The 55233-nt window shown below is 59.8% G+C and carries 57 protein-coding genes (2 of these 57 only partly in view); 34 read left to right on the top strand and 23 right to left on the bottom strand.

From position 1 onward, the window contains the following. From GGD50_RS06630 to GGD50_RS06615, 4 genes are all read left to right on the top strand, one after another. Positions 1-471, top strand: the 3' portion of a protein-coding gene (locus GGD50_RS06630) for an inner membrane-spanning protein YciB (RefSeq protein ID WP_245407499.1). 243 nt of this gene lie to the left of the window's left edge; the window shows 471 of its 714 coding nt (coding positions 244-714); its start codon lies off the left edge, out of view; the stop codon is at positions 469-471. Positions 472-560: 89 nt separating this feature from the next. Continuing rightward, positions 561-1262, top strand: a complete 702-nt coding sequence (gene ung / locus GGD50_RS06625) for a uracil-DNA glycosylase (protein WP_107109005.1) — start codon at positions 561-563, stop codon at positions 1260-1262. A 140-nt stretch (positions 1263-1402) separates the two neighbouring features. Then, a complete protein-coding gene (locus GGD50_RS06620) occupies positions 1403-2335 on the top strand; it encodes a VOC family protein (protein WP_107109004.1) in 933 nt (310 codons plus the stop codon). 13 nt (positions 2336-2348) lie between these two features. Continuing rightward, on the top strand, positions 2349-2966 hold the full coding sequence (locus tag GGD50_RS06615; RefSeq protein ID WP_107109443.1) for an alpha/beta hydrolase: 618 nt from the start codon (positions 2349-2351) through the stop codon (positions 2964-2966). Between the two features lie 30 nt (positions 2967-2996). Here the strand turns inward: GGD50_RS06615 and GGD50_RS06610 are convergent, their stop codons facing one another. Next, positions 2997-3434 (bottom strand): hypothetical protein, encoded by a 438-nt coding sequence (locus GGD50_RS06610; protein ID WP_107109003.1) that lies wholly within the window; start codon positions 3432-3434, stop codon positions 2997-2999. A gap of 207 nt (positions 3435-3641) precedes the next feature. On the opposite strand from GGD50_RS06610, the gene GGD50_RS06605 reads away from it, so the two are divergent. Then, positions 3642-4547 (top strand): DMT family transporter, encoded by a 906-nt coding sequence (locus tag GGD50_RS06605; protein WP_245407498.1) that lies wholly within the window; start codon positions 3642-3644, stop codon positions 4545-4547. A gap of 61 nt (positions 4548-4608) precedes the next feature. Continuing rightward, positions 4609-4998: a RidA family protein gene (locus GGD50_RS06600; protein ID WP_107109441.1), complete on the top strand. Its 390-nt coding sequence runs from the start codon at positions 4609-4611 to the stop codon at positions 4996-4998. A gap of 85 nt (positions 4999-5083) precedes the next feature. On the opposite strand, the gene GGD50_RS06595 is transcribed toward GGD50_RS06600, so the two are convergent. The 6 genes from GGD50_RS06595 to GGD50_RS06570 all read right to left on the bottom strand — a co-directional run bounded on the left by GGD50_RS06595 (position 5084) and on the right by GGD50_RS06570 (position 11322). Beyond that, positions 5084-5665, bottom strand: coding sequence for an NAD(P)H-dependent oxidoreductase (locus tag GGD50_RS06595; protein ID WP_107109002.1), 582 nt, complete (start codon positions 5663-5665; stop codon positions 5084-5086). Beyond that, positions 5662-7071: an FAD-binding oxidoreductase gene (locus GGD50_RS06590; protein ID WP_107109001.1), complete on the bottom strand. Its 1410-nt coding sequence runs from the start codon at positions 7069-7071 to the stop codon at positions 5662-5664. Before GGD50_RS06590 ends, GGD50_RS06595 begins: the two co-directional genes overlap by 4 nt. A gap of 1 nt (position 7072) precedes the next feature. After that, positions 7073-8386 carry a cytosine deaminase gene (locus GGD50_RS06585; protein ID WP_107109000.1) on the bottom strand — a complete coding sequence of 438 codons (1314 nt, stop codon included), beginning with the start codon at positions 8384-8386 and terminating at the stop codon, positions 7073-7075. Next, positions 8386-9246: an ABC transporter permease gene (locus tag GGD50_RS06580; protein ID WP_245407497.1), complete on the bottom strand. Its 861-nt coding sequence runs from the start codon at positions 9244-9246 to the stop codon at positions 8386-8388. Before GGD50_RS06580 ends, GGD50_RS06585 begins: the two co-directional genes overlap by 1 nt. A gap of 14 nt (positions 9247-9260) precedes the next feature. Next, positions 9261-10070 (bottom strand): ABC transporter ATP-binding protein, encoded by an 810-nt coding sequence (locus GGD50_RS06575; RefSeq protein WP_107108999.1) that lies wholly within the window; start codon positions 10068-10070, stop codon positions 9261-9263. A 235-nt stretch (positions 10071-10305) separates the two neighbouring features. Further along, the gene (locus tag GGD50_RS06570) at positions 10306-11322 is read right to left on the bottom strand and encodes an ABC transporter substrate-binding protein (protein WP_107108998.1); all 1017 of its coding nucleotides are present in this window, start codon (positions 11320-11322) and stop codon (positions 10306-10308) included. Positions 11323-11506: 184 nt separating this feature from the next. Between GGD50_RS06570 and GGD50_RS06565 the strand changes: the two genes are divergently transcribed. Then, the gene (locus GGD50_RS06565) at positions 11507-12475 is read left to right on the top strand and encodes a LysR family transcriptional regulator (protein ID WP_107109439.1); all 969 of its coding nucleotides are present in this window, start codon (positions 11507-11509) and stop codon (positions 12473-12475) included. Here GGD50_RS06565 and GGD50_RS06560 read toward each other — a convergent pair. After that, positions 12463-13260 carry a creatininase family protein gene (locus GGD50_RS06560; protein WP_107108997.1) on the bottom strand — a complete coding sequence of 266 codons (798 nt, stop codon included), beginning with the start codon at positions 13258-13260 and terminating at the stop codon, positions 12463-12465. The two genes, GGD50_RS06565 and GGD50_RS06560, sit on opposite strands and share 13 nt — an antisense overlap. A gap of 327 nt (positions 13261-13587) precedes the next feature. On the opposite strand from GGD50_RS06560, the gene GGD50_RS06555 reads away from it, so the two are divergent. Further along, a complete protein-coding gene (locus GGD50_RS06555) occupies positions 13588-14127 on the top strand; it encodes a flavin reductase (RefSeq protein ID WP_107108996.1) in 540 nt (179 codons plus the stop codon). On the opposite strand, the gene GGD50_RS06550 is transcribed toward GGD50_RS06555, so the two are convergent. Genes GGD50_RS06550 through GGD50_RS06540 form a run of 3 tightly spaced genes read right to left on the bottom strand, consistent with a single transcriptional unit; the run spans position 14103 to position 15853 of the window. Further along, the gene (locus GGD50_RS06550; protein ID WP_107108995.1) at positions 14103-14894 is read right to left on the bottom strand and encodes an alpha/beta fold hydrolase; all 792 of its coding nucleotides are present in this window, start codon (positions 14892-14894) and stop codon (positions 14103-14105) included. The two genes, GGD50_RS06555 and GGD50_RS06550, sit on opposite strands and share 25 nt — an antisense overlap. Positions 14895-14922: 28 nt before the next feature. Continuing rightward, positions 14923-15222, bottom strand: a complete 300-nt coding sequence (locus tag GGD50_RS06545) for an AzlD family protein (RefSeq protein WP_107108994.1) — start codon at positions 15220-15222, stop codon at positions 14923-14925. Continuing rightward, entirely contained in the window at positions 15215-15853 is a 639-nt protein-coding gene (locus GGD50_RS06540) for an AzlC family ABC transporter permease (RefSeq protein WP_107108993.1), read from the bottom strand. Before GGD50_RS06540 ends, GGD50_RS06545 begins: the two co-directional genes overlap by 8 nt. Before the next feature lie 248 nt (positions 15854-16101). On the opposite strand from GGD50_RS06540, the gene GGD50_RS06535 reads away from it, so the two are divergent. Further along, positions 16102-16560, top strand: coding sequence for an Lrp/AsnC family transcriptional regulator (locus GGD50_RS06535; protein ID WP_107108992.1), 459 nt, complete (start codon positions 16102-16104; stop codon positions 16558-16560). A 151-nt stretch (positions 16561-16711) separates the two neighbouring features. Here GGD50_RS06535 and GGD50_RS06530 read toward each other — a convergent pair whose 3' ends face one another. The 3 genes from GGD50_RS06530 to GGD50_RS06520 all read right to left on the bottom strand — a co-directional run bounded on the left by GGD50_RS06530 (position 16712) and on the right by GGD50_RS06520 (position 20271). After that, positions 16712-17716 (bottom strand): NAD-dependent epimerase, encoded by a 1005-nt coding sequence (locus GGD50_RS06530; protein ID WP_107108991.1) that lies wholly within the window; start codon positions 17714-17716, stop codon positions 16712-16714. A gap of 14 nt (positions 17717-17730) precedes the next feature. Then, positions 17731-19053 (bottom strand): UDP-glucose dehydrogenase family protein, encoded by a 1323-nt coding sequence (locus tag GGD50_RS06525; RefSeq protein ID WP_107108990.1) that lies wholly within the window; start codon positions 19051-19053, stop codon positions 17731-17733. A 117-nt stretch (positions 19054-19170) separates the two neighbouring features. Beyond that, positions 19171-20271, bottom strand: a complete 1101-nt coding sequence (locus GGD50_RS06520; protein ID WP_107108989.1) for an RDD family protein — start codon at positions 20269-20271, stop codon at positions 19171-19173. A 188-nt stretch (positions 20272-20459) separates the two neighbouring features. On the opposite strand from GGD50_RS06520, the gene GGD50_RS06515 reads away from it, so the two are divergent. The 4 genes from GGD50_RS06515 (at position 20460) to GGD50_RS06500 (ending at position 26699) form a co-directional block, all read left to right on the top strand. Beyond that, positions 20460-21758: an amidohydrolase family protein gene (locus GGD50_RS06515; RefSeq protein ID WP_107108988.1), complete on the top strand. Its 1299-nt coding sequence runs from the start codon at positions 20460-20462 to the stop codon at positions 21756-21758. Between the two features lie 115 nt (positions 21759-21873). After that, positions 21874-22728 carry a GNAT family N-acetyltransferase gene (locus tag GGD50_RS06510; RefSeq protein WP_107108987.1) on the top strand — a complete coding sequence of 285 codons (855 nt, stop codon included), beginning with the start codon at positions 21874-21876 and terminating at the stop codon, positions 22726-22728. 226 nt (positions 22729-22954) lie between these two features. Beyond that, on the top strand, positions 22955-24250 hold the full coding sequence (locus GGD50_RS06505; protein WP_107108986.1) for an adenylosuccinate synthase: 1296 nt from the start codon (positions 22955-22957) through the stop codon (positions 24248-24250). Positions 24251-24311: 61 nt separating this feature from the next. After that, positions 24312-26699 carry a hypothetical protein gene (locus GGD50_RS06500; protein ID WP_107108985.1) on the top strand — a complete coding sequence of 796 codons (2388 nt, stop codon included), beginning with the start codon at positions 24312-24314 and terminating at the stop codon, positions 26697-26699. Between the two features lie 84 nt (positions 26700-26783). Here GGD50_RS06500 and rpoH read toward each other — a convergent pair whose 3' ends face one another. Continuing rightward, positions 26784-27692: an RNA polymerase sigma factor RpoH gene (gene rpoH / locus GGD50_RS06495; protein ID WP_107108984.1), complete on the bottom strand. Its 909-nt coding sequence runs from the start codon at positions 27690-27692 to the stop codon at positions 26784-26786. A gap of 515 nt (positions 27693-28207) precedes the next feature. On the opposite strand from rpoH, the gene GGD50_RS06490 reads away from it, so the two are divergent. From GGD50_RS06490 to GGD50_RS06475, 4 genes are all read left to right on the top strand, one after another. Then, the gene (locus GGD50_RS06490; RefSeq protein ID WP_107108983.1) at positions 28208-29089 is read left to right on the top strand and encodes an NmrA family NAD(P)-binding protein; all 882 of its coding nucleotides are present in this window, start codon (positions 28208-28210) and stop codon (positions 29087-29089) included. A gap of 30 nt (positions 29090-29119) precedes the next feature. Next, entirely contained in the window at positions 29120-29494 is a 375-nt protein-coding gene (locus GGD50_RS06485) for a hypothetical protein (RefSeq protein WP_107108982.1), read from the top strand. A gap of 70 nt (positions 29495-29564) precedes the next feature. Beyond that, positions 29565-30281, top strand: a complete 717-nt coding sequence (locus tag GGD50_RS06480; RefSeq protein ID WP_107108981.1) for an SDR family oxidoreductase — start codon at positions 29565-29567, stop codon at positions 30279-30281. 94 nt (positions 30282-30375) lie between these two features. Then, complete coding sequence (locus tag GGD50_RS06475; RefSeq protein ID WP_107108980.1) at positions 30376-30837, top strand: MarR family winged helix-turn-helix transcriptional regulator; 462 nt, start codon at positions 30376-30378, stop codon at positions 30835-30837. A 67-nt stretch (positions 30838-30904) separates the two neighbouring features. Here GGD50_RS06475 and GGD50_RS06470 read toward each other — a convergent pair whose 3' ends face one another. Beyond that, positions 30905-31930 carry an RluA family pseudouridine synthase gene (locus tag GGD50_RS06470; protein WP_107109438.1) on the bottom strand — a complete coding sequence of 342 codons (1026 nt, stop codon included), beginning with the start codon at positions 31928-31930 and terminating at the stop codon, positions 30905-30907. 49 nt (positions 31931-31979) lie between these two features. Between GGD50_RS06470 and GGD50_RS06465 the strand changes: the two genes are divergently transcribed. Both GGD50_RS06465 and GGD50_RS06460 read left to right on the top strand, forming a co-directional pair. After that, the gene (locus tag GGD50_RS06465; RefSeq protein WP_107108979.1) at positions 31980-32357 is read left to right on the top strand and encodes a hypothetical protein; all 378 of its coding nucleotides are present in this window, start codon (positions 31980-31982) and stop codon (positions 32355-32357) included. A 10-nt stretch (positions 32358-32367) separates the two neighbouring features. Further along, positions 32368-33198 (top strand): TrmH family RNA methyltransferase, encoded by an 831-nt coding sequence (locus GGD50_RS06460; protein WP_107108978.1) that lies wholly within the window; start codon positions 32368-32370, stop codon positions 33196-33198. Positions 33199-33222: 24 nt separating this feature from the next. Here GGD50_RS06460 and GGD50_RS06455 read toward each other — a convergent pair whose 3' ends face one another. Then, on the bottom strand, positions 33223-34416 hold the full coding sequence (locus tag GGD50_RS06455; protein ID WP_107108977.1) for a hypothetical protein: 1194 nt from the start codon (positions 34414-34416) through the stop codon (positions 33223-33225). A gap of 190 nt (positions 34417-34606) precedes the next feature. Next, on the bottom strand, positions 34607-35218 hold the full coding sequence (locus tag GGD50_RS06450) for a DUF1134 domain-containing protein (RefSeq protein WP_245407496.1): 612 nt from the start codon (positions 35216-35218) through the stop codon (positions 34607-34609). Between the two features lie 306 nt (positions 35219-35524). Here GGD50_RS06450 and chpT point away from each other — a divergent pair, with 306 nt between their 5' ends. Further along, entirely contained in the window at positions 35525-36172 is a 648-nt protein-coding gene (chpT, locus tag GGD50_RS06445) for a histidine phosphotransferase ChpT (RefSeq protein WP_107108975.1), read from the top strand. A gap of 209 nt (positions 36173-36381) precedes the next feature. Beyond that, positions 36382-36744 (top strand): response regulator, encoded by a 363-nt coding sequence (locus GGD50_RS06440; RefSeq protein WP_107108974.1) that lies wholly within the window; start codon positions 36382-36384, stop codon positions 36742-36744. A gap of 141 nt (positions 36745-36885) precedes the next feature. Here the strand turns inward: GGD50_RS06440 and ctrA are convergent, their stop codons facing one another. Continuing rightward, on the bottom strand, positions 36886-37587 hold the full coding sequence (ctrA, locus tag GGD50_RS06435; protein ID WP_028751925.1) for a response regulator transcription factor CtrA: 702 nt from the start codon (positions 37585-37587) through the stop codon (positions 36886-36888). 441 nt (positions 37588-38028) lie between these two features. Between ctrA and GGD50_RS06430 the strand changes: the two genes are divergently transcribed. Next, positions 38029-38385 (top strand): flagellar export protein FliJ, encoded by a 357-nt coding sequence (locus tag GGD50_RS06430; RefSeq protein WP_028751924.1) that lies wholly within the window; start codon positions 38029-38031, stop codon positions 38383-38385. Positions 38386-38572: 187 nt separating this feature from the next. Here the strand turns inward: GGD50_RS06430 and GGD50_RS06425 are convergent, their stop codons facing one another. After that, positions 38573-38854 carry a GNAT family N-acetyltransferase gene (locus GGD50_RS06425; protein ID WP_107108973.1) on the bottom strand — a complete coding sequence of 94 codons (282 nt, stop codon included), beginning with the start codon at positions 38852-38854 and terminating at the stop codon, positions 38573-38575. A 171-nt stretch (positions 38855-39025) separates the two neighbouring features. Between GGD50_RS06425 and GGD50_RS06420 the strand changes: the two genes are divergently transcribed. Then, positions 39026-39517 carry a paraquat-inducible protein A gene (locus GGD50_RS06420; protein ID WP_107108972.1) on the top strand — a complete coding sequence of 164 codons (492 nt, stop codon included), beginning with the start codon at positions 39026-39028 and terminating at the stop codon, positions 39515-39517. 34 nt (positions 39518-39551) lie between these two features. Here the strand turns inward: GGD50_RS06420 and sciP are convergent, their stop codons facing one another. After that, entirely contained in the window at positions 39552-39827 is a 276-nt protein-coding gene (sciP, locus tag GGD50_RS06415; RefSeq protein ID WP_004107124.1) for a CtrA inhibitor SciP, read from the bottom strand. A 230-nt stretch (positions 39828-40057) separates the two neighbouring features. Beyond that, positions 40058-40852, bottom strand: a complete 795-nt coding sequence (gene cysQ, locus GGD50_RS06410) for a 3'(2'),5'-bisphosphate nucleotidase CysQ (protein WP_107108971.1) — start codon at positions 40850-40852, stop codon at positions 40058-40060. Between the two features lie 327 nt (positions 40853-41179). Here cysQ and GGD50_RS06405 point away from each other — a divergent pair, with 327 nt between their 5' ends. From GGD50_RS06405 to GGD50_RS06355, 11 genes are all read left to right on the top strand, one after another. Then, complete coding sequence (locus tag GGD50_RS06405) at positions 41180-42430, top strand: sarcosine oxidase subunit beta family protein (protein WP_107108970.1); 1251 nt, start codon at positions 41180-41182, stop codon at positions 42428-42430. A 13-nt stretch (positions 42431-42443) separates the two neighbouring features. Then, positions 42444-42722 (top strand): sarcosine oxidase subunit delta, encoded by a 279-nt coding sequence (locus GGD50_RS06400; RefSeq protein ID WP_107108969.1) that lies wholly within the window; start codon positions 42444-42446, stop codon positions 42720-42722. Further along, positions 42719-45676: a sarcosine oxidase subunit alpha family protein gene (locus GGD50_RS06395; RefSeq protein ID WP_107108968.1), complete on the top strand. Its 2958-nt coding sequence runs from the start codon at positions 42719-42721 to the stop codon at positions 45674-45676. Before GGD50_RS06400 ends, GGD50_RS06395 begins: the two co-directional genes overlap by 4 nt. Before the next feature lie 7 nt (positions 45677-45683). Continuing rightward, positions 45684-46238 (top strand): sarcosine oxidase subunit gamma, encoded by a 555-nt coding sequence (locus tag GGD50_RS06390; protein ID WP_107108967.1) that lies wholly within the window; start codon positions 45684-45686, stop codon positions 46236-46238. Positions 46239-46427: 189 nt separating this feature from the next. After that, positions 46428-48854: a GcvT family protein gene (locus GGD50_RS06385; RefSeq protein ID WP_107108966.1), complete on the top strand. Its 2427-nt coding sequence runs from the start codon at positions 46428-46430 to the stop codon at positions 48852-48854. A 305-nt stretch (positions 48855-49159) separates the two neighbouring features. Then, entirely contained in the window at positions 49160-50062 is a 903-nt protein-coding gene (locus tag GGD50_RS06380; RefSeq protein WP_107108965.1) for a branched-chain amino acid ABC transporter permease, read from the top strand. A gap of 4 nt (positions 50063-50066) precedes the next feature. Further along, a complete protein-coding gene (gene livM / locus GGD50_RS06375; RefSeq protein WP_107108964.1) occupies positions 50067-51458 on the top strand; it encodes a high-affinity branched-chain amino acid ABC transporter permease LivM in 1392 nt (463 codons plus the stop codon). Beyond that, positions 51458-52333, top strand: coding sequence for an ABC transporter ATP-binding protein (locus tag GGD50_RS06370; protein WP_107108963.1), 876 nt, complete (start codon positions 51458-51460; stop codon positions 52331-52333). Before livM ends, GGD50_RS06370 begins: the two co-directional genes overlap by 1 nt. Continuing rightward, positions 52330-53058: an ABC transporter ATP-binding protein gene (locus tag GGD50_RS06365; RefSeq protein WP_107108962.1), complete on the top strand. Its 729-nt coding sequence runs from the start codon at positions 52330-52332 to the stop codon at positions 53056-53058. Before GGD50_RS06370 ends, GGD50_RS06365 begins: the two co-directional genes overlap by 4 nt. 24 nt (positions 53059-53082) lie before the next feature. After that, positions 53083-53436 carry a DUF6867 family protein gene (locus tag GGD50_RS06360; RefSeq protein WP_107108961.1) on the top strand — a complete coding sequence of 118 codons (354 nt, stop codon included), beginning with the start codon at positions 53083-53085 and terminating at the stop codon, positions 53434-53436. Positions 53437-53617: 181 nt separating this feature from the next. Beyond that, positions 53618-54739, top strand: coding sequence for a branched-chain amino acid ABC transporter substrate-binding protein (locus tag GGD50_RS06355; RefSeq protein WP_107108960.1), 1122 nt, complete (start codon positions 53618-53620; stop codon positions 54737-54739). Between the two features lie 176 nt (positions 54740-54915). On the opposite strand, the gene GGD50_RS06350 is transcribed toward GGD50_RS06355, so the two are convergent. Further along, positions 54916-55233, bottom strand: the end of a protein-coding gene (locus tag GGD50_RS06350) for a response regulator transcription factor (protein WP_107108959.1). 600 nt of this gene lie beyond the right edge of the window; only the last 318 of its 918 coding nucleotides appear in the window; its start codon lies off the right edge, out of view — the gene reads right to left on this strand; its stop codon occupies positions 54916-54918.

Below are 55233 nucleotides of genomic sequence, written 5' to 3'. Positions count from 1 at the left end.
ACCATGGAGTGGCTGAGCCTCTTTCTGGTCATTGCTGCAGGCGCGGCAACGCTGCTGACGGACGATCCGCGTTTCGTACTATTCAAGCCGAGCGTTATCTATTCGATTGTCGGCGTGGTGATGCTTAAGCCGGGCTGGATGAATCGGTATCTGCCGGCTATTGCCCGCGCAGTCGCGCCCGATGTCGCTACTTATGTGGGCTTTGTCTGGGCTGGCCTGATGTTCCTGTCCGCTGCGCTCAATGTATTCGTTGCCACAGCCTTTGATCTATCCATATGGGCGGTCGTCATGCCGGCCTTCGGTATTGGCAGCAAAGTGGTGCTGATGCTGGCCGGATTTGCCGCGATCCGCTTCACGGTGAGGCGACGCGTACGTGCCATGCCGGAGGCCGAACGCGAAGCGTTGCTGATCTCGACGGGGGAGAGAGTGCAATCGCCGTCTCTGGCGACGTCCGCCGCCGGAAAGCTGTGATCTGCCTGCCGCAATGGAAGTCCTTTTCTTGACACGCTGGCGCTTTCATCCTCAATCGACATGCTGACGAAAGATGGAGGCGAGGGACGATGGCGGAAGCGGGCATCAAGCTGGAGGAAAGCTGGAAAGAGGCGCTGTCACAGGAATTCGTCAGCCCCTATATGCAGCAGCTCAAATCCTTTCTTGTCGAAGAGAAACAGCGCGGCAAGGTGATTTTTCCGCGCGGCAGCGAATATTTCCGGGCCTTGGACCTGACGCCGCTCGATGAAGTGCAGGTCGTGATCCTTGGACAGGACCCCTATCACGGCGTCGGGCAGGCGCATGGGCTCTGCTTCAGCGTTCGCCCCGGCGTGCGTATCCCGCCGTCGCTCGTCAATATCTACAAGGAACTGGAAACCGATCTCGGCGTCCCGCCGGCGCGTCACGGCTTTCTCGAAAGCTGGGCGAAGCAGGGCGTGCTTCTGCTCAACAGTGTGCTGACGGTAGAGGAGTCACAGGCCGCCTCGCATCAGGGCAAGGGCTGGGAACGCTTCACCGATGCCGTCATCCGCCGTGTCAACGACGAATGCGACGGCGTGGTTTTCATGCTCTGGGGCTCCTACGCACAGAAGAAGGCCGCCTTCGTCGATACCGAGCGGCACCTCGTGCTGAAAGCCGCACACCCATCGCCACTGTCGGCGCATAACGGCTTCCTCGGCTGCCGGCATTTTTCCAAGGCGAACGCTTATCTGGCAGAACATGGCAAGGATCCGATCGACTGGGCTTTGCCGAGCGATCCGGGTAATGGCTGATGTATTGAACGACCGCCATTTGTCGTTCAATAATCGGAGACAATCCGTTTGGCTATTGGGGGCTATCGAAAAACGGGCTGTGGGACCATCTTCTGCTCATGAGAAACGCCTGCCGTTGCGGGCGAGACAAGGGGTTAAAGATGCTCAATCAGATCAAGGGTCTTCACCACGTTACCTCGATGGCGGAAGATGCCCGCACCAACAATAAGTTCTTCACGGACACGCTTGGCCTGCGCCGCGTGAAGAAGACGGTCAATTTCGACGCGCCGGATGTTTATCACCTCTATTACGGTGACGAGATCGGCACGCCCGGCACGATCATGACCTATTTCCCGTTCCCGAAGATGGCTCGCGGTCGTCCGGGCACAGGCGAAGTCGGCAATACCGTTTTCTCCATTCCGGAGGGCGCGATCGGCTATTGGAGCGAGCGGCTTGGCAAGCAGGGCGTCGAGGCTCTGAAGGCTGATGAATCCTTCGGCCAGAAGCGCCTCCATTTCGCTGGTCCCGATGGGGACGGTTTCGCGCTGGTCGAGGTCAAGAATGACGATCGTCAGCCCTGGACGCATGGCGGCGTCGATGCCGAGCATGCTATCCGAGGCTTCCATTCCGTCGCCATGCGGCTAAGGGACGAGGGCGCCACGGCCGAGCTGTTGAAATATATGGGTTATGAAGTCGTCGATACGCATGAAGGCGTCAAGCGGCTGGCTATCCCCGGCGGCAATGGTGCCGATTTCGTCGATCTCGAAACCATGCCGAACATCGGCCGTGCACTTCCCGGTGCGGGTTCCGTCCACCATGTTGCCTTTGCCGTCGAGAACCGCGCAAAACAGCTCGAAGTGCGCAAGGCGCTGATGGATACGGGATATCAGGTTACGCCGGTTATCGACCGTGACTATTTCTGGGCGATCTATTTCCGTACGCCGGGCGGCGTGCTGTTCGAAGTCGCTACGAACGAGCCCGGTTTCAACCGAGACGAAGATACGGCCCATCTCGGCGAGGCGCTGAAGCTGCCGGAACAGCACGCTCATCTGCGGGCACTGCTCGAGCAGCATCTCGAACCGCTGGACGCTTAAACAGGGGGTGATCATGACGAATACGACCTATGTGCACCGGGTGAAGCCCGGTGCACCCGGCAAACCTATTCTGTTTGCCCTCCACGGCACGGGCGGCGACGAGAACCAATTCTTCGATTTCGGCAGCCGCCTGCTGCCGGAGGCGACCATCGTCTCGCCGCGTGGCGACGTTTCGGAACATGGCGCAGCGCGCTTCTTCCGGCGCACGGGCGAGGGCGTCTACGACATGGCGGACCTTGCCCGGGCCACCGAGAAGATGGCCGCCTATGTGAAGAGCCTGGCCGTCGACCACGGCGCCTCGCAGGTGCTTGGTCTCGGCTTTTCCAACGGCGCGAATATTCTCGCCAATGTGCTGATCGAACACGGCGATCTCTTCGATGCCGCCGTGCTGATGCATCCGCTGATCCCGTTCCAGCCGCGTGACAACGCCAAGCTCGACGGCAGCCGGGTTTTGATCACCGCTGGGGAACGCGATCCGATCTCGCCGGCGCCGGTGACCAAGGCGCTCGCGGATTATTTCACGCGGCAGAAAGCCGAGGTGACGCTGGAGTGGCATTCGGGCGGCCACGATATCCGCCCGAATGAGATCGAGGCGATCCGCGGCTTCTTCGCGCCATATGCTCAAGTGTGAATGAAATCGGGCGCATGGCGGTACCGACTGCTATGCGCCCGGTCGCATCCCGAGGAGTTCCAGCATCGTCTTCGCCTGGACTTCGGCTGCGCGCCGTCCCGCTTGATCGATATAAGCGGACCCGCAGAAATGGTTGAGATTCTCGGTGTCGGTATTGTCCAGCTCCGCGTGTCTCGAATTCACGATGACCATGCGCCAGGCGCAGCCGCGGATACTGTCGGGCTGGATGGCATTGTCGCAGCCTGTGCTTAGGCAGAGTGCGACCTTTCGCTGGTTCTGATATTTTCCCTCGGTCGCAGCGTCGTATTCGCTCTTCCACATATCGCGCGTGTGCCGGCAATTGCCGGGATCGCCGCTTTGGCTACATTCCGTTGCCGTATTGACGTAGCTTTCGGCAGCCGGCCATAGCGGGGCGTCGACCAGGCTCACGCAGCCGCACGCAAAAAGCCCTGCCAGCAATAGCTGCATTGATTCCCCCTCTGCCGAATATTCGGTACCCTAAAGACATACGGAATATCCGCAAGACGCAAGCGCTGGTTTGGGCCGAGATGGGCGTGGCGGTTCTGCAGCCGCGACACCTCCTCTCTCATCAACGACATTTTGCGCCGCAGGCATCGCTTGTGGGCTCTCCTGGTGCTCGCTAATAGTCTAAGCCTAAAGGGTTCGGAGGGATTCGTGGTGACGCTGGCGGAGCAGCAGCAATATCGGCTGGGCGTGATCTACGTGGCGGCTTCAGCCCTGGCGTGGTCGACTTCCGGCCTGTTCGTCCGCCTGATCCACGCGGATCTGATGACCATCCTCTTCTGCCGGGGTATCGTCTCCGGGCTCGGCGTCTTCACGCTGTTTCTCTATATCGAGCGCGGCAGGGCCTGGCGAATTCTTCGCTCCATGCGCTGGCCGTCGCTGGCCGCAACGGTGTTTTCCACCACGTCCATGATCAGCGGCATCGGCTCGATCTATTATACCTCCGTCGCCGATGCGATGGTGATCTATGCGACGGTGCCCTTCGTCACCGCGGGCGTCGCCTATGTCTTCATCAAGGAGCGCCCAAGCATGGCGACGCTGGTCGCCAGCGTCGTGGCGCTCATCGGCGTGCTGGTCATGCTCTCCGGTGAGGTAAGCGGCAACGGGGGCGGTGGTTGGCTCGGCAAGGGCCTGGCCTGCGTCATGACGTTGTCGGTCGCCGGTCTCGCTGTTGTCATGCGCCAGCACCGGGATGTGCCTATGCTGCCAGCGATGGCCTTGTCCGCCTGGCTCTGCTCGTTCATCACCTTCTGGTTCGCTTCGCCGGCGATGGTGTCCGGGCATGATCTCGGCCTGATCATCGCCTTCGGCATCATCCAGAACGCCATGGGTCTCAGCCTTTATACCTTCGGCTCGCGGCTGATCCCGGCCGCCGATGCCAGCCTGCTGACCTCGCTCGAGGTGCCGCTGACGCCTCTGTGGGTCTGGATATTCCTCGCTGAACGGCCATCGCAGGCGACGCTAATCGGCGGCCCGATCGTGCTTATCGCGCTCTTTGGCCATATCCTGCTGGAAGTGCGGCGAAACCGGGCGGTGGAGCCGGCGCAAGCGCTCTGAACGGCTTGCCCGGCTGCCGGTGAAATGCTGAAATCGGCGCGACCAATGGGAAACGATGCCGATGAAGAAAACTTTCAATCCGCCCTCCGTTCGCCGCCCCTTCGGCAACTATAATCACGGCCTGCTGGTGCCATCAGGCGCGAGTCTGCTGGTCACATCAGGCCAGCTCGGCATTGCCCTCGACGATAGCATTCCACCAGATGTCGCTAGCCAAGCGGAACTCTGCTTCGAGGCGATCAAGGTGATCCTCGATGAAGCCGGCATGGACTTCTCCGACGTGATCCGCATTTCCGGTTTCGTCACGAAACGCGAGGATTTTCCTGCCTATATGGCCGTGCGCGACCGCTATATACTCGATCCGAAGCCGGCCTCCACGCTGATCATCGTCGGCGGATTTACGCGGCCGGAGTTTCTGGTCGAGGTCGAGGTGACAGCGGCGAAGGTGATGTAAAACACCTGCAGCAAGCAGTTGGTTAGGCTTAGGACTCGATGCGGATGGGGATCGGCGGCGAGGTGATTTCACCGATGGGTGGCAGCTAAAAGCGCTCCATCTCCCGCTTCACTCTCTCCAAAAAGCGCTTTCTCGTCTCGTCCGTGGAGCGGTTCATGTCGTAATGGGCGAGGAAGACGACGGGGGCGAAGGGTTTGATCATGGCGCGGAGCATGCGCTTGATGATCTTCTTCGGCGGATTGCCGACGATGAAGGCGCGGAAGGGATCGGCGCCATAGGTCATCACGGCCCCGAGCTTGCGGATATGCCGCAGCTTCGAGGTCACCTTGCCATTCACCAGTTCGAAGGTGACGCCCGGCAGCCAGACGCGGTCGAAATAGCCTTTCAGGATCGCTGGAAAGCCGAAATTCCAGACCGGGGTGACGATAACAAGTGCTTCCGCCCATTGCAGGCGCTCGACATAGGGTTTCACCGCCTCGGTATTTTCCGGATAGTCGTGATAGATCATCCGGTCGTGGCGGGAGAGTACGGGGTCGAAGCCCTCGGCATAGAGGTTGCAGTCGTCGACCTCATGGCCGGCCGCTTTCAGGCTCTCAATCGTCTGCCGGTGCAGCGCCGCGCCGAAACTTTCTTCGACGGGATGCGAATGGAGGACGAGAACCCTCATGAGGCCTCCATCAGCGCCGCAAGACCAGGAAAGAGATAGTTCTCGCCGGCCGTGAAGTCGAAGTCGGGATTGTCCCAGGCGATCATCTTGCCGGGGTTCAGCAGGCCCTTCGGATCGGTTTCCTTCTTGAAAGCGAGCTGGACGGTATCCGTCTGCTTCATGCCGCCTTCCTCCAGCGTATAGCGATGCGGATTGAAGATCGGGCAGCCGTGATCCTGATGGATGCGAATGATCTCTTCCAGCCGCGCCTCCGACGTATAGCGCACCAGCGGCAGGCCGGCGCACTGGATCTCGCCGTCGAACCTGATGAACTCGAGATGGCCGGGCACTTCGTCGCCGAAGATCTCGACCATTTTCTGGACCTTGGCGACGTGATCCGGACTCGGATACTGCACTTGCAGATAGGTGATGCTCGGGTCGACTTTGATGGCGCGCAGCGTCGTGTGGTTCCAGGCGAGTTCATAGGCATGCGGAATGCCCTTCATGCTCTCGACCTTGTCGGAGCGGAAGGTGATTTCGCCCTTTTGCTGGCTGGTGAAGGCCAGGAACGGGTCCACGGCATGCGGCGCGATCATCAGCGCCACGATCGATTGGCCCTGACGGATATAGGGCTTGTGGCGAGAGAAATAGTCATGGGGGATGGGCGCTGCGATCGGCGCGATTTCCTTGACCAGGATGCCGTTGCATTTGGCGAGCGCATCCGAGAAGCGCACGGCGTCCATGAAATCGTCGTAGCCGACCAGCACGTCCACCCAGTCATAGGCCGGGGCGAGCGGCATTTCGATCTCAGTGATGATGCCGTTGGTGCCGTAGGCATGGCTGACCTTGGTCAGGTCCCAGCCGGTGAGGTCAAGCACACGCGGCTCGGCCTCCATGGTGACGACGCGCAGGCGCAGGATATTGCCGATATCGCGCAATCCGCCCCAGGTGATCGAGCCGACGCCGCCGGAGCCGCCGGCGATGAAGCCGCCGATCGTCGCCGTCTGCGCGGTCGAGGGATGGAAGCGCAGTTCCTGGCCGGAATGCGCCTTGGTCTGGCGGTCGAGCTCGGCGATGACGATGCCGGGTTCGCAGATGACGCGGCCGGGATGGATTTCCTTGATCTTGTTCATGCCCGCGAGGTTTAGCACGATGCCGCCGGAAAGCGGCATGGCCTGGCCGTAATTGCCGGTGCCGGCGCCGCGCGGGGTGACCGGCACATCATGGGCATAGGCGACCTTCAGCGTGCGGATCACCTCTTCCTCGGTCTTCGGCGTCACGACGAGATCGGCGGTGACATTGTCGAGCTGCGCCTTCAGGATCGGCGAATACCAGTAGAAATCCCGGCTCTTCTGGCGCACCAGCGCCGGATTGTCTTCGACGGCGATGCCTTCGAGTTCTTTTTTGATGAGCTGATAATCCGGCATGTCAGGCTCCAATAACGGTATCGAGTTCGCGGTAATCCGGCAGGCTGCGGTCGATCACCTTGCCCTTGCGAAGGACGACGCGGTCGGACTGCGGACGAGAGAGGAATTCGCTCCAGCGTCTGGCGCTGAAGAGGACGAGATCGGCGGGGCCGCCCACGGCGATACGGCCGATATCGGGACGGCCGAGAATATCGGCCGGCGACGTGGTGATCACCCGGGCGGCCGTATCCAGCGGATGATCGAGGTGCAGGATGCGGACGGCCTCGCGGAAGACCTCGACGGAGTCGAGATCGCCATAGGCGTAGAAGGGGTCGCGTGTATTGTCTGAGGCAACCGCCGTCCGCACGCCGGCGGCCGCCAGCTCATGCAGCAGGGTGACACCGCGCCAACGGGGTGTACGGCGCGCATGGCGATCCTGCAGATACATGTTGCACATCGGCAAGGAGACGACGGAGATCTGGGCTTTGGCGACGAGATCGATCGTGGCGGCGGCAACATCCTCGTCCTGGCGGGCGAGCGAGCAGCAATGGCCGGCGGTGACCTTGCCGGTGAAGCCATTGCGCAGCACCGCTTCGGCGATCGCCTTTAGCGTCAGCACCTGTTTGTCTTCTGTTTCGTCGACATGCAGGTCGATATCGAGGCCGTTGTCCATGGCGGCGCAGATCAGTTTGTCGAGCTGGCGATCGATATCGGGGTTCATCTGCGTGACGCCGCCGATCAGGCCTCCGGCATCGCGGATGACCATGAGGAGATCGGCGAAGAAGGCGTCGTCGGCCATCTCATCGAGCGGGAAGAGCGCGACGGCTTGCAGCGCGATCTTGTCTTTCCAGGCTTCGCGCACCTCAGAGAATACCTCGAAGGAAATGCGGTGCTGAGGCGCGAGTGAGTCGAGGTGTGTGCGGATCAGGCTGGTGCCGTGGGCATAGGCCGAGCGCAGCGAGAATTCCATGCGCTTCCTGACATCCTCAGCCGACCAGTTGGCCTCGCGATCAGCGCGTACCGCGTCGAGAGCGCCTACGAAACTGCCGTCCGGATTGGCGCGGCGCTCCCAGATGTGGCCCTTGTCGATATGGGTATGCATGTCGGCGAAGGTCGGCCAGACCATGCCGTCTCTCATATCGGCCTTGGCGAATTCAGCCGGCGCGCTGCCTACCGGCAGAATATCCTTGATGAGGCCATCCGCAACGACGATATCGGCTTTTATCAAGCCTTCGCTTGATGGGCCGGTGAAGCCGGCTGCCGTCACGGCGGGGACGGTGGCGTTGCTCAGCACGAAGCGCGCCGCGTTCGGCGGGGACATGAAGGAATAGGACATCAGTTTTCCCGCTTGAGGCTGCTTTCGTGCCAGCGATGCAGGCTCAGCCATGAGATGAAGGAGGTGAGGGCGAAGATGGCGACGCCAAGCGCCGAGAGCAGCAGCAGGGCGGCGAACAGGCGCGGCATGTTCTGGCGATACTGCGCTTCGAGCAGCCGGAAGGCGAGACCGGAATTGGGGCCGCCGGAGCCGGCGGCGAATTCCGCGACCACGGAGGCGATCAGCGACAGGCCGCCGCCGATCCTGAGGCCGGTCATGAAATAGGGCTGGGCGGCCGGCAGCTTCAGATGCAACAGCGTCTGCCAGCGCGAGGCGCCATAGAGATCGAAGAGATTGAGGAGATTATGGTCGACGCTCTTCAGTCCCTGCACCATGTTGGAGAGGATCGGGAAGAAGGCGACGAGGAAACCGCAGATCAACAGTGCGGCTTCGCGGGTTGGCGCGTAGATCAGGATCAACGGCGCGATCGCGACAATCGGCGTTACCTGCAGGATGACGGCGAGCGGATAGAAGGCGAGTTCGATCCAGCGCGATTGCACGAGGAAAATCGCAAAGCCGACACCGCCGATCAGCGCCAGCGCCAGCGAGATGAAGGTGATCTCCGTCGTCACCCAAAGCGCTGGCGAGAGGATGCCCCAGTCGGACACCAGTGCTTTCGCGACGGCGAGCGGGCTTGGCAGAATATATTGCGGAATGCCGGCGCCGACGACGAGAAGCTGCCAGAGGAGGATTAGGACGACGACGGTCAGCAGCGGGACGAGAATGCTGAGGGAGCGTTCGGCATTTCCGGCCCGCAGGGCGGGTTCAGATGGTGCATCGGTCGTCTCTGCAGAGAGGGGTAGGCTGGTGCTGTTGCTCATCAATGGGCCTCCAGTCAACCAATGGCTTCGATCAGGGAACGGGACACTTTTTCACAAACCTGACGATATTCCTCGGAAGACCGGTAGAGCAGGTCGCGTTCGCCGCTGGTGTCTAGGGGAAAGTCGGTGTGGACACGGCCAGGGCGCGCCTTCATCACGACGATGCGGTTTGAGAGATAGGCTGACTCATAGACGGAATGGGTGACGAAGATCACCGTAATGCCGGTCGACTGCCACAGCCGCAGCACATCGTCGTTGAGCCTCTGGCGGGTGATCTCGTCGAGCGCTGCAAAGGGTTCGTCCATCAGCAGCAGCTTCGGCTTGGTGACCAGCGCGCGAGCGATGGAGACGCGCATCTTCATGCCACCGGACAATTCACGCGGATAGGCATCGGCGAAATCCTGCAGGCCGACGGTCGCCAGTGTTTCCATAATCTGGTCATAGGCTGCCACTTTGGAGATGCCGCGCAGTTTCAGCGGCAGGTGGACATTGCCGAAGACGGTCTTCCAAGGCAGCAGTGTCGGCTCCTGGAAGACGAAACTGATATCGCCCTCCGGCAGGCCCTTGGAGTTGATGCGCGAACTCGGCCAGTCGATCGTACCGCTGGAGGCTCCGCCGAGGCCCGCGATAATCCGCAGCGCCGTCGACTTGCCGCAGCCCGAGGGGCCGAGCAGGCTGATAAACTCGCCGCTCTCCACCGTCAGCGACATGTCGGACAGCGCCAGGGTGCCGTTGGAGAATATCTTCGATACCTTGTCCATGACGACGAGTGGCCGCTTGCGTGCTTCTGTCGAGGGGGCAGCGGTTGCATTGGGTATGATCATCGTTCGGCTCTCTGTCGATGTCAGCAATCGGCTTCAGAGCAAGAATTGCCCCTCACCCTAACCCTCTCCCCACTGGCGGGGAGAGGGGACTATCTCGTCATGCCTGCCGATCTCAATCACCATGGCCTGTGGCGGCAGTTGCAGCTCTTGTCGTTCGGCGGTCGCGCCTTTGGCTCTGTCGTTCCCTCTCCCCGCGAGTGGGGAGAGGGCTAGGGTGAGGGGCTCTATTTGACCGTCACTTCTTCAGGCTCATCCCGACGCCTTTGCAGGCGAACTGCGGATCGAATGCTTTCTTGTAATCCGTATCAGCGGTGAACATCTTGATCTGCACCATCTCGTCGAAGAATTTCTTGTAGTGCGCGTCGGTGATGCAGCCGATGCCCTTGTCGAGCGCGTCGCCGGATTCGACAATGCCGTATTCCTTCATCTTGGCGATAGAATAGGCGATCTGGCCATCCGTCATATCGGGATTGTCTTTCTTGATCAGATCGTTGGCCGCTTTGTTGTCGCCATAGAGGTAGTTGTACCAGCCTTCGATCGAGGCGCTGACGAAACGCTGCACGAGATCAGGGTTCTTTTGAACGAGCGACGTCTGCGTGGTGATCATCGTCGAATAAGGCGAATAGCCGCTGTCGGCGAGCAGGAAGACCTTCGGTTCCCAACCGGTCTGCTTCTGGATTTCATAGGGTTCCGAGGTCAGGTAACCCTGCTGCGCCGATTGCTTGTCGGCGAGGAACGGCGCCGGGCTGAAATTGTAAGGCTTGTATTGCTCGTCCTTGAAGCCGGGGAAGTTGGCCTTCATCCATTCGAAGAAAGTAACGTAGCCGTCCTTGCCGAGGAAAATCGTCGGCAGCTTGGCAATATCTTCGAACTTATCGACGCCGGCGTCCGGATGGGCGATCAGCACCTGCGGGTCCTTCTGAAAGATCGCGGCAACGTCGACGATCGGAATGCCCTGTTTGACCGCATCAATTTCCTGCTGCGGGCTGCCCATGTAGAAGTCGATTTTGTCGGAAATCAGCAGCGCCTGATTGGCGGCGTTCGGGCCACCCTGGACGATTTCAACATCCAGGCCGTATTTTTTGTAGGTGCCGTCGGCGATCGCCTGGTAGAAGCCGCCGTGTTCGGCCTCCGCCAGCCAGTTGGTTCCGTACGTCACTTTGTCGAGGGCGCTCGCCGGCTGTGCGGCGGCGACAGCGGCCACCAAGCCCATGACGGCGAGAAATGCTTTGGTCTTCAATGCATTGGACATGGCCGGTTGTTCCCCTTATCTGCCATGGGACGCCGCGATTGACGCCCATTTTCCGCATTTGAGCGATTGCGTTGCGCTTTGAAAAGCATCAAAATTCGTGCGCATTGATGCCTTTTAGGCATCTCAGCTCGCGCTCGTGCCTAAATTGTGCGGCCTGGGCAAAATTTATGCAATGGGGATGAGCATGCTGCACTCGAGGCGACTTCTTTATATCAACGAGATTGCCCGCTGCGGCTCGATCCGCAAGGCGGCGGCGAGGCTCAATGTGGCGTCGTCGGCGGTCAACAGGCAGATCCTGGCGTTGGAAGAAGAGATGGGAGCGCCGCTATTCGAACGACTGCCGCGCGGGCTCAGATTGACGGCGGCGGGTGAGCTCTGCATCGAGCATATCCGCGAGGTGCTGAAGAACTACGAGCGGCTGGAAGGGCGCATCCGCAGTCTCAAGATGCAGCAGGCCGGCAAAGTCAGGATCGTCACGACGGTCGGGCTTGCTTCCGGACCCTTGCCGGAGATCATCGCGCGTTTCCTGTCCGAACATCCGCGCGTCTTCATTCAATTGCGCAACGATGCCGGCTCCACGACCATGGCGCCCGTCTTGTCCGGCGAAGTCGATGTCGGCCTCGGCTTCAACATTCCGGCGACACCGGGCATCCGTTCGCTCGGCAATTTCGATATTCCGATCGGCGTCGTGCTGCCGCCGGGGCATCCTCTGATCGGGCCTGGGCCGATCAATCTCGCCGATGTCGTGGAGGAGCGGCTGGTGCTGGCGCAGCCGGGCTCCAGCCTGCGCGAGATCATCAATCTGACGCTGGCGCGGCTATCGGTGCAGGTCGAGCCGGTGCTGGAAAGCAACGCGTCGGAAATGCTGAAGCAACTGGTCAAATGCGGGGCGGGGCTGACGCTGTTGAACCCGCTCGACGTCATCGCCGAATGCCGGCGCGGCGAGCTGGTGTTCCGGCCGATCGCCGAGCCGCATTCGCGGCATCAGCCGATGAAACTCTTTGCCCGCACGCGAGCGCCGCTCGATGCGGCGACTAGCTTGTTCGTGGAATATCTGCTTGCCGAACTCGCCGGCCTGGTGGAAGAACTGCAGGCGAAGGGACACATCCTGATGGTGCCGGAACGCCGCCGGCCGGACGCCTATTTCGAATAGAGGTTCGACAGGGGATAGTCCCTGAGATCGCGCAGCAGTTCAATGAAGCCCTGCACCTGATGGCGGCAGATGAGCGCGCCCTTTTCCGCCGTGCCGTTGGCGGCATTGCCGACGACGCCGTTGGAATTGAGATCGTGGGCGATCCAGGCGAGCGAATGCGGCGGCAGCGGCTGCAGATAATTCGACTGCTCCTTCATCCATTCCGCCTTGGAGACGAAATTTTCGGCCTTGTCCATTCGCACCAGCTCGGGGCGGAAATGCAGCATCAGCGAGGTTTCTACGTCGCCGCCATGGATGCCGTAACGCTGCTCATGGTCGCTGATCATGCCGTCCGGCGTGCCGAAGCGCGTCCATTGCGTGGCGACGACCGCCATTTGATGGCGCACGCGCAATTCGCGCGCGACGATGCCCATGATGTCGAGATTGCCGCCATGCGAATTGACGATGACCATCTTGCGGATGCCGGCCTCGGCAACCTTGGCGCCGATCGCGGTCCAGACCGGGATCAGCAGCTCGGCGCTGAGGGAGAGCGTGCCGGGGCCGTAGATATGTTCGTTGGCCTTGCCGATTTCCTGGGTCGGCAACACCAGGAAGTCGAGATCGTCAGGGCGTTGCGCCTTCAGTTCGGCCAGCATGCCGTTGGCAATGGCCACGTCGGTGGCGATCGGCAGATGCGGGCCGTGCTGTTCGGTCGAGGCGATCGGCAGGACGGCAATGGTGGTGTCGGGCGAAAGGCCAGCGAAATCATAGGTCGTCAGTTCGTTCCAATAGAAGGGCTTCGCCATCGCCATTTCCTCTCATGTGCTTTCTCTTATAACGGATACGGCAAGGGTGATGGCTAGGGAAAGCATCAATTTGTGGCCGTGCCGCTGCCTTTTTGTGTGCACCCCGGATGATGGCCGCTGCGAATCCCGGAGTTAGCGTCTCGTTTGCGCATGAGGGGAGGAGATGCGCGAAACGTCGACAGGAATTGTTTTTTCTTTTTGTATATAGATTTTATAGAAAACTTATTGCTCTTCAGGTGTGGGTTCTGAGAAACATCGTTGCTTGAGACAAGCGTCTCGACCCTCTAATTTTGCCAGGGTCCGGCACAAACGGTGGGGATGATGGGAATGAACATGAAAACATCCGTGGCGATCGAGAAGGCGGTGCCTGTTGCCGATCCAGATGTGGTCAAATCCGAGTTCCGCAATGCCATGGCGCGGATGGCAGCGGCCGTCAGTATCGTGACGACCAATGGACCTGCGGGGCTTGCCGGTTTTGCCGCAACAGCCGTCTGCAGTGTCTCCGACAGCCCGCCGACGCTGCTCGTCTGTCTCAACCGCACCGCTTCGGTTCACCCTGCCGTTACGGAAAACGGCGTGCTTTGCGTTAACGTGCTTTCCGAGGGGCATCAGGACCTGTCGCGCCTCTTTGGCGGCAAGACGCCGGTGGCGGAGCGCTTCGCTGCGGCTGCATGGTCGGAACTATCCACCGGTTCGCCGGCGTTGGAGGATGCGCTCGTCTCGTTCGATTGCCGCATCGTGCATCGCGCCAATGGCGGCACGCACGATATTCTGATGTGCGAAGTCGATGCCATCCGCCAGCGCGGCGGCGGGCAGGGGCTTATCTATTTCGATCGGGCCTATCATCCGGCGGGGCTGGCCGAATAGGCCAGGAAGTCTTCGATCACCTTGATGACCTCTGCTGGACGTTCGCGATGTGGCGAATGTCCGGTGTCTGGAAGAATATGGAATGATCCGCGCCCTGCCGCGATCCGACGTGGATGGGCAAGCGAACCATATTCATCCCGGTCGCCGTGAATGGCGATTACCGGACAAGGCAGTCTCTCAAGTGCTGCATCGAGGTTCCATTCGGCGAAATCCGGAGCAAGCCAGGTTTCGGTCCAAGCGCGCAGCACCCAATCAGCTTTGTCGCCATGATATTTGGCAAGCCGGGCAATGGTGTCGACCGACGCAAATTCCTGCTGTGCGGTCCTGATGCCTTGCAGCGTCCTATCTTCCACGAAAGCCTGGGCGGCGATGGTGATCACAGCATTGCACCCGGCGAGCCTGGCTCCCGTTTCCACCGCCATGCCGCCGCCCACGCTGTGCCCGCAGGCGATAAATTCCCGAAGCGCCAATTGCTCGCAGAGGAGCGGTACGACGCGCTCGGCTTCCAAGGCAATGAAGTCTCGCTCCAAAATGTCCATGCGAGCATCGGAGCGGCCAAAGCCCAATCTGTCGTAGGCGATCACACGTCGCCCGAGAGAATGGGCGAGCAAACGCGGGAAATCTCTCCAGAGCGCGACGCATCCGAGAGAGTCGTGAAACAGGATGATCGGCGCCTTGGAATTCAGATCGCGTGGTGCCCATGACTTGGCATAGAGGCGCCCGGCGGGGCTCTCAATCCAGTGCTCTGCTTCCACGATCTCTGTCATGTTTCCAGCCTGCCTGAAGAGCGGGGATTCACGCCAACATGTGGCGAAGGATACCAGCCGAAGCGATCGAGATCAGCACCGTCGGAAGCACGGGCAGTCGGGTCGCCGCCAACATGGTGAGCGCAAGGGTGATGAGATCGGCGGGGCGTCCGGTGACGAAGCCCGGCGCGATGACCGTGATCAATACGCAACCCGGGGCGTTCTCCATGACCGTGCGCAAACGGGGGCTTAGCGTGCGGTTGCGCAGGAAGACGTATCCTCCGATACGCGTCAGATAGGTGACCGTTGCCATGCAGATGATGGCGATAACAAATGAAGGATCAAACATCGGTTCGCGCCAGCAGGAATGCAGAGAGTACACCGGAGAGCGCCCCGCCAGGAACATACCAAGCTCCAGGAAACACTGCGTATGTGGTTGCAGCGACGAGCAAGCTGACCAGCCAGGGAAGCGCCGCCTTTGCGCCTTTCCACATCCCGGCGAGCATCACGAAAAATACAGCCGGGAATGCCATGTCAAAGCCATAGCGCGTGACATCGCCAAGAACGGGGCCCACGAATGCTCCTATCGTCGTGAAGATGACCCAACTGAAATAGAGGCCGAGGGCGACGCCGAAGAAATAACCGAGGCTCAAGGTCGTGTTCGACTTCTTTGCGTCGGCGAGCCCTATTGCCCAGCTTTCATCGCACATGAAGAACAGTGCTACGAACGCCTTTTTCTTCGACAGATGCCGAATAAAGGGAGCGAGCGCCGCACCCATCAGCAGGTGGCGGCTGTTGACCAGAAAAGTGATGGCGACAATGAGGAGGACATGCGGGGGCGACGTCCAAAGTTCGACAGCCGCGAACTCCGATCCGCCCCCGAAGTTCAATCCCGTCATCAGGGGCACTTCGCCAAGACTGAAGCCTTTATCGGCTGCGCGTGCGCCGAGTACCAGGGCAAAAGGCACGAAGCCCAACATCACCGGTGTCGAATCCCTGAGGCCTCGCCACCCCTCTGAGCGTCCTTGCGATCGGACGCTGACATCACCTGAAACATAGTCCGTCACCGGCCCAACCCCTTCCCATTTCTAATTGCCGACACCTTGGGCGACATAGGAGGGGGACAATAGCGCAGTCGTTCGCGATCTTGGTTGCGTTTTACGGCCGAAATCCTCAAAAATTGGCATGCTGTGCCAATGATCCTGTGCTTTTCGGGTGGAAAACTCCAATGAAACTTGATTCCTTAGATCGCGCGATCCTCCGCGTCCTGCAACAGGATGGGAAAATCCAGAACACTGAGCTCGCTGCAAAGGTCGGACTGTCTCCGTCTCCATGCCTGAGGCGGGTCAAGTTGTTGGAAGAGGCCGGTATCATCAAGCAATACGTCGCCATCCTCGACCCCGCAAAGCTCGACATGGGCTTCACCGTTTTTGTCCGGATATGGCTTTTCAGCCAGGACGAAGAGACGACGACCGCTTTCTATGAGGCGGCCGAAAAGCTTCCACAGGTGGTCGAGTGCCACCTTATGGCAGGCGACTGCGATTTCCTCCTCAGGGTCGTCGCCCCGGATCTGGAGGGATATAGGCGGTTTCAGATGGAACACCTTGGCCGCATCAAAGGGGTCAGAAACATCAAGACCGAAATTCCGATGCAGAAGATCAAGCAGTCGTGGCAAGTGCCAATCTGATGCTGCTGTCTCCGCTTCCGGCTAGAGCAGTTCAGCGCTTCAGGAAATCGCTGAACTGCTCTATCTCTTTGTTTTCACGCAATTCCGGGCGGAAAGGGGCTCACGCACTTTTCTTGAAATTGCTCTAGGGGCCGCCTATGGCGGCATCGGCTCAATAGTTTTCCTGATACCATTCGACGAAACGGCGCACGCCTTCTTCGACTTCGATCTGCGGTTTGAAGCCGGTCAGCGCTACCAGCAGGTCCGGAACGGCATAGGTATTGTGCACGTCGCCGGGCTGCATTGGCAGCATGTGGTGGATCGCCTTCTTGCCGAGCATCGCCTCGATGGTTTCGACGAAGCTCATCAGCCCGACCGGCTGACCGCCGCCGATATTGACGACGCGGAACGGCGCGTGTTTCGACAAGGTGTCGCCGATGGTCTCCGAAACGATGCGATTTTCTTCCGAAGGCACGACACCGATCAGTCGGACGATGCCCTCAATGAGATCGTCGATATAGGTGAAATCGCGGCTCATCTTGCCTTCGCCGTAGATTTCGATCGGCCGGTCGTTCCTGATGGCGTCGACGAATTTGAACAATGCCATGTCGGGACGGCCCCAGGGACCGTAGACGGTGAAGAAGCGGAAGGCGGTGGTCGGAATACGAAAGAGATGGGCATAGCTATGCGCCATCAGCTCCATGCTCTTCTTCGTCGCCGCATAGATCGTCATCTGCTCGTCGGCCTTGTCACTCTCCGCGAAGGGGATCTTCTCGTTGGCGCCATAGACGGAGGAGGTGGAGGCCAGCAGCAGGTGCTTCGGCTGGAGGCTTCTCGCCAGTTCCAGCACATTGAATGAGCCGGTGACGTTGGAATCCACGTAGGATCGCGGGTTTTCCAGGCTGTAACGCACGCCGGCCTGTGCGGCGAGATGGACGATGACGTTAGGTTCCGCCAGTTCAGCAGCGTGATCCAGGGCTGCCTTATCCTCCAGCATACCCGTCACGGCCTTGAAGCCATTGGAGCGGGCGAGGATCGCGGTGCGCTTTTCCTTGAGCCTGACGTCGTAATAGGGCGTCATGCCGTCGAAGCCGACCACGAAATGCCCGTCATCGAGCAGGCGCTTGGCGAGATGGAACCCGATGAACCCGGCGGTTCCGGTAATAAGATAACGCATTCGTCGGCCTTTGCTTACAGTTCGGCGCCATTCATGGGTCTGCCGATGCTGGTATAGGCAAACCCGTGCTTTGTGACCTCGTCATGGCGATAGATGTTTCTGAGGTCCACGAGGACGGGGGCTTTCATGACGGATTTCAGCCGGCCGAAGTCGAGCGCGCGGAACTGGTTCCATTCCGTAATGATGACGAGCGCATCGGCGTCGCGCGCTGCGCTGTAGGCATCGTCGGCATAGGCGATGTTGTCGATGAGCTGGCGGGCATTGTCCATGCCTTCCGGATCGTAGCCGGTCACAGCGGCGCCGGCATCCTGCAGCGCCTGGATGATCGAGATCGCCGGGCTGTCGCGCATATCATCGGTATTCGGCTTGAAGGTCAGGCCGAGCACAGCAATGGCCTTGCCCCTGATATCGCCGCCCATGGCCGCGATCACCTTGCGGCCCATGGCGCGCTTGCGGCTGTCGTTGATCGAGATCGTCGTCTCGATCAGGCGCACGGGGCTATCATAGTCCTGCGCGGTCTTGGCTAATGCCAGCGTATCCTTGGGGAAGCAGGAGCCGCCATAGCCTGGGCCGGCATGCAGGAATTTTGAACCGATGCGGCCATCAAGGCCGATGCCGCGCGAGACTTCCTGCACATTGGCGCCGACTTTTTCGCACAGATCGGCCATCTCGTTGATGAAGGTGATCTTCATGGCAAGGAAGGCATTCGCTGCGTATTTGATCAGCTCCGAGGTGCGACGAGCGGTGAAGAGCAGCGGCGCCTGGTTGAGATAAAGCGGCCGGTAGACCTCGGTCATGACGCCACGGGCGCGATCGTCATTGAGGCCGATGACGATGCGGTCGGGGCGCTTGAAGTCCTCAATCGCCGCGCCTTCGCGCAGGAATTCCGGATTGGAGACGACGGCGACATCGGCATCCGGATTGGTTTCGCGGATGATGCGTTCGACCTCGTCGCCGGTGCCGACCGGCACGGTCGATTTGGTGACGATGACGGTAAAGCCCTTGATGTGCTGGGCGATCTCGCGGGCGGCGGCATAGACATAGGAGAGGTCGGCGTGGCCATCACCACGGCGCGACGGCGTGCCGACGGCGATGAAGACGACGTCGCTCGCGGCAACGCTGGTTTCGACATCGGTCGAGAAGGAAAGGCGGCCGGCGCGGACGTTGTCGGCGACCAATTGTTCAAGGCCGGGCTCGAAGATCGGGATTTCACCCCTTCGCAGCGCCTCGATCTTGCCGGCGTCCTTATCGACGCAAATCACGTTGTGGCCGAAATCGGCAAAGCAGACGCCGGACACAAGACCCACATAACCCGAACCGATCATCGTGACGTGCATGAAACTTCAATCCTTTTGCTAGCGATGGGTGCGCACGCTACAGCGCAATCCCTTCATTGGCAGTTGTTGTCGCTTATACACATGATCGCCGATGACGCCTATACGCGATGGCGCGCGTCACGGAGATGTCACGTTGAGCGCAGAGATTTCGCTCTGGTCGGTTGCAATGGTTGAAAATAACGCCTCGGCAAGATCGGTGGCGCCGGTCGTGTCGTCAACTTCCTTGCCGCGCGTGTAGACACTTGTTTGCCAGCAATCACGTCCTTGAACCGCCACGGTAATCTCGATGGCGGTTGAGAGCCCGTCAAAGCCGGAGGCATGAATACGCAGGGCGGAAATCCCACCCACGGTTACAGGCTTCCAATCGTCGATGACTTTGAAGTGTTGCTGCACAACCGGCTGCAATATGGCAGCATAGGAAGCGTTGTCGATATTGTTGCCGGACCAGCGTTCATATCCAAACTGAACCATAGATAATAGTGATCGACTGCTGCGGAATTCGTAATATCTATTCGGAGGCGCGGCCGGTATGCTCTTGACCTGCCAGATCCTGCTGATGGCAGTGATTTTCGACGTTACTGGGTTTTGCCAGGCATAGGTTTGCAGATGCCACGGCGCATTTCCGCGCTCGCTTACGGTGAGCATCGTCGCGCCGATTGCAGTTGCTATGATAGCGATGGCACCCAGGACTTCGCGAACCGGCGTCAATCGCATACCGGTGATGCTGGCCCGACCTTCGTCATAGCTGGCGGGCAATCCGAGAGCGACGCGCTGTCTTTGCACGACCATCGTGAGTGCGGAAATCAATGGAAAGCCACATCCGAAGCCGGCGGCAAAAACGGCCAGCTCTCTGCGCAAATGGAAACGGAATGTGCCGTTGCCGTTCAATGGCCGGACTTTGATACCAAAGATCGCCTTTCCAGGCGTTGCTCCGAATACGGCCATTACCAGCGCCAGAACGACGGACGTAATAAGAAGCGCAACCATAACAAGAGGAAGGAGATACCACAGCATGCCGGGAGCAAGGTATATTGCGACAATGCGCGCGTCCGGCAGTGCCATTTGAAGATAAGCTGATGGGAAAAGGCGTGAAAAGAGCAGTTCCGCGAGATAATTCGATGGCAGATAAAGGAGCGAAAAATCGATCATTCGCGCACCCCACCGCTGCCAAGGGGGAACAGAATTGACAGTGGTCGCCGTGTGGGCTGATTCGACCATGATTTCCACATATGCTTGTATTTACTGATTCTCGAGAGAAAGTTGCGGAAAGAGCGAATCGAGTCAACTCACTGTCTGCACCTCGATTCTTGTGACATCGTGTGCCGGCGCTGTACGAACCGTTCATTTCATCGCCGTTTCGCACTACATATCCGTCTTGTCGCGCTTCAATCCAAAGGCAATTCCCGATGTCATTCGATCTCATCGTCCGTAATGCCAGCCTTCCCGATGGCCGTGAGGGTCAGGATATCGCTATTGCTGGCGGCAAGATCGTGGCTGTGCAGCCGGGCTTGGAGGGAGAGGTGGAGCGTGTGATCGATGCCGGCGGGCAACTGGTTTCGCCGCCGTTCATCGATTGCCATTTCCATATGGATGCGACGCTGTCGCTTGGCCTACCGCGGCTGAATATGTCGGGCACGCTGCTGGAGGGTATCGCGCTCTGGGGTGAGTTGAAGCCGCTGTTGACGCATGAGGCGGTGGCAGAGCGGGCATTGCGCTATTGCGATCTTGCGGTGTCGCAGGGGCTGCTCGCCGTGCGGACCCATGTCGATATCTGCGACGACCGGTTGCTTGCCGTCGAAGCGCTGCTGGACGTGAAAAGAAAAGTCGCGCCCTATCTCGATCTGCAGCTCGTCGCCTTCCCGCAGGACGGCTATTACCGCTCGCCGACGGCGGCAGCGAATCTGGAGCGCGCCCTCGATCTTGGCGTTGATATCGTCGGCGGCATTCCGCATTTCGAGCGGACGATGGAGGACGGCGCGCGTTCCGTGCGTGCGCTCTGCGAGATCGCTGAAAAGCGCGGTCTGAGGGTTGATATGCATTGCGATGAGACCGACGATCCGCTGTCGCGTCACATCGAGACGCTGGCCGCCGAAACGATACGGCTCGGGCTTCAAGGCAGGGTGGCCGGCTCGCACCTGACCTCGATGCATTCGATGGACAATTATTATGTCTCCAAACTCCTGCCTCTGATTGCGGAGGCAGGCGTGCATGCGATCCCCAATCCGCTGATCAACATCGTGCTACAGGGGCGGCATGACACCTATCCAAAGCGGCGCGGACTGACCCGGGTCAAGGAGATGCGCGAATTCGGCATCAATATCGCCTTCGGCCAGGATTGCTGCATGGACCCTTGGTATTCGCTCGGCGGCGCCGACATGCTGGATGTCGCCCATATGGGGCTGCACGTCGGTCAGTTGACGTCGCGCGAAGCGATGCGGTTCTGTTTCGACGCGGTCACCGTCAATCCGGCCAAAGTGATGGGTCTCGACGGTTATGGGCTCGAAGTCGGCTGCACCGGCGATCTCGTCGTGCTGCAGGCTCGGGATCCGATCGAAGCCGTTCGCATGCGCGCCACGAGGCTCTTTGTCGTCCGGCGCGGCAAGGTGATCAGCGAGACGCCGGCGCGGATCGCAAGCCTATCGCTCGAGGGTCGGCCGCTATCGGTCGATCCGGCTGCCTACGCGCCAATGCCACCAAGAATTTAACCAGTTAGGCATATCATCGCATATTGCTTGTGATTGTTATCGCGTTGCAGCATGATGAATTGGGCATAATCGTTCAGGCGGGGACGATGCCCAGGGGGCGATTCAGGGCTGGTTTATGAAGTCAACTTTTGCCGTGCGTACAATGCGGGCTGGGGAATTGGAGCTCGCTCTCGAATGGGCGCGGCAAGAGGGATGGAATCCCGGTGTCGATGATGCCCTTGCCTTTTGGGAGGCGGATCCTGCCGGCTTCTTTATGGGTACGATCGGTGAAGTGCCGGTCGGCTGCATTTCCGTCGTGCGTTATGGCGAAAGCTTCGCCTTTCTCGGCCTCTACATGGTCCATCCCGAATTTCGCGGCAAGGGTTACGGCAAGGCGCTATGGAAGAAGGGCATGGCGTTCGCGGGCCATCGTACCATCGGTCTCGACGGCGTCGTCGCACAGCAAGAAAATTACCGTCGCCACGGCTTTGAGACGGCCTATCGCACCCTGCGCTATGGCGGCATCCCGAAAATGCCTGATAAAGGCGGAGCGAGTGCGGATGTCGGTCCGGTCACGCAGGACAAGCTCGAAGGCTTGCTCAGGTATGATGCCGCCATTTTCCCGGGGCTGCGTTATTCCTTCATCACGGCCTGGTGCGGCGCGCCGGAAAAACGAAAATCCGTCATGGTCGGCAGCGGCAGCAAAATCCGGGGCTACGGCACGATTAGGCGCTGTTTCGAGGGATACAAGGTCGGCCCGCTGTTTGCGAACAGTTCCGATGTGGCGCTGGATTTGCTGGCCAAGCTGGTGCCCGAGGCGAAGGGGCGGCCTGTCTATCTGGATGTGCCTGCAGACAATGCCGAAGCGATAGAGCTTGCCGAAGCCTTCGGGCTGTCGCCGGTGTTCGAGACGGCACGAATGTATCGTGGTGCAGCACCCAAAACCACACTTGACCGGGTCTTTGCCGTGACCACGCTGGAACTCGGCTAAACGTCGCTCTTTGGCGGCCAGACGATTGATTCTGCTGCCTGGCCGAGCACCAATATTTTGCAGGTGAACGCGCACCGATGGGAAAAATCCTGTTGGGCGCGCTGATTCGTCACGTAAAAAGCCGAATCTCCTGAGACAACAGGGTCGCTTTCCCAAAAACAAAGTTTTATAGATGCGCGGGTTTGAGCAAGGCGCGCCTCTGCGCGCAGGAAGCGGGAATGGAGAAATGACGAACGTAGTTGTGATCGGTTCGCAATGGGGTGACGAAGGCAAGGGCAAGATTGTCGACTGGCTTTCGGAACGTGCCGATGTGATTGTGCGCTTTCAGGGCGGGCACAATGCCGGTCATACGCTGGTTGTCGACGGTATCAGCTATAAGCTCGCGCTGCTGCCCTCGGGCCTCGTTCGCGGCAAGCTGAGCGTCATCGGCAATGGCGTCGTCGTCGATCCCCATCATTTCGTCGCCGAAGTCGAAAAGCTGCGCGCTCAGGGCATTGCGGTGACGCCTGACGTACTGCGCATCGCCGAAAACGCTCCGCTGATTCTGTCGCTGCATCGTGACCTCGATGCCCTGCGCGAAGATGCGGCCTCCAACAGCGGCACGAAGATCGGCACGACGCGCCGCGGCATCGGCCCGGCCTATGAAGACAAGGTCGGCCGCCGTGCCATCCGCGTTATCGATCTTGCTGAACCGGAAACGCTGCCGGCCAAGATCGATCGGCTGCTGACGCATCACAACGCGCTGCGCCGCGGCATGGGCCTGGACGAAATTTCCTTCGATGCCCTGCACGAGGAACTCACCTCCGTCGCCGAAGACATTCTTCCTTATATCGACCAGGTCTGGCGGCTGCTCGACGAGCAGCGCAAGGCAGGCGCGCGTATCCTCTTCGAAGGAGCCCAAGGCGCTCTGCTCGACAATGACCACGGCACCTATCCCTTCGTGACCTCGTCGAATACCGTGGCTGGGCAGGCAGCCGCCGGTTCCGGCCTCGGGCCGACGGCGCTCGGCTATGTGCTGGGCATCACCAAGGCCTATACGACGCGCGTCGGCGAAGGACCTTTTCCGTGCGAACTGCATGACGAGATCGGCCGGCATCTGTCGACGGTCGGCCGCGAGGTCGGTGTCAACACCGGTCGCCCGCGCCGTTGCGGCTGGTTCGATGCCGTGCTGGTTCGCCAGACCGTGAAGACCTCCGGCATTACCGGCATTGCGCTGACCAAGCTCGACGTGCTCGACGGTCTTGACGAGCTGAAGATCTGCGTCGGCTACAAGCTCGACGGTAATGAGATCGACTACCTGCCGGCGAGCCAGGCGGCGCAAGCCCGCGTCGAGCCGATCTACATCACGCTCGAAGGCTGGAAGGAATCGACTGTCGGCGCGCGCAAATGGGCTGATCTGCCGGCACAGGCGATCAAGTATGTCCGGCAGGTCGAAGAGCTGATCGGCGCACCTGTCGCGCTGCTTTCGACCAGCCCGGAGCGCGAAGACACCATACTTGTGACCGATCCCTTTGAGGGCTAATGTCGCGGATCAATGACGAATCCCGGTTCAGCCACGTGCCGGGCATCATGAGAAAGTACTGATGGCGGATTTTGTAGCAGTCATTCGCCGGGCCGTTGACGGCCTGGCCGAAAACACTCCCGAGATGCGGGTCAAGGTTTACGAGCGGGCTCGTGGTGCCGTTCAGCGGCAGCTTGAGAGCATGAAGCCGCGCCCGCCGGAGGAGATGCTGCGCCGTCAGCTCGACAAGCTGGAAGCCGCGATCGTCGAGGTAGAAGCTGAGCATGCGGAGGCGTTGCCGCTGGCTGAAGAGCCGGTAGCGGAAGCGCCTTCGGTGCAGGAGGAGCCGCAACATGAGCCCGCTGAAGAGCATCATCTTGCGCAGGAACACCATGCCGAGGAACCGGAGCCGGCCCATCAGGAGGCTCACGCGCATGAGGAGCCTGCCGCTTCCGAGCCCTTGCACGAAGAGCCGGTATATGAAGAGCCGGTACACGAGGAACCCGCCTACCAAGAGCCAGTCCATCAAGAGCCTGCTTACGAGGAGCCCGTCTATGAGGAGCCCGTGCATGCTCAGCATCAGGCCGCGGAGGAGCATCAGCCGGTAGAGGAATGGGTCGACGCGCCGCAGGAGCAGGCACCCGCGGCTGTTCATCACGACGAGGCCTATGCGGAGCCTGTCGAAGAGCATGTGCATCAGGAAGAGCCGGAGCATTATGCGGAGGAGGTGCCGGCGGTTGCCGCCGAGCCCGAATATGTCGCTCCGCAGACGCATGCTGTTCATCAGGCGCCAGCCGATAATGTTATGAGCCAGGTCGAGGAGATTTGGGCCGAGGTCGATGCGCGGGCAAAGCGGGCTGAATCCGAGCCGGTGACGGCAGCCGTCATGCCCGCTGCCGCCTTTGCCCCGGCCGTCTTCGGCCATCCGGTAGAGCCGGCCCCCACGGCGAAAGCACCGGCGAGCGACAAGGCCTTTGCCTGGGATGCAGATGTTTTCGAGGAGCTGCAATCGGTGCCGGCGCCAGCCGTCAAGCCGGCGCAGCCTGGCCGGCAGATGCCGGACAACGCTTTTGACGATGTCGATCTCTTCGCCGATGTGCATTCCTCGCCCAAGGCAACGCCGAAGAATGATGCGGCCGAAGATGGATGGCGCGAGCTCAAGGAGCTCGCCGGCTTCAACAAATTCGCCGAGGGAGACCGTGGCGGCGGTCCTGCCGTTCCGCCGGATCTCAGCCGGGCCATGGCATCGAAGCTGCAGGGCAAGAGCTTCCGCATGGAGCCGAAGCGCCGCCGCTTCGGTGTGACCGGTATTATCCTGACACTGGTCGGTCTCGCGATCGTCGCCGGCGGCGGCTATGCCGCCTGGCGGAACCGCGAAGCGCTCAACAAGATGGTCGCCGACCTCATCAGTTCGGCGCCGAAGACTGCGACCACTCCCGCCACCGAGACGGCTAAGAACAACAATACGACCGCTCCGGCCACGAATGCGCCTGCCGCTTCCGCGCCGGGCGCGACTGCTCCGGCGCAAAACAACGCCGCCACGCAGCAGCCGGCGGCCGGCAACACCAATGTCGCCTCGCTCGACAACGACGCCAACACGGTCAACTCCAAGTTCACGCAGCGCCTGATGGCGAACGGCGCGGAAGAGGATGAAGGCCCGGCAGCGGGCGGACAGCCGGGTGTCGCTGAAGGCAAGTCCGTGGCCGAACAGAATGTGGCCGCTGCTGCTCCGACAAGAGGGGCAACCGCACCCGCCAACAATGCGAATGCCGCGCAGGCTCCTGCCGCGACCGCGCCGACCACGACACCGCCGTCGACCGACCGGCAGGCATCGGCTCCTGCCCAGCAGCCGCCTGCCACCCAACAGCAGCAGCCAGCGACCCAACAGCAGACGGCGCCGGTAACGGATGGGCAGAAGGTGTTCCTCTATGAGGAGCGTCTCGGCCAGACGTCGCCCACGGCTTTCGAAGGCACGGTCACCTGGTCTCTGCAGGAAGGCAAGGGTGAGGATGGCCGGCCGGAACCGTCCGTCCAGGGCCTCATCAATGTGCCCGAGCGCGGCCTGACGGCGACAATTACAGTGTCGCGCAATACCGATGCCTCTTTGCCGGCAAGCCATCTGGTTGAGCTCGCTTTCCAGGTTCCGCCGAATTTCGAAGGCGGCGCCATCGACAGCGTGCAACGCATTGCGCTCAAGTCGACGGAGCAGGATCGTGGCGACGCCCTAGTCGCTGTGCCGGCCAAGGTGACCGACGACGTCTATATGGTCGCGCTCAACGATTTTCCGGATGCGCGCAAGACCAATCTCGACCTCCTGAAAACCCGCAACTGGATGGATATTCCCGTGGTCTATCGCAATGGCCGTCGCGCATTGCTGACCATGGAGAAGGGGCCGAGCGGTACAGACGCCTTCAACAAGGCGATCGCCGAGTGGCAGGCGCTTGGCGGCGTCGCTTCGAGCGGCCAGTAAGCGGTCTCAAACTGCCGGAATCAAAAAAAGGCGGGCCTTGCGGTCCGCCTTTTTGTTGAATTCATTCGGTAATAACCGGAAGCACTATGCGGTGGCTTCGACCACACGCAATGCCTTTGCGCGTTCCAGCGCGTCCTTCTGCACGGCTTCCTGCACCTTTTCGAAGGCGCGGACTTCGATCTGGCGGACGCGCTCGCGGCTGATATCGAACTCGGCCGAGAGGTCTTCCAGCGTCACAGGGTCTTCTGCGAGACGGCGAGCCTCGAAGATGCGGCGTTCGCGGTCGTTCAAGACGCTCATGGCGCGTGCCAGCATGCGGCGGCGCGTATCAAGCTCGTCCTGCTCGATCAGCACGTCTTCCTGACTGTCGTGATCATCGACAAGCCAATCCTGCCACTGGCCGGAATCGCCCTCGGCGGCCTTGATCGGCGCGTTCAGCGATGCGTCGCCCGAGAGGCGGCGGTTCATCGAAACGACCTCCTCCTCGGAGACCTTCAGCTTCGTGGCGATCTCCGTAACATGTTCCGGCTTCAAATCGCCGTCATCGATGGCCTGGATGCGGCCCTTCAGGCGGCGCAGGTTGAAGAACAGACGCTTCTGATTGGCGGTCGTGCCCATCTTCACCAGCGACCACGAACGCAGGATATATTCCTGGATCGAGGCCTTGATCCACCACATGGCATAGGTTGCCAGGCGGAAGCCACGTTCCGGGTCAAACTTCTTCACGGCCTGCATCAGGCCGACATTGCCTTCCGACACGACCTCGCCGATCGGCAGGCCGTAGCCGCGATATCCCATGGCAATCTTCGCCACGAGGCGCAGATGGCTTGTGACGAGCTTATGCGCAGCCTGACGGTCTGCATGTTCCGCGTAGCGCTTGGCGAGCATGTACTCTTCCTGCGGCTCCAACATCGGGAACTTGCGAATCTCGTCGAGATAGCGGTTGAGGCCGGCTTCACCGGCGGTAATGGACGGCAAGGTATTACGGGTCATGAATGCACCCTCCTATTCGAGATCTGGCCCCTTCTGGAGACGTATTGCGCGCCCTTTGCGAAGCAGACCAAGGCGTGCAGGTCGTGAAGACCCCGCACTAAACCAACGTGTAGATAAGTACGGCAAAACAGTGATTCAAGAACGTAGTCACGCAAGAGTTACCCCGGCGCGACAGCTATGCCCGCCGTAACGTTTATCTCTGAGACTATCTTCCCGAACGCTCCGGTCCTGTGAGATTTTGCCGCTTCAGTCCCCAAAATGCGTTGCCTTTGGGTAGCTGAGGGCACGTACCGGAGTTCGGTTTCACAAAATTATTATAGGCGGCGAAAGGGCGGGCGTCCAGTCACGCATTTTGCGGTATTCGGCAACAATTGCAACCAATGGTGATCGACCTCTCCCCTTCGATCCATCAAGGCGAAGTGTGCGTTCATAAAAAACCTCGACGATAAGAGTATATGCTCCTATATCGATATAAGTAAGAGCATATGCTCTTATTTAACGATGGAGAAGCGATTATGAGCGAGGCTGAGATACTTGTAAGCGGTGCAACGGGACGGACCGGAGGCGCCGCTATCGACGAACTCCTGAAGATGGGTAAAAGTGTGCGTGCCTATGTGCGCTCGGACGATGAGCGGGCGGCGGCGCTGAGGCAGCGCGGTGTCGATATCGCCGTCGGCGATTTCACAGACATCGATCACATTAGGGCGGCCATGGAAGGCATCCGGTCGGCCTATTTTCTTCACCCGATCGCACCAGGCATCCTTGGCGCTTCGGCCTATTTTGCACAGGCTGCAAAGGAGGCCGGTGTTACCGCGATCGTCAACATGTCGCAGATTTCGGCGCGCCGGGAGTCGGCAAGCCATGCAGCTCAGGACCACTGGATATCCGAGCGGGTCTTCGACTGGTCAGGTGTTCCGACGACGCATCTTCGCCCGACCTTCTTTGCCGACTGGCTCGTCTATCCCCATTTCGCAAAGGAAATCTGGGCCACAAAGAAGATCGAGTTCCCCTTTGAGAGCGGGCGGCACGCGCCCATCTCCTCCGATGATCAGGGTCGTGTGATCGCTCATGTGCTGGCGAATCCGAAGGGGCATGAAGGCAGGATCTATCGGCTCCATGGTCCGGTCGAGATGAACCACACGGAGATCGCCGCCGTCATGAGCGAGGCGCTTGGTGCGAAGATCGAATATGCGCCGTCCTCGATAGAGGCGTTCAAGGGCAAGATGGAAAATCTCTACAAGTTCCCGCCGTTCCTTGTGCAGCACCTCGTCGAAGTCGCCCAGAACTATCGCGACGGCATCTTCTCGGGAACCAATGATGTGGTCGAGACGATTACCGGAACTCCGGCGCTCTCGGTCCAGCAATTTGTCTCCAACAATCGCGCCGCCTTCGCGTGAATTCCACGAAGACAAATCGGAGATTCTACAATGTCACATGCTCAAGATGAACGTCATCCCTTTCTGGACGACCTGACCGCCGACGCGGAGCTGACCAGCTCCGTGTTGCGAGGTTCCGTCATCGGACGCGACGAGATCAGGCTCGCCGTGAATGCCGTCGGAACCTTCTATCCTTCGCAGACGCCGACGTTCCTTCAGGTCGTCGGCTCCCGGCTCTTCCTCGAATATGAGGCCGTTCTGACGAACGGGGAGAGGCTGACCGCCGTCGTGGTCGTCGATCACGCCTCCGACGGCTCGGTGCCCCGGGTCAGCGTGCGGATGAGCCCGCTTGGCTCGGTTCTATCACTCGCCGCCCATTTGCGCGGGGCGCTCTCCGGGCAGTTGCCCGAAGACATTTTTCTTTGAACCCAACCGATCGCCAGGCCAGCGACAAACATCTCTACGCTGACCTGTGGCCCCAGAAAGGAAAATTGCTATGGACATCGCCAACAACACAGTCTTCATCACCGGTGCCAATCGTGGCCTGGGCCTAGCCTTCGCACGCGAGGCACTCCGCCGCGGAGCATCGAAGGTCTATGCGGGCATGCGCAACACGAGCGGCTTCAATGAGCCGGGCATGGTCCCGGTCAAAATCGATGTCACGGATAAAGCATCGATCGCCGCAGCCGCGGAACTGGCAACGGATACGACGCTATTGATCAACAATGCAGGGATCGCCGCCCTAATCAACGGGCCTTTGGCAGATGATGTCGAAGCGCAGTCGCAGCGCCTCTTTGATACCAATTATTATGGCGTGGTGCGCGTCTCGCAGGCCTTCGAGCAAATCCTGTCGGCCAAACCACATGCCGCCATCATCAATGTGCTGTCCGACATCGTCTGGCTTCCGCGGCCCTTTCTGACACCTTATGCGGCATCAAAGGCGGCGGCGTGGAGCTATACGAACCAGCTTCGCTTCCACCTTCGCGATCGCGGCATCGAGGTCCTTGGCTTGCATGTCGGATTCGTGGATACCGATCTGACCAGCGGCATCGACGTGCCGAAGGCCAGCCCGGAGGATGTTGTGCGCCAGACCTATGACGCACTCGCCGCTGGCAAGAGCGAGATCATGGCCGATCAAGGGACGGTGCTGCTGAAGAGCACACTTGCGGACGAAGTGCCCGGCTACATCGCCCCACCGGAGGGGCTATTCTAAATCCGGCGATGCCGGGAATTGCTATGGGACGCGGGGCTTCCTTGGGCTTCGCGCCCATGGCTCGGGTAAAGAATGAAATCGAAAGGAAATTAAAATGTTGTCGGCCAACCAACCGCTTGGAATCGATCAGTGCAACTGCTCCGCCATGAGAAAGGCGAGCCGACAGATCACGCGGTTTTACGATGACCATCTTGAGCCAGTCGGGCTGCGCATCACGCAGTTTCTGATTTTGGCGGCTCTCGAGGAGGCTGACGGTGCCACGGTCAACGTTCTTGCCGAGCGGCTCGATATCGAGCGGACGGCGATGGGAAAGATGGTCGGCTTCCTGGAACGCGACGGGTTCGTTAGCATCAAGCCGTCTCCTGCAGATCGCAGGGTTCGTATCGTTGAACTCACCAAGGACGGCCGTCTCCTGCACAAGAGAGCGGAACCTCTCTGGGAGAAGGCCCAGCAAGAATTCGAGCAGTTAAACGGGGGCGCAAACATCGCAACTCTGCGCCAGGGACTGAGACAAATCACGATCGGCGATGTCGCGAAGGCCTCACCCGAAAACTAAAGCCTCGGACTGATTCCTGCGAATTGCAAGCCATACCGGTGGCGCTATGGGGTCTGGGGCCGCCTTCTCAATCCCGTAACGCTGCCGCCAGTTCCTCCATATCATCCGGCAGTGGCGCTTCGAAGTGCATGACTTCGCCGGTGCGAGGGTGTTCGAATTGCAGGAGGTAAGCGTGGAGTGCCTGGCGGGGGAAGCGGTTGACCACCTGCTTGGCAGCATCCGGCAGCAAATTGGCCTTGGTCTTGAAGCCACCGCCATAGACGGCGTCGCCGAGTAGGGGATGGCCGATATGGGCCATATGGACGCGGATCTGATGGGTACGGCCGGTTTCGAGATGGCAGTCGACCAGGGAGGCGAGCGCGGTGGCGTCCGGTGCCTCGTGAAAACGTTCAATAACTTCGTAGTGCGTGATCGCTTCGTCGGCGTCCTGATTGCCCGGACGCTTGACGGCGCGTCGGGTACGGTCGCCGGTGGAGCGGCCAAGCGGCGCGTCGATAGTCCCGATCAGTTGGCGGGGACGGCCCCAGACGATTGCCTGATAGGCGCGCTCCAGCGACCTCGTGCGGCCGTGGTCGGCGAATTGCAGGGAGAGGTGACGGTGGGCGACGTCGTTCTTGGCGACAACCATGACACCGGTGGTGTCCTTGTCCAGCCGGTGAACGATGCCGGGCCGGCGCACGCCGCCAATGCCGGAAAGGCTATCGCCGCAATGATGGATCAGGGCGTTGACCAGCGTGCCCGTCCAATTGCCGGCAGCGGGGTGAACGACGAGGCCAGCGGGCTTTGCAATGACGATGACGTCATCATCCTCGTAGAGTACGTCGAGCGGAATATCTTCGCCGAGCGGCGTCGGGTCTTCGGGTTCGGGCAGGGTGATCTGGTAGGTATCGCCAGGGCGCACCTTGCGTTTGGCGTCGGTTACCGGGGCTCCGTTGAGCAGAACGGCGCTATCCTTGATCAGGGCCTGGATACGGCTGCGGGAAAATTCCTCGCCGACCTGCGCCGTCAGCCATGCATCGAGCCGGCCTTCGGCTGTTTCATCGGCGGTTAGGACTTTTCTAATGCCCGCGGCTTCTTTAAAGGGGTCGCTCAAACGCATTTCTCCGGCGCACTGGGCGCTCTCTAGGGAATAGGACGCATCGATGACGAATCTCGAGCTAGACGATCAAGAGGAAAAGCCCCTCGATCCGGCCCTGGAAAATGTCCGACGCAAGATGATACGCCTGCAGATCGTCTCGGCTGCCATCATGGTGGTGAGCCTTATGGCGGTGTTCGGCGCTGTTGTCTACAAGACGATGCGCCCCGCGCCGAAAGCGGCGGGCTCTGCTGCCTCGAATATTCCTTCGGAAGCACCGGTGGCAGTGACCGCAGCGCTGCCGCAGGGTTTTACCGTGCAGTCCACGGCGCTTTCCGGAAACCAGGTGCTGTTCTATGGCACGCTTGCTAGCGGCCAGCGCCAGGCTATCGTCTTCGACTATGCTGTCGGACGTATCGTCGCGACCATATCGCTTTCTAACTGACGGCTTTGGGATGACAGGCGACCGGCTGATCGAGATCACGCATCCCGACGATCCGCGCATCGCCGAATTTCGCGATATCCGCGAGCGTGATCTCGTGGGCCGCGACAACCGCTTCATTGCCGAGGGCACGGTAGTGCTGCGGCTTCTGGTCGAAGCGCACGCGGCCGGCGGAGAATTCGTCGCCGAAAAAGTGCTGCTGCTGCGCAACCGCGCCGCGGGGCTGGAAGAAATCATCGCTGCCTTTCCGCCTGACGTGCCGGTCTATGTTGCCGATGCCTCGGTGTTGGACGGCATTGTCGGTTTTCATCTGCACCGCGGCGTGCTGGCGCTCGGCCGGCGCAAGGCGGAAGCGGATATCGACGCCTTTCTCGATCGTTTGCCGGAGCGGGCGCTTGTTCTTGCGGGCTGCGGCATTTCCAATCACGACAATGTCGGTTCGATGTTCCGCAATGCCAGCGCCTTCGGGGCCGATGGGGTGCTGCTCGACGAGACCTGCTGCGATCCGTTGTACCGTAAGGCACTGCGCGTCTCTGTCGGTTCGGTGCTGACCGTGCCCTATAGCCGTCAATTGAGCGATGTCGATCTGCTGACTGCGCTCGCGGAGCGCGGTTTTGCCATCTGGAGCCTTTCTCCGCGCGGCGACACCGATATCCGTGCCGTTCCGCCAGCCGATAGGATGGCGCTGGTGGTCGGCACCGAAGGGGCGGGGTTGCCGCAGAAGATCCTGTCGGCCTTTGGCAGCTTGCGGATACCGCAGGCGCCGGGCCTCGACAGCCTAAACGTGGCAACGGCAAGCGGCATCGCGCTTTTCACGATGGCGTCGTTGATCAAACGCGTCTGAAATTTCCGTCCTTGTATCGAGCGCTCATGGCTGCTTGGGCAGCAGGGCGGCGGCACGGTCGGCAAGGCTGATGCGTGCGCCTTGCTCGGCGGCGGTCGTCTCCTTTGGCAGGAGATCGAGGATCGGAGATTTGTCGCCTTCCTTGAGGGCGGTCAGCGCCACCATGTTGGCGGCGATGTTGGCGATCTCTTCCCGCATGGCCTGATCATGCGAAGGCGAGCGTGATTTTAGCAGGCGGTCGGAAATGGCTGCAGCGCGGTTGCGCACTTCCTCCGTCATTTGAGCGATGTCGTCTTCCACGTTGTGTTCCGGTTCTGCTGCGTTGGCGTCATGATCATCAATGTCCACGATCCTCGGTCCGACCGGGGGCTTGGAGCCGTTGGTCTGTTTCCCTGGCGGAACAAGACCGGCGGCCCGCAGTGCGCGGCCGGCTTCCTCCGCCTCGGCACTGGCCGTTTCCAGTTTTTCCTTTAGGCGTGCCACGTCATGAACGTGGCGTTCGATCGCGGTTTCCTTATCGGCATTGTCCGCAATCTCGCGGTCCAGCCGCTCCTCGAGCCGTTGGGCCTTGTCGCTTCCCTGGCCCAGTCGCAATTCTGCATCCTTGGCGCGGAGGCTTGCAAGGTTCAGGTCGTGGCGCAGCGTGTCGCGCTCGTCCCGCATCGTTTTGAGACGAAGCTTCAGGCTCTCGATTTCGGTCTCGCGGGTGGCAAGATCAATCTTCAGATTGTCGGCGTCGGCGCCCATCTTGGTCATCCGCTTGCGCAGGCCATCGATGTCGGCATCCTTCACTGCTCCGACCTGTTCGGCGGTATGAATGCCGGATTTGAGCTGGCTGATATAGCTTTCCTCACGGCGCAGGCGCGAGCGCAGTTCACCGGCTTCGACCTCGAGATCGTCGATCCTAGTCCGCAATTCGGTGTTTTCGGCGGCGAAGCGACCGGCCTCCTGCTGGAGCTTGCCGTTGCGGATCTGCAGGGCGACGCTCTTGTCGCGCTCCTGCGTCAGCGCCTGCTCGGTCTTGGCGTTTTCGGCGGCGAAAAGGGCGCGCGCCATGTCCTTTTGCGCGCGTACTTCTTGCGGGCTCAGCGGCATGGTCGCTTTCAGCCGTTTTTCCGTGAACCAAACGATGCGGCGATGCACTGCGGGCGCGATCAGGAAGACCAGAAAGGCGGCGGTCAGAAAGCCCAATCCAAACAGTAGAGCGAATTCAATCACGGCGCAGCCAGTATCTAGGAGTTGTTTTCAATCTCAATACAGTGATTAAGCAAATGATTAAGCATGGGGCGGCCATGCGGGCAAGCATTTAAATCGGATATGGTTTACCGGCACCCCGGGCGTTCGCGACAAGAAAAGGCCCGCAATCTGTGCGGGCCAGGGGATGAATCGACGTGATATCGCCGGGGGATCAGAAGGGATTCCAGGTCGGGTTCGGCGTAACCTTGAGGTAGCCCAGGTTGACGCCGAGACGAGCGCCGAGGCCGGTGCGGATCGGCACCAGCACGATGTCGTTGTTCTTCAGCACGGTCATTCCGACGCCGGCGACGACGAAGGCCTGGCCGCTGACGCCGCCAAAGCGGGTGTAGACGCTGTCGATGTTCGGCAGGTCATAGACGAGCATCATGACGCGGGTGCCCTGGCCGCCGTAGTCGAGGCCGAGCGACGGGCCCTGCCAATAGAGCGGGTGCTCGCCGGCGTTCTTGGTGTTGAGCTGGCCTTCGCCATAGGTCAACCCAGCGATGAAGGCGCCGGAGCCTTCCTGGCCGAGGATGTAGCCGTTCGGCAGGCCGTATTGCTGAAAGGCCCGTTCGACCACCTTTGCGAGGCCGCCGCTGGTCGAGCCGAAGAAGGAATGACCGGCATCGACGATTTCCTGCATCGAATATTGGTTGTTGGCCGCGGCGGCGGCCGGACGCACCGGCAGCGCGAAGCTTACGAACGCAACGATGGCTAAGATCAGGCCAAGGCCGACCGTTCTCGTGCCGGGGCGGGGCATTCTCTTCAGGAGTTGATAGCGCATGACATTCATCCGTTCATCATGGTCGGTGCAATCGGGAGCGGATGCCCTGCGCATTCGCACGAACGCGCCGAGTGTACCTCGCTCCTCAGTCCAGACCGTTCCGCCCATGTTCCGCACCGCGAATCGCGTGCGCAAGGATCTGGTGGTGATGAATGCATTTTGCGGCGATCATCTTAACAATCGGTTTACCAAATATGGTGTCTTTATGGCGTGCGGTACGCCGCCTGCGGCAACCCTCGGGCAATCTTGCCGTGGCAACGTAGAATCATACTGCGTTCCGCCTAGTCAGCATTCAGGAGACAATGAATGTCGAAGAATCCGAACCTCACCTTGACCGGACCTGATCTGGCCGCGCTGCTATGCAGCCGCGTTTGCCATGACGTGATCTCCCCGGTCGGTGCGATCAACAATGGCCTGGAGCTGCTCGACGAGGGCGGTGCCGATGCCGATGCGATGGAGCTGATCCGCACAAGCGCGCTCAATGCCTCTGTCCGCCTCAAATTCGCACGCCTTGCCTTCGGTGCGTCCGGCTCGGTCGGCGCCTCGATCGACACGGGCGAAGCAGAACGCGCCGCCAAGGATTTTGCCGCCGCCGAAAAGAAGACCGAGGTCAGTTGGGTTGGTCCGCGCGCCATCGTTGCCAAGAACCGCGTGAAGCTGCTGCTCAATCTCTTTTTGGTCGCTTACGGCTCGATTCCGCGCGGTGGCAATATCGAGGTCACGCTGGAAAATCCCGAATTCGAGGCCAAGTTCACGATCATCGCCAAGGGGCGGATGATGCGCGTGCCGCCGAAATTCGCGGAAATCTGCTCGGGTGCGTTGGAAGAGGCGGTTGATGCCCATTCCATCCAGCCCTATTACACGGTGCTTTTGGCAGACGAGAGTGGCATGGAACTCTCCTATAACGCTACACCGGAAGAGCTGACGTTCACCGCGTCCATGCGCAGCGAATAAGCGCCATTACGCATGATTTATCTGATGATCCCGCCGCCGAATGTCCGGTGGCGGGATTATCTTTAGGTGTATCGCCGCCCTCGCACATTCTTTCGGTTGTTCGCGCAATTATGAATACAACGGTAACGATTCCTTAGCCTCGTGCGCCTATCGTCCCAATTTGAGGATGGCGCCAGATAGGTGGGCGGCCGTGCGTAAAGGAGTTGATGATGCAGCGATTCATGATTACGGACGCGTCGGATGTCGTGCGTAAGGTCGGCAAGCGGATTCTCTCCGAGCTCGATTTTCTTGTCAGCGAAGCCGCCGATGCCCGTGAAGCGCTGTCGCGGTGCCAGGCTGAAATCCCTGACTATCTGATCGTCGACGCCGGCATGGAAGGCGCCCTCGATCTCATTGCCAGCATCCGCGCCATGCCGGATGGCAAAGACGTCAAGATCTACTACTGTGTCGTCGAGGCGGATTTGCGCAAGCTGATGGCGGGCAAACGCGCTGGTGCCACCGATTTTCTGCTGAAGCCTTTCGACCGCAAGATCCTGACGGCGGTTTTCGGCAATCGGGCCATCGCGGCCTAATATCTGACGCCAGATATTGACGGAATGGACGACGGCCGCTTTTTGAGCGGCCTTATTTTTTGCATCTATGAGATAGGCAACAAAAAATCCCGCCGGAAGGGCGGGATTTTTGATGGTTCGGCGGTGATCGGGGAGGGCGGCTTAGGCGCTTTCGGCGAACTCGCTGCTGTCGGGCTCGCGCAGCACATAACCACGGCCCCATACGGTTTCGATATAGTTGGCGCCGCCGGCGGCGTTAGCGAGCTTCTTGCGCAGCTTGCAGATGAAGACGTCGATGATCTTCAGTTCCGGCTCGTCCATGCCGCCATAGAGGTGGTTGAGGAACATTTCCTTGGTGAGGGTGGTGCCCTTGCGGAGCGAAAGCAGCTCCAGCATCTGGTATTCCTTGCCGGTCAGATGCACGCGCTGGCCACCGACTTCGACGGTCTTGGCGTCGAGATTGACGATCAGTTCGCCGGTCATGATCACCGACTGGGCATGGCCCTTGGAGCGGCGAACGATGGCGTGAATGCGGGCGACCAGCTCGTCCTTGTGGAAAGGCTTGGTCATGTAGTCGTCGGCACCGAAGCCGAGACCGCGAACCTTGTCTTCAATACCGGCCATGCCGGAGAGGATCAGGATCGGTGTCTTGACCTTCGACAGACGCAGCGTACGAAGCACTTCGTAGCCGGACATGTCGGGAAGGTTAAGATCAAGTAGAATGATATCGTAGTCGTAGAGCTTTCCGAGATCGACGCCTTCTTCACCGAGATCGGTGGTGTAGACGTTGAAACTTTCGGATTTGAGCATCAGCTCGATGCTCTGCGCTGTCGCGCTATCGTCTTCAATGAGTAGAACCCGCATAATTATCCCCTTTACCGCCGCCGAAAGGTCGTCAGCCCCCTTACGCGATACCGATCAAATCACTGCCTGATTTGGAAGCTGCCACGGAATGGTTAACAAATTCTGATTCACTCTGGCAAGACGTATCGAATTTATTAAATAATTTTTCCATTCCACTGTTTTCCAATAATAATCAGCAAATATCTTTCCTAAGGTGTTGCATTAAGAAGACACGCTAAGTGATTCATTCGACTCACCAATGCCAACATCTCGAATTCCGATCGCGGCATTTACTGACCCTTAAATGATCGTCCCTATCATTAACGATGCCCGTAAACGAAAGGTTACCAGCGGTAGGTTTTTATTAAGATCGCTGGAAATTTTTTTAACCAAGCCGTTTCAAAGCGGTGCGGTGGGTCAACATATCGAGAGCCGGGGTCTCGCATCACGGGAGTAATGCGTATGAAGTCACGTGAGAGCCTAACGCGCCTGAAGGAGTTTCAGGTGAACGAAAAACGCCGTCAACTGCAGCAACTGCAGATGATGATGGCGGAATTCGACCGTATGACAAAGGATCTGGAGAGCCAGATCGTGCTGGAAGAGAAAAAGTCCGGCATTTCCGATCCGAACCACTTTGCCTATCCGACCTTTGCCAAGGCCGCACGTCAGCGCGCGGACAATCTGCAAGTGTCGATCCGGGAATTGCAGGTGCAGGAAGAGGCGCTGGAAACATCGCTGGAAGAAATGCAGGCCGAATATGCCAAGGCCGCAGCGCTCGAAGAGCGCGATGGCTCGGGCCCGATGAGGGCACGCGCCTGAATTAACCATTCTGTCGCCATGTCTTGATCCTCACATAGTTCCGTTCCGAAATCGGAACGATTTTTGGGATTATGCGAGAAGCGACGGAAGGCGGCTCGAAAGCCGTGCATGACTGGCCATGGTGGATGGCCGGCCATGCACGGCTTTTGGTGTTTTCAAAAGGAGATTCTCGATCTCCAGTGCGCGGCTACATATTCACCACATCGCGCCATTCTTCGTGGCGCTGGGCCTGCGCCTTGAAAAAAGGGCAGAGTGGAATGATCTTCCAGCCGCCATTGCGGGCCTCTTCGACGGCGTGAAGGGCGAGCGCCTGACCGACGCCCTTGCCGCGAAGCGCATCGGGAACACCGGTATGGTCGATGATGATCAGCTTGGGGGAGGCGCGCGAGAAGGTCATCTCGGCTTCGTGGCCCTCGACTGTCGCGACATAGCGTCCGCCCGATGCGTTGTCTTCGTTGCGGATGTCCATGATTGTCCTCTGACCTGCAATGTTTCGGTTCGACGTCGGTTAACGTCCTGTCTTAGGTCGATGCTAACAAACCTGTCGCCGCTGGCAAGCAGCGGTCGCTGAGGGTTGCCGCCGTTCGAAAAACGATTTTGATTTTCGGGCTTCTGCGCTATGCGGGCTGTGATAAGGGCGATGCAACCACTTGAGAGGTTTCAGGCACCAATGCGCAATCTGCAAGCTGTGCTTCTGGTCACTGTCCCGTTTCTGCTAGCTTTCGGCCTTGTGTTGCCGCTGGTCCGTCTCGAAAAGCTTTATTTCTTCAGCGATACGCCATCCTTGCTCGGCATCATCGCTTCCCTCTGGCAGACGGAAAACTATCTTCTTGCCGCCATTGTCGCGCTGGTCTCCGTGGCGCTGCCGATCTTGAAGACCGTGAGCCTTGCCGTTGAAGCGATGGGAACGCGGAGAAAAAGTGAGGGCGGGTTCTTTTTCGACCATATCGTGCCGCAGTTGGCGCGCTGGTCGATGGCGGACGTGCTGCTGGTGGCGATCGTCATTGCCGCCGCCAAGACCAGTGGGTTCGCCACTGCGTTTACGCAGCCGGGCCTATGGTTCTATGCGGGTTCCACCATGATTTCGGGCCTTCTTCATATCCTGTTGAGGAAGGAAAAAGGCCCGAAATAAAGATCAAACTGATGTCGCGTCGGTGTTGCAGCCGTCAGTGACGATACTGCTGTATGCGGGTCGTCCGCAGGCCGGCAAGACCATGGGTATTGATGGACGACTGCCAGGAGAGGAATTCTTCGACAGTGAGCGTATAACGCTCGCAAGCTTCTTCCAAGCTCAGCAGACCACCGCGCACCGCGGCGACAACCTCGGCCTTACGACGGATAACCCAGCGGCGCGTGTTCGGCGGCGGCAGGTCGGCGATCGTAAGCGGGCTGCCATCGGGGCCGATGACATACTTCACTCGGGGACGTATCATTTCGGTCATTGGACTCTCTACACATACTCAAGACCACGGGAGCCACTCTAACTTGCCACATTTAAAAATTGCCTAAGCGCTTGGTAACACTTTGATAATAATTTTAAGGAAAGCCGGCGCGAGCTGATTTGCGTGGTGATGGCGACGCAGAAAATCCGGCAATTCGCTGTTATCGCAACGGAAAAGCCGGTTGTTCTATGAGTTTTCGTCAGTGAAAACTTACGCTTCTGGAGTGGTGTTTAGGCGTCGACCAGGCTTTTCCCGCCGCCCCAGCAGATGAAATTGGGGTTGGCAAAATCGCTATCTTCGCTCTGATCGATCTTGCCGTAAGCAAGCGGGCGGCCATCGAGCGTGACGGTCGAGCCGCCTGCAGCGCGCAAAACTGCGTCACCGGCGGCCGTGTCCCATTCCATCGTGCGCGTGAAGCGCGGATAGACGTCGGCCTTGCCTTCGGCCAGCAGGCAGAATTTCAGGGAAGAGCCGATCGACGTGCAGGCGGTGACGGCATTTTCCGCCAGGAAACTATCCGTCTTCGGGCTGCTGTTGCAGCGGCTGGCGAGCGCCAGCAAATGCTCGGGCCGGGCGCGTACCGCGATTGCGGAACGGTCGGCAATGGTGAAATGGTCGGTGACGGCGAGCTTACGTGCCTTGCCGGCCTCGCCGGTGAAGGCAATGCCGAGCGCCGGCGCAAAGACGATCCCGGCGACCGGGACGCCATTCTGGATATAGGCGATATTGACGGTGAACTCGTCGCGATGTTCGATGAATTCGCGCGTACCGTCGAGCGGATCCACCAGGAAGAAAGGGCGGCCGCGAACGTCGGGAATCTTACCGGCAGACACCGATTCCTCGGCAACCGCGGGAATGGCCGGAAAGTCGCGCGTCAGATGTTCGAGAATAATGTGCTCGGCGCGTTCATCGGCAATGGTGACGGGACTCATATCCTGCTTCAAGGCGACGGCATAACCGGCACGGTAGACCTCCAATATGGCCTTACCTGCCTCAAGGGCCGCTTTTTCAAAGGTCGCGAGCATTCGCCTTGTCGTCTTTCCGCAGCTCGTCCGTGTTTCGAGCTTAAAGATATAATATTTAAGAGGTCTTCACTTCAAAATTTAGACCTCGTGCCGATCACGTTTCAACCGCCTAACGCTTGGATCGGGCTTCTGCAACGGGGGTTCGCATCCATGCGCCGTTGTCGACAACATCTCTGGGTGCCGCGTGTTCTTTAAGATACAGTGCCTCGCCTTGCTGCGCATTCGGGAAAGAACATGTTCTGTTTGCGAAGGTTTTCCGTCCTTTCCGGACTTGTCGTTTCTGCTGCATATGCAAATGTGTAGCCGCGTAGAGACCGGGATTGATACATGCGTTATTCGGCATATCAGCTTCTGAAGCAGGCGCTTTCAGGAAACCGTCATTGGCAGCCTGTCTGGCGAACTCCGGAGCCGAAATCGCATTATGACGTCATCATCGTCGGTGGTGGCGGGCATGGACTGGCAACGGCCTATTATCTCGCCAAGGAGTTCGGCATTACCAACGTCGCGGTCTTGGAAAAGAGCTATCTCGGCTCCGGCAATGTGGGCCGCAATACCACGATCATCCGCTCCAACTATCTCTTGCCCGGCAACGAGCCGTTCTATGAATTTTCGATGCAGCTTTGGGAAGGGTTGGAGCGGGATTTCAATTACAATGCCATGATCTCCCAGCGCGGTATCATCAATCTTTTCCACTCCGATGGGCAACGCGACGCCTATGCCCGGCGCGGCAATGCCATGCGGATGCACGGGGTCGATGCGGAACTGCTGAACCGCGATCAGGTCCGCAAGATGATGCCCTATCTCAATTTCGATCACGCGCGCTTTCCGATCCTGGGCGGGTTGCTGCAGGCGCGGGGCGGCACAGCGCGGCACGATGCCGTCGCCTGGGGCTATGCGCGCGGCGCCGACAGCCGCGGCGTCGATCTCATCCAGCAATGCGAGGTGATTGGCATTCGCCGCGAAGGTGGCGTGGTGACCGGTGTCGAGACCACGCGCGGCTTCATCGGCTGCAACAAGCTGGCGCTGGCGGCGGCTGGCCATACTTCTATTCTTGGGCGCATGGCGGATCTGGAACTGCCGATCGAAACCCATGTGCTGCAGGCGTTCGTCACGGAAGGGCTGAAGCCGGTACTCGATCACGTCATCACCTACGGCGCCGGCCACTTCTATATATCGCAGTCGGATAAGGGCGGTTTGGTCTTCGGCGCCGATATCGACTATTACAGCTCCTATGCTCAGCGCGGCAATCTCGCCACCGTCGAACATACGATGGAGGAGGGGGTGTCGCTGATCCCCGGCCTGTCGCGCGTCCGCGTGCTGCGTAGCTGGGGCGGGGTGATGGATATGAGCATGGACGGCTCGCCGATCATCGACCGCACGCCGATCGACAATCTCTATTTGAACTGCGGCTGGAATTATGGCGGCTTCAAAGCGACGCCCGCCTCCGGCTTCTGCTTCGCGCACCTGATCGCAAAGGGTGAAAGCCATGAGGTCAGCCGCCTCCTGCGCCTCGATCGTTTCGAACGCGGTTTTGTGATCGATGAAAGCGGCAAGGGTCCGCAGCCGAATCTGCATTGAGGGCACGAAACAAATGGCAAGCCTGATCACCTGCCCGCATTGCGGCACGCGCCCGAAAGAAGAGTTCACCATTCGCGGTTCTGCTTCCGCCGATCGTCCGGCGCCATCCGCACCGGATGAAGACTGGCATCGTTATGTCTATATCCGAGACAACGAGCGCGGGCGCATTCTCGAATATTGGCACCATGCGGCCGGTTGCCGCCGCTGGCTGATCGTCGACCGCAGCAATGTCACCCATGAGGTCTTCTCCGTCACCGATGCCGCGGACAAGGCGAAGGAGGCGGCGCAATGACGGCCTATCGCCTTTCTTCCGGCGGCCTCGTCAACCGCAGCCGGCCGCTTTCGTTCAAGTTCGACGGTAGGGAAATGAAGGGGATGGAGGGCGATACGCTCGCCGCAGCCCTTCTTGCCAACGACCAATTGCTCGTTGGCCGCAGCTTCAAATATCATCGTCCGCGCGGAATTCTGACGGCGGGCTCGGCCGAGCCGAACGCGCTGGTGACGATCGGTAAGGATGGGCGCGGGGAGCCGAATACACGCGCCACAGTCGCCGAACTCTATCAAGGCATGACCGCCGTCAGCCAGAACCGCTGGCCGTCACTGAAGTATGACATTGCCTCGTTCAATGGTCTCCTCTCGCCCTTCCTCGGCGCCGGCTTCTACTACAAGACCTTCATGTGGCCCTCGGCTTTCTGGGAAAAGGTTTATGAGCCGCTGATCCGCCGTGCCGCCGGTCTCGGCAAGACGGCGATGCGGGCCGATCCCGATCGCTATGAGAAGGCCTGGGCGTATTGTGATCTGCTGGTGATCGGTTCCGGCCCGGCCGGGCTGATGGCGGCGCTGACGGCTGCGCGCACGGGGCTCCGCATCATTCTTGCAGACGAAGGATTTCGTCTGGGCGGATCGCTGCTGTCGGAGAGATTGTCGATCGGCGGCGTCGCCGCGGATGTTTTCGTTCATGCGGCGCTCGACGAACTCCAGAGCTTCGAGAACGTCACTTTGATGCCACGCACGACGGTCTTCGGCTGGTACGACGACAATGTCTTCGGTGCGGTCGAAAAAGTGCAGAAGCATGTGGCGATGCCGTCGCCCGATCTGCCGGTCGAGCGTCTCTGGCGCATCGCCGCCAAACGCGCCATCCTGGCGACCGGCGCGGAAGAGCGGCCCCTGGTGTTTGGCGGCAATGACAGACCGGGCGTGATGATGGCTGGTGCGATGCGCAGCTATCTCAATCGCTATGGCGTTGTGGCGGGCCAGAAGGTGGCGGTGTTCACCAATGGCGGGTCCGGCTATCGCACGGCACTGGATCTGGCGGCGGAAGGCGTCGAAATATCGGCCATTATTGATACGCGCAGCGCCTCTTCAGATGTTGCGCCGCAGGGTGTTCGCATCATTCATGGCGGCACCGTACAGGCCACGAAGGGCCGGCATCGCATCAGCGGCGTGATTGCCGATCGTGGCGGCTTGGACGAATTTATCGCCTGCGATGCGCTTGCCATGTCCGGCGGCTGGTCGCCGATCATTCATCTTGCCTGTCAGCGTGGCGCAAAGCCGGTGTGGTCGGACGAGCAACAGGCCTTCATGGCGCCGACGGTCGGCGGCGAGATGGAGATTGCCGGATCGGCTGCGGGTATCGACAGTGTTTCCGGCTGTCTCGCCGATGGCGCTGCAAAGGCACGGTTGATCGTCCAAAGTCTCGGGCGCAGGGCGCAGGAGGCTGAGATGCCGGAGGTCGAAGGCGATTACGATCCGTCCTTTGCGGCCATCTGGCATGTGCCGGGCGCCAAGGACAAGGCTTTCGTCGACTTCCAGAACGATGTGCATGCGAAAGACTTGGGCTTGGCCCTGCGCGAAGGCTTTGGTCATGTGGAGCACGCCAAGCGTTATACGACGAGCGGAATGGCGACCGACCAGGGTAAACTCGGCAATGTCAACGCCGCCGGCCTCATCGCCGGCATGCGCGGCGTCAGCCCGGCGGCTGTCGGCACGACGACGTTCCGGCCTTTCTATACGCCCGTCTCCTTCGGTGCCCTGGCGGGTACGGCGCGCGATAAGCATGCGCAGCCGGTGCGGGAATCACCTCTGCATGGCTGGGCGAAGAAAAATGGTGCGACCTTCGTCGAAGCGGGCCTTTGGTATCGCTCCGCCTGGTTTGCGCGCCCGGGTGAGAAAGACTGGCGCGACAGCGTCGACCGCGAGGTGCTGAATGTCCGCAACAATGTCGGCCTCTGCGATGTCTCGACGCTCGGCAAGATCGAAGTGTTCGGCAAGGATGCGGCGGAGTTTCTCAACCGGCTCTATTCCAATACCTTTTTGAAACTGCCGATCGGCAAGGCGCGCTATGGGCTGATGCTGCGCGAGGACGGCATGGTGTTCGACGACGGGACGACGAGCCGGCTGTCGCCAAACCATTTCTTCCTCACCACCACGACCGCGATGGCTGGAGAGGTGATGGCGCATATGGAATTCTGCGCCCAGACCCTTTGGCCGCAGCTCGACGTGCGTTTCGTCTCCTCGTCGGATCAATGGGCACAGATGGCGATTGCTGGGCCGAAGGCGCGGCTGGTTCTGGAACAGATTGTCGAGGACGATATTTCCGACGCGTTCTTCCCGTTCCTTGCCGCCGCAGAAGTGATGCTGAAGGGCGGTTTGAAGGCGAGACTGTTCCGCATCTCTTTCTCCGGTGAACTGGCCTATGAGCTCGCCGTTCCCGCTGGCTATGGCGAGGCTGTGGCGGATGCCATTATGGAAGCGGGTAAGGCGCACAGTATTTGCGCTTACGGGGTTGAGGCGCTGAATGTGCTCCGCGTCGAGAAGGGGCATATCACCCACAATGAGCTGGATGGCCGCACCACGCCCGATGATGTAGGCCTCGGCCGGATGATGGCGACGCAGAAGCCGGATTTCATCGGCAAGCGGCTTTCGACCCGCTTTGGCCTGACCGCCGCCGATCGTGTCCAGCTCGTCGGGCTGAAGCCAGTCGATGCCACCAAGGAAATCCGGGCGGGTGCGCACCTCCTGAAAGAAGGCGCAAAGCCGTCGACGGCGAATGATCAGGGCCATGTTTCTTCCGCCTGCTTCTCACCGGTTCTTGGCCATTTCATCGCATTGGCCTTCCTGAAATCCGGCCGCGAGCGGATCGGTGAACATGTGATCGTCTGGGATGGGTTGCGCGGCGAGGAGGTGATTGCCGAGGTGTGCAATCCGGTCTTCGTCGATCCTGCCAACAAGAAGCTTTTGGGATGAGGGATCGATGAGCGTCGCATATCAGAACCGGCATGTGCTGGAAGACCACATCTCCGGCTTCGAGGCGGAACCCAATCCGAACCATCTCGCCGTCGTCCGCCGTCCCGTTATATTTTCCGTGCTCGCCCATGCGGGCCAGGAAGCCTGGACGTTGGCGGCGCTGAACGCCATGGCGGATATTTCGGTGCGCCAGGCGGGGCCGGGCGAGTGGCTGGTGGTGTCGGACGTGTTGGGAGCCGAGAGCCTGGCGCGTGATCTTGCGCTATTGGATGCCGGCCGCGTTTCCTTCTTCGAACAAAGCGACGGCCGTGTGCTGCTGCGCCTTTCGGGTCCGAGTGTCCGGCGTATTCTGGCGAAATGCGTGGCTGTGGACTTGCACCCGCAGGTCTTCGCCGAGGGGCGGTCGGCCAACATGCTGTGCTGCCACGTCAGCGCCAATCTGGCCCACACCGGCCCCTACCTTTTCGAGATCATCGTCCCTCGCTCCTATGCCGGAAGCGTCTTCGAGGAGCTGATGGAGATGGGGCGCGAGTTCGCCCTGACGGCAGGGTTTGCTGATTGAGCGGCTAAGGGCTTATGCGCCAGGAAATAAATGGCGCGATCCGAACAATTGTGATGGCGCAAACAGACATATCGGTTTCGCAGTTCGGGCTATTTGGCCTCACGGATAGTCTCTAGGCTGCCCTGCAAATACGGTCGGTTGGGCGGGGAAACTCTCGCCGACTTCGCGCCGAACACAGGGGATTTCGGGATGAAAAGCCATGCCAAGGTCGTCGTCATCGGCGGTGGGGTCGTCGGATGTTCGGTGCTTTATCATCTGACGAAATTCGGCTGGACGGATGTCGTGCTGCTGGAGCGCTCCGAGCTGACATCGGGTTCGACCTGGCACGCGGCCGGCGGCATGCACACGATCAATGGCGATCCCAACGTCGCCAAGCTGCAGAAATATACGGTCGAGCTCTACAAGGAAATCCAGGACTATTCCGGCCAGGATATCGGCCTGCACATGACGTCCGGCCTGATGCTGGCGGCGACGCCGCAGCGTTTCGACTGGCTGAAATCGATCCTCGCCAAAGGGCGTTACAACGGCCTGGAGGCGACATTGCTGACGCCGAAGGAAGCGCATGCGATGATGCCGCTTCTTGATCCCGACCAGTTCGTCGGCGCGCTCTATGATCCCGTCGAAGGTCATCTCGATCCCTATGGCACCACGCATGCCTATGCGCGCTCGGCAAAGAAGAACGGTGCAGAGATTTACCTGCACACCAAGGTCGAGGAGCTGGTGCAGCGCGAGGACGGTTCCTGGCGGGTGATGACCAATCAGGGCGAGATCGTCGCTGAGCATGTCGTCAATGCCGCCGGCCTCTGGGCGCGCGAGGTAGGCCGCATGGTCGGGCTGGAACTGCCGGTGCTTGCTATGGAGCACATGTATCTGATCACCGAGGACATGCCGGAGGTTGCCGACTTCAACAGGACGACCGGTAAGGAGCTGATGCACTGCGTCGATTTCGACGGCGAGATCTATCTGCGCCAAGAGCGGCAGGGCATGCTGATGGGCACATACGAAAAGGCTTGTCGCCCCTGGTCGCCGGTGACGACGCCCTGGGATTTTGGCCATGAGCTGCTGGCCGAGGATATCGAGCGCATCACGCCAGAACTCGAAGTCGGTTTCCGCCATTTCCCCGCCTTCAACAATGCCGGCATCAAGAAGATTATCAACGGCCCCTTTACCTTCTCGCCGGATGGCAATCCGCTGGTCGGGCCGGTGCGGGGGCTGACGAACTACTGGTCTGCCTGCGCGGTCATGGCCGGCTTCAGCCAGGGCGGCGGCGTGGGGCTGGCGCTTGCCAACTGGATGATCCATGGCGATCCCGGCTTCGACGTCTTCGCCATGGATGTCTCCCGTTACGGTGACTATGCGACGCTGGCATATACCAACGCCAAGGTGCGCGAGAACTATGCGCGGCGTTTCTCCATCCGCTATCCCAACGAGGAACTGCCGGCGGCACGGCCGCTGCTGACGACGCCGATCTACGACAAGCTCAAATCTGCTGGTGGCGTCTTCGGCGCATCTTATGGACTGGAACAGGCACTGTGGTTCGCGCCGGCGGGTGAAGCGGATGAGTTCTCCTGGCGGCGTTCCAATGATTTCGACGTGGTCGGCGCGGAGGCGAAGGCGGTGCGCGACAGCGTCGGCCTGATGGAGACCTCCGGCTTTGCCAAATATTCGGTCAAGGGACCGGGCGCGGAAGCCTTTCTTGATCGGCTGCTGGCCTGCCGTATTCCGGCCGTCGGCCGTATGACGCTGGCGCCGATGCTGAAGCATGACGGCAAGCTGATAGGCGACTTCACGCTCGCCAAACTGGGCGAGGGGGATTTCCTCGTCATAGGCTCCGGCATAGCCGAGGCCTATCATATGCGCTGGTTCGAGAGCCAATTGCCCAAGGACGGATCGGTAGAGCTGAAGGCGCTCGGTCTGTCGCTGCTTGGACTTTCGATCGCGGGGCCGAATGCGCGCAAGCTCTTGGAAAAGCTGACGCATCAGGATCTCTCCGCAGCCGCTTTTCCTTTCATGTCCATCCGCCGCATGGATCTCGGCATGGCGCCCGCCATCGTCGGCCGCGTCTCCTACACCGGCGATCTCGGTTATGAGATCTGGATGAAGCCGGAATATCAGCGCTACCTCTTCGATCTGTTGATGGAGGCGGGTGCCGAATTCGGTATCAAGCTCTTCGGTCTTAGGGCATTGAACGCGCTACGCCTCGACAAATCCTATGGCAGTTGGGCACGCGAATACCGCCCGCTTTATGGGCCGCTGGAGGCGGGGCTTGGCCGATTCGTGGCGCTATCCAAGGAGGCCGATTTCATCGGCAAATCGGTGGCGGCCAGGGAGAAGGCGGAGGGAGGGGCCTTGCGGCTGCGCACGTTTATTCTCGCAGCGAAAGATGCCGATGTTATCGGTGATGAGCCGATCTATCACAACGGCGCCGTCTGCGGCTGGGTGACCTCGGGCGGCTATGCGCACGCCTCCGGCGTCTCGGTCGCCGTTGGTTACGTGCCGAAAGAGATTGCCGACGAGACGCAGGGATGGTCGATCGAACTGCTCGGCGAAATACTGCCTGCGACATTGCAGTCGCAGCCGTTGTTCGATGCCGAAGGTGCGCGCATGCGCTCCTGACCGTCAGGTCTGAAGGGAAGAGAGCGGGCTTCTCAGGAGCCCGTTTCTGAAGAGATTTTTTTGACCGAAATACACAGGCGGATTGTCTTGGCTATTTTTGAGCCAGAGAATGCTGTTTTTCTATCTTTTCTGGCTCGAATTGCGTCATTGCGCCGCCTTTTGAAAAGATTTTGTCAATTTCCTGCCTTTTTGGCTTCACATTTCCTTCGAAAACAGTATGGAATCGCCCCTACGGGCCCTCTTGAAGGAAACCCTAACCAATAAGAGATGCGGTCGATGAACTCCGCATCCAGGGGAAATGACATATGGATTATTTTATCCAGCAGCTCCTTAACGGGCTGACTCTCGGGTCAATTTACGGCCTGATCGCCATTGGCTATACCATGGTTTACGGCATCATCGGCATGATCAACTTTGCTCATGGCGACGTGTTCATGCTCGGCGGATTCGCCGCTCTTATCACTTACCTGGTTCTCGTATCGCTGTTTGCAGGACTGCCGGTGGCAATCATGCTTCTGGTGATGCTCATCGTCGCCATGTTGATGACGAGCCTGTGGAATTGGGTGATCGAGCGTGTCGCTTATCGGCCGCTGCGCGGTTCGTTCCGCCTGGCGCCGCTGATCACCGCGATCGGCATGTCGATCGTGCTGTCGAACTTCATCCAGGTCGCACAGGGCCCGCGCAACAAGCCGATCCCGACGCTGGTGGGCGATGTCTACAACATCGGCGGCGTATCGCTGTCGTTGAAGCAGATCATCATCTTCATCTGCACGGTCGTTCTGCTCGCTGCTTTCTGGTATCTGGTCAACAAGACCGCGCTTGGCCGCGCCCAGCGCGCCACGGAGCAGGATCGCAAGATGGCGGCACTGCTTGGCATCAATGTCGACCGCACCATTTCCGTCACCTTCATCATGGGCGCAGCGCTCGCCGCTGTCGCTGGCACGATGTACCTGATGTATTATGGTGTCGCCAACTTTACCGATGGCTTCGTTCCCGGTGTCAAGGCGTTCACCGCGGCCGTTCTCGGAGGCATCGGCTCGTTGCCGGGTGCCGTTCTCGGCGGACTGATGATCGGTTTCATCGAGTCGTTCTGGTCGGGCAATTTCGCTATCGCGTACAAGGATGTCGCGACCTACGGCATCTTGGCCTACGTGTTGATCTTCAAGCCGACGGGTATTCTCGGACGGCCGGAAGTCGAAAAGGTATAACGCCATGGCAAGTTCAAATTTCGTTCCAGGCAAGACCGCGCCCGGCCTTGTCCAGAAAGGGCTTACCGACGCCCTTTGGACAGCGCTCATCGCATTCGGCATGTTCGTGCTCTATATCGGCCTGAAGACCGAGCAGAATATCGACAACCAGTTGATCATCATTCAGCGCTGGGGCCTGTTGGCATCCATCGTCGCGATCGCTGCAGTCGGCCGTTTCGTCATGACGGTGTTCGTACAGCCCAATCTGGCGGCCATGAAAGCCGCCAAGGCGAAGGCTCCGCCCGTCGAAGCCGAACCCGGCTTCATCTCGAAGAACTTTAACGCGATAGCGCTGGTCTTCCTGCTCGTCTATCCGCTGTTGGCGCTGGCGCTTTTCGGTGCGCAGGGATCGTTGACCTATGTCGACAATTTCGGCATCCAGATCCTGATCTATGTGATGCTTGCCTGGGGCCTGAACATCGTCGTCGGTCTCGCCGGCCTGCTCGACCTCGGTTACGTCGCCTTCTATGCGGTCGGAGCTTATTCCTACGCGCTTCTGTCGACGCATTTCGGCCTGTCCTTCTGGATCCTGCTGCCGTTGTCTGGCATCTTCGCCGGGTTGTGGGGCATGATCCTCGGCTTCCCGGTGCTGCGCCTGCGCGGCGACTATCTGGCCATCGTGACGCTGGCTTTCGGTGAAATCATCCGGATCGTCATCACCAACTGGACGGATCTTACCCGCGGCAGTTTCGGCATTTCCAACATCACCAAGGCCTCGCTGTTCGGATTTTATACCTTCGATCTCAAGGATCCGCACAACGTCATCAAGACTTTCGGCCTGCCGATCTCGTCGGCCTGGTACAAGATCTTCCTGTTCTACGTCATCCTGGCGCTCTGCATGCTGACCGCCTATGTGACGATCCGGCTGCGGCGGATGCCGATCGGCCGCGCCTGGGAAGCCTTGCGCGAAGACGAAATCGCCTGCCGCTCGCTCGGCATCAATACGGTGACGACGAAGCTGACGGCATTCGCCACCGGCGCGATGTTTGGCGGCTTCGCCGGCTCGTTCTTTGCCGCGCGTCAGGGCTTCGTCTCGCCGGAATCCTTCGTGTTCCTCGAATCGGCTGTCATCCTGGCTATCGTCGTGCTTGGCGGCATGGGTTCGCTGAAGGGCATCGCCATCGCCGCGATCGCCATGGTGGGCGGCACGGAATTGCTGCGCGACATGGGCTTCCTCAAGATAATTTTCGGTGCTGATTTCACCCCGGAACTCTACCGTATGCTGATTTTCGGGCTCGCCATGGTGGTCGTGATGATCATCAAGCCGCGCGGCTTCGTCGGCACGCGCGAGCCGACCGCCTTCCTCAAGGAGCGGAAAGCGGTCTCCGGCAGCTTTACAAAGGAGGGCCACGGCTGATGAACGCTGTGACCGCAATCCCCGACGACATCCTGCTGAAGGTCGATCACCTGTCGATGAAGTTCGGCGGCCTGATGGCGATCAACGACTTCTCATTCGAGGCCAAGCGCGGCGATATTACCGCGCTGATCGGACCGAACGGCGCCGGCAAGACCACTGTGTTCAACTGCATCACCGGTTTCTACAAGCCGACGATGGGGATGATTACGCTCAATCAGAAGAGTGGCAAGCAGTTCCTCCTGGAGCGGCTGCCGGATTTCCGGATCACGCGCGAAGCCAAGGTGGCGCGCACATTCCAGAACATCCGCCTGTTCTCGGGCCTGACCGTGCTTGAAAACCTGCTGGTCGCGCAACACAACAAGCTCATGCGCGCGTCCGGCTTTACCGTGCTTGGTCTGCTCGGCATCGGCAAATATCGCGCCGAGGCCAAGAATGCCATCGAGCTGGCACGCTTCTGGCTGGAGAAGGCCGATCTTGTCGATCGCGCCGACGATCCGGCCGGCGATCTTCCGTACGGCGCGCAACGTCGTCTGGAAATTGCCCGTGCCATGTGTACTGGCCCCGAACTCCTATGCCTGGACGAGCCGGCCGCCGGTCTCAACCCGCGCGAGTCGCTGGTGCTCAACGAATTCCTGCGCAGCATTCGCAAGGATGCCGATACGTCGATCCTTCTGATCGAACACGACATGTCCGTGGTGATGGAAATCTCCGACCATGTCGTCGTGCTGGAATACGGACAGAAGATTGCCGATGGTACGCCGGATGAGGTCAAGAACGATCCGAGAGTGATCGCGGCCTATCTGGGTGTCGAAGATGAAGAAGTGGAAGAGGTGATTGCCGAAGTCGAGCACCTCCAAGAGGGCGAACATCGATGACGGGGCAACCGCTTCTGAAAGTTGAAGGCGTCGAAACCTATTACGGCAATATCCGCGCCCTTGCCGGCGTAAATGTTGAAGTCAACAGCGGCGAAATCGTCAGCCTGATCGGCGCCAACGGTGCCGGCAAGTCGACATTGATGATGACGATTTGCGGCAGCCCGCAAGCCCGCACTGGTTCGGTGACCTTCGACGGCCGCGACATTACCCACATGCCGACCCATGAGATCGCCCGGCTGCGTATCGCGCAGTCACCCGAGGGGCGGCGCATCTTCCCGCGCATGACGGTCTATGAAAACCTGCAGATGGGTGCGAGCCTCGACAAGCTCAAATATTTCAATGAGGACGTCGAGAAGATCTTCACCCTGTTTCCACGCTTGAAGGAGCGTCAGTCGCAGCGTGGTGGTACGCTGTCGGGCGGCGAGCAGCAGATGCTGTCGATCGGCCGTGCGCTGATGGCGCGCCCGAAGCTGCTTCTGCTCGACGAGCCGTCGCTCGGCCTCGCGCCGCTGATCGTCAAGGGCATTTTCGAAGCCATCAAGGTTCTGAACAAGAGCCAGGGGCTCACCGTCTTCCTGGTCGAGCAGAACGCTTTTGCGGCCCTGAAGCTTTCCGACCGCGCCTATGTCATGGTCAACGGCCGGGTGACGATGAGCGGCTCCGGCCAGGAACTGCTCGCCAATCCGGAAGTGCGTTCCGCCTATCTCGAAGGCGGTCACCATTGAGCCCCGTTCTGCGGAGAATTTGATATGCAAGGACTTTTCTTCGAAAGCGATAGCGGCGGGCGCCTCGTCATTCGTGCCATTATCGTTTTTTTGGGTTTCTGGACGGCATGGCGTGCCGGCCGCGCTGTGGCGAGCAACTGGAACTCGTATCCGCTGGCGGTGATCTATACGTTCCTGATCGGCCTCGGGCTGCAATTCCTGCATCATGCGCTGTTCAACGGTCCGGTTTTCGACCTCGGCAACTATATCCTCGATGTGGTTCTTCTCCTTATTTTCTCGACGGCTGGGTATCGTTATCGCCGCACCTACCAGATGGTGAACAACTACTATTGGCTGTATGAAAAAACTTCTGCCTTCTCGTGGAAGAAGAAGAATTGACAGTGCGCCGAAACTAGGCTCAGTCTGAACACAAGGTGGGCTTGATCCTATCCAAAACAGCTCGACACTTTCGGGATCATGCCCTCCAGACTTCGAAATACAAGCTTACCGGCGCGATGATTGGTGGGTATTGCGCACGGCAAATCAAACGGAACCCGCTCAAAAAATTGGGAGTAACAATATGAAGAAGTATCTTCTGTCGGCCGTGGCTCTGTCGGCGATGATCGCGCTTAGCGGCGTTGCGAAGGCTGACATCATCGTTGGCGTTGCAGGGCCTCTGACGGGTGCAAACGCGGCTTTCGGCGCTCAGCTCCAGAAGGGTGCTGAACAGGCGGTTGCCGACATCAACGCGGCCGGCGGCATCAACGGTGAAAAGATCAAGCTCGAACTCGGCGACGACGTTTCCGACGCCAAGCAGGGCGTTTCGGTTGCCAACAAGTTCGTCGCTGATGGCGTGAAGTTCGTTGTCGGTCACTTCAACTCGGGCGTTTCCATCCCGGCTTCTGAAGTTTACGCCGAAAACGGCATCCTGCAGATCACCCCGGCTTCCACCAACCCGGTTTTCACCGAACGCGGCCTGTGGAACACCTTCCGTACCTGCGGCCGTGACGACCAGCAGGGTGCAGTTGCCGGCAAGTACATTTCCGACAACTTCAAGGGCGCCAAGGTTGCCGTCGTTCACGACAAGACCCCGTATGGCCAGGGCCTTGCCGACGAAACCAAGAAGAACCTCAACGCCGCTGGCGTGAAGGAAGTTCTTTATGAAGGCATCACCCCCGGCGACAAGGACTACTCGGCCCTCATCGCCAAGATGAAGAACGCCGGCGTCGACTTCGTCTACTACGGCGGTCTGCACACCGAAGCTGGCCTGATCATGCGTCAGATGGCCGACCAGGGCGTCAAGGCTCACTTCATGTCCGGTGACGGTATCGTCTCGAACGAACTTGCTTCGATCGCCGGCGATGCCGTTGACGGCACGCTGATGACCTTCGCGCCGGATCCGCGCAAGAACCCGGCTTCCAAGGACCTGGTCGCCAAGTTCCGCGCTGCCGGCTATGAGCCGGAAGGCTACACGCTCTATGCGTATGCTGCCATGCAGGTCATCGCCGACGCCGCAAAGGCTGCCGGATCTAGCGACCCGATGGCTGTTGCCGACGCGCTGAAGGCAAAGGGCCCCTACAAGACCGCCATCGGCCAACTCGGCTTCAACGAAAAGGGCGACATCACCCGTCCGGACTACGTGATGTACAAGTGGTCCAAGGGTTCCGACGGCAAGTACAACTACGCCGAAATCGAAAAGTAATCATCCGTATCGTCGGCTTACCGGCGGTGCGTTCGAACTGGAAGCCCGGTCATTGACCGGGCTTCTTTGCGTTCAGGCGGTAACGACGGCATTTCCGTGGTTTTTCGGAGGGCGCAAGCTGTTGGATCGAGAGGCCTAATTCCTTCCCTCCGCCATGCGGTGGAGGATGACCTCAGTTACATCTCATGCAGCACATGCGCTGCCTTTACCGCCGCGGATGCTCGGTTTTCGACGCCGAGCTTCACATAGATCTGCTCCAGATGTTTGTTCACCGTGCGGGCGGACAGTCCCAAGATTTCGCCGATATCGCGGTTTGATTTGCCTTTGGCGATCCAGAGCAGCACTTCGGATTCGCGCTGGGTGAGCGCGAAATGCTGACGCAGCACGCCGTCATCGGCGCGCTGGTTGGTGGCGGTCAGGCGAAAGAGATATTCGTCGGGGCCGATCGCGCCGAGGAAGGCGAGCTGCAGAGCGGCCTGACTGCCGTTGTTGAT

The organism is Martinezella paranaensis (assembly GCF_014200235.1).
Lineage (GTDB): Bacteria > Pseudomonadota > Alphaproteobacteria > Rhizobiales > Rhizobiaceae > Rhizobium > Rhizobium paranaense.
This window is presented reverse-complemented; position numbering and strand designations above follow the sequence as displayed.

Coding starts and splice junctions, on each gene's coding strand:
- GGD50_RS06540 (WP_107108993.1), bottom strand. CDS start 15,853: ATGTTGGGCTTCGTGCCTTTTGCCCTGGTACTCGGCGCACGCGCAGCC.
- GGD50_RS06405 (WP_107108970.1), top strand. CDS start 41,180: ATGCGTTATTCGGCATATCAGCTTCTGAAGCAGGCGCTTTCAGGAAAC.
- GGD50_RS06610 (WP_107109003.1), bottom strand. CDS start 3,434: ATGCAGCTATTGCTGGCAGGGCTTTTTGCGTGCGGCTGCGTGAGCCTG.
- GGD50_RS06420 (WP_107108972.1), top strand. CDS start 39,026: ATGCAACCACTTGAGAGGTTTCAGGCACCAATGCGCAATCTGCAAGCT.
- GGD50_RS06505 (WP_107108986.1), top strand. CDS start 22,955: ATGACGAACGTAGTTGTGATCGGTTCGCAATGGGGTGACGAAGGCAAG.
- GGD50_RS06530 (WP_107108991.1), bottom strand. CDS start 17,716: ATGCGTTATCTTATTACCGGAACCGCCGGGTTCATCGGGTTCCATCTC.
- GGD50_RS06590 (WP_107109001.1), bottom strand. CDS start 7,071: ATGCCGGATTATCAGCTCATCAAAAAAGAACTCGAAGGCATCGCCGTC.
- GGD50_RS06525 (WP_107108990.1), bottom strand. CDS start 19,053: ATGCACGTCACGATGATCGGTTCGGGTTATGTGGGTCTTGTGTCCGGC.
- GGD50_RS06465 (WP_107108979.1), top strand. CDS start 31,980: ATGACGAATCTCGAGCTAGACGATCAAGAGGAAAAGCCCCTCGATCCG.
- rpoH (WP_107108984.1), bottom strand. CDS start 27,692: ATGACCCGTAATACCTTGCCGTCCATTACCGCCGGTGAAGCCGGCCTC.
- GGD50_RS06515 (WP_107108988.1), top strand. CDS start 20,460: ATGTCATTCGATCTCATCGTCCGTAATGCCAGCCTTCCCGATGGCCGT.
- GGD50_RS06390 (WP_107108967.1), top strand. CDS start 45,684: ATGAGCGTCGCATATCAGAACCGGCATGTGCTGGAAGACCACATCTCC.
- GGD50_RS06355 (WP_107108960.1), top strand. CDS start 53,618: ATGAAGAAGTATCTTCTGTCGGCCGTGGCTCTGTCGGCGATGATCGCG.
- GGD50_RS06475 (WP_107108980.1), top strand. CDS start 30,376: ATGTTGTCGGCCAACCAACCGCTTGGAATCGATCAGTGCAACTGCTCC.
- GGD50_RS06480 (WP_107108981.1), top strand. CDS start 29,565: ATGGACATCGCCAACAACACAGTCTTCATCACCGGTGCCAATCGTGGC.
- GGD50_RS06380 (WP_107108965.1), top strand. CDS start 49,160: ATGGATTATTTTATCCAGCAGCTCCTTAACGGGCTGACTCTCGGGTCA.
- sciP (WP_004107124.1), bottom strand. CDS start 39,827: ATGACCGAAATGATACGTCCCCGAGTGAAGTATGTCATCGGCCCCGAT.
- GGD50_RS06595 (WP_107109002.1), bottom strand. CDS start 5,665: ATGAGGGTTCTCGTCCTCCATTCGCATCCCGTCGAAGAAAGTTTCGGC.
- GGD50_RS06460 (WP_107108978.1), top strand. CDS start 32,368: ATGACAGGCGACCGGCTGATCGAGATCACGCATCCCGACGATCCGCGC.
- GGD50_RS06385 (WP_107108966.1), top strand. CDS start 46,428: ATGAAAAGCCATGCCAAGGTCGTCGTCATCGGCGGTGGGGTCGTCGGA.
- GGD50_RS06400 (WP_107108969.1), top strand. CDS start 42,444: ATGGCAAGCCTGATCACCTGCCCGCATTGCGGCACGCGCCCGAAAGAA.
- GGD50_RS06560 (WP_107108997.1), bottom strand. CDS start 13,260: ATGGCGAAGCCCTTCTATTGGAACGAACTGACGACCTATGATTTCGCT.
- GGD50_RS06535 (WP_107108992.1), top strand. CDS start 16,102: ATGAAACTTGATTCCTTAGATCGCGCGATCCTCCGCGTCCTGCAACAG.
- GGD50_RS06365 (WP_107108962.1), top strand. CDS start 52,330: ATGACGGGGCAACCGCTTCTGAAAGTTGAAGGCGTCGAAACCTATTAC.
- GGD50_RS06360 (WP_107108961.1), top strand. CDS start 53,083: ATGCAAGGACTTTTCTTCGAAAGCGATAGCGGCGGGCGCCTCGTCATT.
- GGD50_RS06370 (WP_107108963.1), top strand. CDS start 51,458: ATGAACGCTGTGACCGCAATCCCCGACGACATCCTGCTGAAGGTCGAT.
- GGD50_RS06450 (WP_245407496.1), bottom strand. CDS start 35,218: ATGCGCTATCAACTCCTGAAGAGAATGCCCCGCCCCGGCACGAGAACG.
- GGD50_RS06620 (WP_107109004.1), top strand. CDS start 1,403: ATGCTCAATCAGATCAAGGGTCTTCACCACGTTACCTCGATGGCGGAA.
- GGD50_RS06550 (WP_107108995.1), bottom strand. CDS start 14,894: ATGACAGAGATCGTGGAAGCAGAGCACTGGATTGAGAGCCCCGCCGGG.
- ctrA (WP_028751925.1), bottom strand. CDS start 37,587: ATGCGGGTTCTACTCATTGAAGACGATAGCGCGACAGCGCAGAGCATC.
- GGD50_RS06440 (WP_107108974.1), top strand. CDS start 36,382: ATGCAGCGATTCATGATTACGGACGCGTCGGATGTCGTGCGTAAGGTC.
- GGD50_RS06570 (WP_107108998.1), bottom strand. CDS start 11,322: ATGTCCAATGCATTGAAGACCAAAGCATTTCTCGCCGTCATGGGCTTG.
- GGD50_RS06615 (WP_107109443.1), top strand. CDS start 2,349: ATGACGAATACGACCTATGTGCACCGGGTGAAGCCCGGTGCACCCGGC.
- GGD50_RS06490 (WP_107108983.1), top strand. CDS start 28,208: ATGAGCGAGGCTGAGATACTTGTAAGCGGTGCAACGGGACGGACCGGA.
- ung (WP_107109005.1), top strand. CDS start 561: ATGGCGGAAGCGGGCATCAAGCTGGAGGAAAGCTGGAAAGAGGCGCTG.
- GGD50_RS06580 (WP_245407497.1), bottom strand. CDS start 9,246: ATGAGCAACAGCACCAGCCTACCCCTCTCTGCAGAGACGACCGATGCA.
- GGD50_RS06485 (WP_107108982.1), top strand. CDS start 29,120: ATGTCACATGCTCAAGATGAACGTCATCCCTTTCTGGACGACCTGACC.
- GGD50_RS06430 (WP_028751924.1), top strand. CDS start 38,029: ATGAAGTCACGTGAGAGCCTAACGCGCCTGAAGGAGTTTCAGGTGAAC.
- GGD50_RS06425 (WP_107108973.1), bottom strand. CDS start 38,854: ATGGACATCCGCAACGAAGACAACGCATCGGGCGGACGCTATGTCGCG.
- cysQ (WP_107108971.1), bottom strand. CDS start 40,852: ATGCTCGCGACCTTTGAAAAAGCGGCCCTTGAGGCAGGTAAGGCCATA.
- GGD50_RS06585 (WP_107109000.1), bottom strand. CDS start 8,386: ATGTCCTATTCCTTCATGTCCCCGCCGAACGCGGCGCGCTTCGTGCTG.
- GGD50_RS06395 (WP_107108968.1), top strand. CDS start 42,719: ATGACGGCCTATCGCCTTTCTTCCGGCGGCCTCGTCAACCGCAGCCGG.
- chpT (WP_107108975.1), top strand. CDS start 35,525: ATGTCGAAGAATCCGAACCTCACCTTGACCGGACCTGATCTGGCCGCG.
- GGD50_RS06575 (WP_107108999.1), bottom strand. CDS start 10,070: ATGATCATACCCAATGCAACCGCTGCCCCCTCGACAGAAGCACGCAAG.
- GGD50_RS06520 (WP_107108989.1), bottom strand. CDS start 20,271: ATGGTCGAATCAGCCCACACGGCGACCACTGTCAATTCTGTTCCCCCT.
- GGD50_RS06545 (WP_107108994.1), bottom strand. CDS start 15,222: ATGTTTGATCCTTCATTTGTTATCGCCATCATCTGCATGGCAACGGTC.
- GGD50_RS06510 (WP_107108987.1), top strand. CDS start 21,874: ATGAAGTCAACTTTTGCCGTGCGTACAATGCGGGCTGGGGAATTGGAG.
- GGD50_RS06565 (WP_107109439.1), top strand. CDS start 11,507: ATGCTGCACTCGAGGCGACTTCTTTATATCAACGAGATTGCCCGCTGC.
- GGD50_RS06500 (WP_107108985.1), top strand. CDS start 24,312: ATGGCGGATTTTGTAGCAGTCATTCGCCGGGCCGTTGACGGCCTGGCC.
- GGD50_RS06555 (WP_107108996.1), top strand. CDS start 13,588: ATGAACATGAAAACATCCGTGGCGATCGAGAAGGCGGTGCCTGTTGCC.
- livM (WP_107108964.1), top strand. CDS start 50,067: ATGGCAAGTTCAAATTTCGTTCCAGGCAAGACCGCGCCCGGCCTTGTC.
- GGD50_RS06600 (WP_107109441.1), top strand. CDS start 4,609: ATGAAGAAAACTTTCAATCCGCCCTCCGTTCGCCGCCCCTTCGGCAAC.